This window comes from Pseudomonas sp. GW821-FHT02A08 (genome assembly GCF_059422045.1).
In genome coordinates this window covers 1-57136 of sequence record NZ_JBWKWD010000012.1, presented here as the reverse complement: position 1 = coordinate 57136, position 57136 = coordinate 1, and the positions used below count along the sequence as shown (strand labels likewise).

Genomic DNA, 57136 nt, shown 5'->3' with positions numbered 1-57136 from the left:
TGACCCTAACGAACTGGAAGAACTGAGCCATTCGCCGCAACTTCGCCAGATTTTCGACGATTTTCTCGCCGAAGCGCGGGCCAAATGGAACATCCCGGCGATTCACCAACAGGTGCTCACCAGCCAGCGGCGCCGACGCTTCGTGGCCGAGGCGCTGACCCTCGGCAAGCTCAAGAGCTGGGATCACCAGCCGCTGGTGGACGCCAGTCAGCAGTACATGCGCAACCACATCGACCTCGACGATCTGGAGCGTAAAGCACGTTATCCACAACCCTGCCAAAACCAATAATGTTAAGGGGAAGTCCATGCAAAGGTTATCCACAGTACTGACGGTCGGGCTCCTGGCTCTGGGCAGTGCATCAGCGTTTGCCGATCAGAGTTGCGAGACCGTGAAAATGGCCGACCCGGGCTGGAGCGACATCGCCGCGACCAATGCCATCACCGGGTTTCTGCTGGACGGCATGGGCTACAAGGCCAAGGTCGACACCCTGGCGGTGCCGATAACCTTTGGCGGGCTCAAGGATGGCCAGGTCGATGTGTTCCTGGGTAACTGGATGCCGGCGCAGCAGGGCTTCTATGACAAGTTCGTCGCCAACGGCGATGTCACGCAATTGGCGAAGAACCTCGACGGCACCGAATTCACCCTCGCCGTTCCGGATTACGTGTGGGAGGCGGGTGTGCATAACTTTGCCGACCTGAACAAATACGCCGACAAGTTCGACCGCAAGATCTACGGCATCGGCTCCGGCGCGCCAGCGAACATCTCGCTGCAAGAGATCATCAAGAAAAACGATTTCGACATGGGCCAGTGGAAACTGGTCGAATCCAGCGAGCAGGCGATGCTGGCGGAAGTGTCCCGCGCAGTGAAAAAACAGAAGTTCGTGACCTTCCTCGGCTGGACCCCGCACCCGATGAACGTGCAGCTGAAAATGCATTATCTGAAGGGTGGCGAGAAATACTTCGGTGACACCGGCAGCGTGCACACCCTGACCCGCAAAGGTTATGCACAAGCCTGCCCGAACGTTGGCAAACTGCTGACCAACCTGAGCTTCACCCAGGACATGGAGAACAGCATCATGGCCGAGGTGGTGAACAACAAGGTCAGTAACGCCGACGCAGCCAAAGCGTGGATCAAGGCCAACCCGGCAGTGCTGGACAAGTGGCTTGATGGGGTAAAGACCGTGGATGGCAAGGATGCGTTGCCGGCGGTGAAAGCCAAGTTGTAACGCTATTGTGGGAGCGGGCTTGCTCGCGAAGGCGGTGGATCAGTCGACATTAATGCTGTCTGACCCACCGCCTTCGCGAGCAAGTCGGATCGCCGCACCGCCGCTCCCACATGGGCACATCGTCATCTGGTCCTGATACTCTTTCGTAAAACCCCAACCGAGAGGCCCCATGGCCCTGCCAAGCCGCCATTCACTGCTCCCCTTCCTCACCTGGCTACCCCGGCAAACCCGCGCCAGCGTCGGTCGTGACCTGATCGTCGGCCTCAGCGGCGCGATTCTCGCGTTGCCGCAATCCATTGCCTACGCACTGATTGCCGGCCTGCCGCCGGAATACGGCCTGTACGCGGCAATCATCCCGGTATTGATCGCCTGCCTCTGGGGCTCGTCGTGGCATCTGATCTGCGGTCCTACGGCGGCCATCTCGATTGTCCTGTACGCCAGCGTCAGCCCTCTGGCCGTTCCAGCGTCGCAGGACTACGTCATGTTGATCCTGTTGCTGACGTTTCTTGCCGGCCTCTTTCAGTGGCTGCTGGGTTTGCTGCGGTTTGGCGCACTGGTGAATTTCGTCTCACACTCGGTGGTACTCGGTTTCACCCTGGGTGCTGCCGTAGTGATTGCCATCGGTCAATTGCCTAACCTGCTGGGGCTGGATTTGCCCGGCCAGGCCACCGCGCTGGATAGTTTCATCTCGTTGTTGCGTCATTTCGGCGAGATGGACAAACCTTCGCTGGCACTGGGGCTGGCGACAGTGGTGGTGGGCGTGATCCTCAAACTGCTGCTACCACGCTGGCCGACGCTCTTGATCACCCTGATCCTCGGCGGCTTGCTGGTTTGGCTCTGGCCATCAATGTTCGGCCATGTGCAACTGGTCAGCGCCTTCACCGGCAAACTGCCGCCTTTCAGTCCGTTGCCGCTGGATCTCGATCTGATCCTGCGCCTGCTGCCCAGCGCAGTGGCGGTCGGTATGCTCGGACTGGTGACCAGCCTGTCGATTGCCCGCTCGATCTCGGCACGTTCCCAGCAACTGCTCGATGCCAACCAGGAAGTCCGTGCCCAGGGCTTGTCGAATATCGTCGGTGCGTTTTTTTCCGGATCGCTGTCGGCCGGCTCTTTCACTCGCTCAGGCCTGAGCTTTGAAGCGGGGGCCTGTTCGCCACTGGCCGGGATTTTTTCGGCATTGTGGGTGGCACTGTTTGCGATCTTCGGCGCGAGCCTGATCGCACACATCCCGATTCCGGCCATGGCCGGCAGCATTCTGTTGATCGCCTGGGGACTGGTGGACCATCGCGGCATTCGCGCGTTGTTGCGGGTCAGCCGTGCTGAATTCGTGGTCATGGCGCTGACCTGCGTCGCCACCCTGCTGCTGGAATTGCAAACGGCGATCTACGCTGGCGTGTTGGCCTCGCTTTTTTTCTACCTCAAGCGCACATCGCAACCACGGGTGCAGCATATGCGAGATGGCGAGGAGGACATTCTGCGAGTGGGGGGCTCGATCTTTTTCGGCGCCAGCCATTACCTGCAAGTGCGTCTGCAACGCATGAACGGTGCACGCGTGGTGATCGAGGCGCAGCAGATCAACTTCATCGACTATTCAGGAGTGGAAATGCTGCATCAGGAAGCGCGACGGCTGCTTCGCCAGAACCGCAGCCTGACGTTGCGCCGGGCACGGCCGCAGGTGGTGGAAGAACTGAGGAAGCTCGAAGGGGCGGAGAAATGCCCGATCCGGTTTGAGGACTGATCCGACTTCACTCTGATCACTGTGGGAGCAAGCTCGCTCCCACATTGGTTTTGTGCATGACACAGATCCAGTGTGGGAGCGGGCTTGCTCGCGAAGCTTTTAAAGAGCCAACTGCCGACGCAACTCAGCCAGCACCGGCGCTGTATCCGGTCGCACACCGCGCCACAGGAAAAACGCCTCCGCCGCTTGCTCGGCCAGCATGCCCAAGCCATCCATCGTCACCGCAGCCCCGTGTTCGCTGGCCCAGCGGCAGAACGAGGTCGGTTCCTTGCCGTACATCATGTCGTAGCACACCGTTTTGCCCGGTTCGATCAGGCTGGCAGCAATCGGCGGTACATCGCCGGTCAGGCTCGCGGAGGTCGCGTTGATGATCAGGTCCACCGACTCCCGCAACCAGTCATAGCCGCTGGCCGAGACCGGCCCCAGATCGCAGAACAGTTCCGCCAGCAACTCGGCCTTTTCCACCGTGCGGTTGGCGATGATCACCGATGCCGGTTGCTCGGCCAGCAAGGGCTCCAAAGCACCGCGCACCGCGCCACCAGCGCCGAGCAGCAGGATGCGTTTGCCCTTGAGGCTAAACCCGGCGTTGACCGTCAGGTCGCGCACCAGCCCGGCACCGTCGGTGTTGTCACCCAGCAGACTGCCATCGGCCAGTTTGCTCAAGGTATTGACCGCCCCCGCCCGCTGCGCCCGCGCCGTCAGGCTGTTCGCCAGCCGACAGGCTTCTTCCTTGAACGGCACTGTCACATTGGCGCCGCGTCCTTCGAGAAAAAACGTCCGGGCACAGGTGGAGAAGTCGTCGAGTGGCGCCAGCAGCGTGTTGTAGTCCAGCTTTTGCGCGGTCTGCTCGGCGAACAGGCGATGGATCAACGGCGACTTGCTGTGGCCAATCGGGTTACCGAATACGACATAACGGTCCATCAGTATTCCTCGTTCAGGCTTCGGCCAACCAATCGCGGTCTTGCAGGAAGTACTCGGTCAAACGCGCTTCTTCGCTGCCAGGCTCGGCCTTCCAGTCGTAACCCCAGCGCACTTGCGGAGGCAGCGACATCAAGATCGACTCGGTACGCCCACCCGATTGCAGGCCGAACAGCGTGCCGCGGTCGTAGACCAGGTTGAATTCAACGTAGCGCCCACGGCGGAACTCCTGGAATTCCCGCTGCTTTTCGGTAAACGCATCGTTCTTGCGGCGCTGCACGATCGGCAGATAGGCGTCGATATACGCATCACCGATGGCGCGCATGAAGGCGAAGCTGGTGTCGAAGTCCCACTCGTTCAGGTCGTCGAAAAACAGGCCGCCGATGCCACGCGGCTCGTGACGATGCTTGATGTGGAAGTAGCTGTCGCACCAGGCCTTGTAGCGCGAGTAGACGTCCGGGCCGAACGGCGCGCAGGCCTGCTCGGCGATGCGATGCCAGTGGATGCAGTCTTCTTCGTTGCCGTAATACGGGGTCAGGTCGAAGCCACCGCCAAACCACCAGACCGGCTCTTCACCTTCTTTTTCAGCGATGAAAAAGCGCACGTTGGCGTGGGAAGTCGGCACGTGCGGGTTATGCGGGTGAATGACCAGCGACACACCGAGGGCTTCGAAGCCACGGCCGGCCAGTTCCGGTCGATGAGCGCTGGCAGACGGTGGAAGACCGCTGCCGAATACATGGGAAAAGTTGACGCCACCCTTTTCAATCACCGCGCCGTTTTCTATCACACGGGTGCGACCGCCACCACCCGCCGGCCTGGTCCAGGCGTCTTCGACGAATTGCGTGCCACCGTCTTCGGCTTCCAGGGCGGCGCAAATACGGTCTTGCAGGTCGAGCAGGTAGGCTTTTACGGCCTCGGTGCGGGTCGTCATGTCATCACCTTGAATCGGGCAAAACAACGCGGCGCTCCATTGGAGCTCAGCCTGCGCAAATGGGCCCGTAGCATACCATCGCAAGTCACCCCGTCGCAGTTGACGAAGATCAAGCTTAGGAGTCCGATAGGGAGCTTGGTAAAACGACCTATGGAGAGTTCTGATGGCAAAGCGTATCCAGTTCCGCGCCCATGGCGGCCCCGAAGTGCTCGAATATGTGGATTACCAACCCGCCGAGCCAGGTCCGAAGGAAGTGCGCGTGACCAACAAGGCCATCGGCCTGAACTTCATCGATACTTATTACCGTAGCGGTTTGTATCCACCGCCATCTCTGCCGTCCGGTGTCGGTTCAGAGGGGGCAGGCGTGGTCGAGGCGGTGGGCAGCGACGTGACCCGCTTCAAGATCGGCGATCGCGTGGCCTATGGTAGCGGCCCTCTGGGCGCCTACAGCGATGTTCACGTCTTGCCCGAGGCCAATCTGGTGAAACTGCCGGACGCCATCAGCTTCGAACAGGCCGCCGGCGTGATGCTCAAGGGCCTGACCGTGCAGTACCTGCTGCGTCAGACTTATGAACTCAAGGGTGGCGAAACCATCCTGTTCCATGCCGCGGCCGGTGGGGTCGGCTCACTGGCCTGCCAATGGGCCAGAGCCTTGGGCGTAAAGCTGATCGGCACTGTCAGTTCGGCGGAGAAAGCAGCGCTGGCCAAGGCCAACGGTGCCTGGGCGACCATCGACTACAGCCATGAAAATGTCGCGCAACGCGTGCTGGAATTGACTGACGGCAAAAAAGTCCCGGTGGTGTACGACGGCGTGGGCAAGGACACTTGGCTCACTTCACTCGACAGCGTCGCGCCGCGCGGGCTGGTGGTGAGTTTCGGCAATGCGTCCGGCGCGGTCGACGGCGTGAACCTGGGGATCCTGGCAGGGAAAGGCTCACTGTACGTGACCCGGCCAACCCTGGGCACTTATGCGAACAACGCCGAGAACCTGCAACGCATGGCCGACGAGTTGTTCGAGATGATCATCGGCGGCAAGCTGACCGTGGACATCAGCCAGCGTTATCCACTGGCTGACGCGGCGAAGGCGCAGACCGAGTTGTCGGCGCGACGTACGACGGGTTCGGTTGTTCTGTTGCCCTGAATGGGTAGTTGACTGGTAGGGCCCCTTCGCGAGCAAGCCCGCTCCCAAACTGGATTTGTGAACGACACAGATCCAGTTTGGGAGCGGGCTTGCTCGCGAATGAGGTCAACCCGGTCTCAATCCGGGCGCACAACCTTGCCGGTCGCCAGATCGCGAATCACGCTCGGGTTCTTGCGCCCGCCCAGATTGCCACCCAGCACCAGATCCACCTGGCCACGGAAATACTGTTCTACGCGAAGCCGCGTACGTGCCGCCGGGCGCCCCTGCGGGTTGGCCGACGTCGACACCAACGGCCCGACCAGCGCGCACAAGTCCCGCACCAGAGGGTGATCGCTGACCCGCAGCGCCACGGTTTCATGTATGCCGGTAATCCACTCCGGCAGCAGGTTCTGGTGCGGCACCAGCCAGGTGTTCGGACCCGGCCAGGTGCTGGCCATGCGGTCCATCCACAACTCGGGGAAGTCTTCGAAGAGGAAATCGAACTGACGGATGTTGTCGGCGACCAGAATCAGCCCCTTGTCCACAGAACGGCCCTTGATCAGCAGCAGACGTTCCACCGCTTCCTCATCCCACGGGTCGCAACCCAGACCCCAGACTGCTTCGGTTGGGTAGGCAATCACCGCCCCGGCGCGAATTGCTTGCGCGGCTTGTTGCACACGCCAACTGTTGACCATGAAAAAACACTCCAGAATAAGGCTCTGCGCAGTTTACCGATCTTGTTTATAAAACCTAGCTCACCCGCGCAAACCAGCGCCCGCTTTCGCACACGGCGCGACCATCCATTTCCAGTTCCGTCAGCGCCGCCAGCACCTTCGGCAAGGTCCAGCCGCTTGCGTCGGCCAGCGCTTCACTGGTGTGAGGCGCGGCATGCAGCAGTTTCAGCAATGGGTGGGTCGTTGCCGGGGTGCAGATTTCTGTGGATAACGGCAGTCGTTGCCAGCCGCGCAAGGCTTCGAGGATATGTTCGATGGTTTCCACCAGCACCGCACCGTCCCGAATCAACTGATGACACCCGCGGGCGCCGGGGTGATGGATCGACCCTGGCATCGCAAACACCTCGCGCCCCTGTTCCGCCGCCAGCCTCGCGGTGATCAATGAACCGCTGGCAACACTGGCTTCGACCACCAGCACCCCGAGAGACAAACCACTGATGATCCGGTTGCGCCGGGGGAAGTTGCCGGCGCTGGGGCCTGCATCCAGCGGAAACTCCGAAAGCACTGCGCTGCCCGAAGCGATCATGGCGTCCGCCAGGCGTCTATTGCGCTGTGGATAAAACTTCTCGAGCCCCGTACCGAGCACGCCGACCGTTTGCCCGCCAACATCCAGCGCGGCCTGGTGCGCGGCGGCGTCAATGCCCAGGGCCAGGCCGCTGGTAATGACAAAACCGGCACCTGCCAGGCTGCGGGAAAACGCAGCGGCAGTGTCCATCCCCGGCCGGGATGCACGACGGCTGCCGACCATCGCCAGTTGTGGTTTTTCCAGAATGCCCGGATCGCCCGCGACAAATAACAGCGGTGGTGCATCGCTGATTTGTGCCAGCAGGGCCGGGTAGTCCGGTTGGTCCCACATCAGTAAATGCTGGGCCGGATGCTCCAGCCAGGCCAATGCATGACTGGCGCCGTCACGGATCTCGGGGCTACGCCTGGCCTCGGAACAGGCCAATGGCAAACCCAGCGCGCGCCAGGCACTGGCCGGTGCGCTGATCGCTTTGGACGCCGAGCCGAAGGCTTCAAGCAGTTTCTTGAACCGTGCCGGACCGAGTTCCGGCAAACGGTGCAGACGTAATCGAGCTTCCAGTTCCGCGGGGGAAACCGGTGTAACAGCAGGCAGCGACATGGATCATCCTTGATCGAAATAAGCCCCCGTACAAACGGGAATAAGCTGTGGATAACTCTGTTGGTAACTTGTGAAGCACGCTTACGGGTTTCGCACCTTGTCCATCACCGACAGCGAGCGTGAAGCACTAAGCACCAGCCCATAACTGAGTTTGTCGTAAGTACGGAAAACCATCAGCAGACCGGCGCGCTCATCGGGAATTTTCAACGGCTGACCGGTGATCCGGTCGCGCACGGTTTCGCCGGTTTTCATTACCGCCAGCAGGTTGCCTTCGGCCAGGCCATCGCGCTGCCCCTTGTTCAGCGTGACCACGTCCAACTCGCCGATCTGCGTGACCCCGCGCGGCACATCGATGATCAAACCGTTGATATCGTGGCTCGGTGCGCTCGGAGTGAAGGTCGAGTTGATCGCGTGCTCTTCACCGCTGAACAAGCGATCGCCCAGGCGAACCTCCTGGGTCGTGCGTTGCAACTCCAGGGTAGCGACGTCACCTTCGATGGCCACGACCTCGCCACCGCCAATGTCGTCGGCGTTGATCCCAAGAATCTCCTTGCTCTGCGGATCGGTGTAGACCTTGCCTTGGCGGAAGATGGCGTACGCTGGTTGCGCCGGATCGAAATGGCCTCGGGCAAAGATGCGGTCACCCGCGCCGCTGAGCACCCGTTCGGCATCGCCAGCGACGATGTAGGGTGCCTTGTCGAAATCTTCGGCCTTGTCGACGATGCGGTTGCTCAGCAGAAAGCTGTTGATCGATTTCAGCGCAATGCCGGGGATAGCCTCGGTTACCGGGCTGCTGCGCACCTGAGGCGAGAGCTTTATGGTGGGAATATTTTCCCGAATTTGCACTTGCCCGTACGCCCAACCTGCCGAGGCCAGTAGCAGCAGGGCGAGTAGTGATTTCCTCATGCGGTGAATCCCTTTATTATGTGCATTCGCGTGAAACGCCAGAGCCGTCAGAGGCTCGCTCCCTGCTTGCTTATCAAGACTTGCTTGTCAACAAAAGGGAGCTACGTTTTACAACGGTAGCCTGCATCTTCGGACCGCCAGGCCATCGACCCGACCTTACTTCACACGTGCACTAATCAAGCTTATGGCCATTTTAAACATCCTCGAATTCCCTGATCCGCGTCTGCGCACTATCGCCAAACCAGTGGCCGTAGTGGACGACGAAGTGCGTCAGTTGGTCGACGACATGTTTGAAACAATGTATGAAGCGCCTGGCATCGGCCTCGCCGCTACCCAGGTCAACGTGCACAAACGTATCGTCGTGATGGACCTCTCCGAAGACCGCAGCGAACCACGAGTGTTCATCAACCCAGAGTTCGAACCCCTGACCGACGAGATGGGCCAGTATCAGGAAGGCTGCCTGTCGGTGCCCGGCTTCTACGAAAACGTCGATCGCCCGCAACGGGTCAAGGTCAAGGCACTGGACCGCGACGGCCAGCCTTACGAACTGATCGCCGAAGATTTGCTCGCCGTGTGCATCCAGCATGAATGCGACCACCTCAACGGTAAATTGTTCGTCGATTACCTGTCGACGCTCAAACGCGACCGCATCAAGAAGAAACTGGAAAAGCTTCATCGCCAGAACGCCTGATGCCCATCTTCAAAGGCTTGCCGCGGCAAGCCTTTTTCTTTTCAAGAGACGTCACCCATGACTGAGCCACTGCGCATTGTCTTTGCCGGCACCCCGGAATTCGCCGCCGAACACCTCAAGGCCCTGCTCGACAGCCCTTACGAGATCGTCGCGGTCTACACCCAACCGGATCGTCCGGCCGGTCGCGGGCAAAAACTGATGCCGAGCCCGGTCAAGCAGCTGGCGCTGGAAAACAGCATCCCGGTGCTGCAACCGCCCACCTTGCGCAACGAAGATGCTCAGGCTGAACTGGCTGCACTGAAGCCGGACTTGATGGTGGTCGTCGCCTACGGCCTGATCCTGCCGCAAGTGGTGTTGGATATTCCGCGCCTGGGTTGCATTAACAGCCACGCTTCGCTGTTGCCACGCTGGCGTGGTGCGGCGCCGATCCAGCGCGCCGTGGAGGCAGGTGACGCCGAAAGCGGTGTGACCGTGATGCGCATGGAAGCCGGCCTCGACACCGGGCCGATGCTGCTCAAGGTAGCTACGCCGATCAGCGCCGAAGACACCGGCGGCAGCCTGCACGATCGTCTGGCCGAAATGGGCCCGCCGGCCGTGGTCCAGGCGATTGCCGGCCTCGTCGCCGGAACCCTGGAGGGCGAAGTGCAGGACGACAGCCTCGCTACCTACGCGCACAAGTTGAACAAGGACGAAGCTCGCATCGACTGGACTCGCCCGGCGGCTGAGCTGGAGCGCCTGGTCCGCGCCTTCAACCCGTGGCCGATCACCCACAGCACCTTGAACGGCGAAGCCCTGAAAGTGCTGGCCGCAAATCTGGCTGATGGCAAAGGTGCCCCGGGTGAAATCCTCGGCGCCAGCAAGGATGGTCTGATCGTCGCCTGCGGCGAGCAGGCGTTGTGCCTGACCCGTCTGCAATTGCCCGGCGGCAAGGCGCTGAACTTCAGCGACCTGTTCAACAGCCGCCGTGAGAAATTCGCCACCGGCACTGTCCTCGGTCAAGCGGCGGACGCTCAATGAACCCGCGTCTGGCCGCCGCCAAGGCACTCGCCGCTGTCCTGAGCGGAAAAGCCTCGCTCAACAGTTCGCTGCCAACGCAAATGGACAAGGTCGAGGACCGTGATCGCGGCTTCACCCAGGACCTGGCGTTCGGCACCGCACGCTGGCAGCCGCGCTTGTCGGCCCTGGCGGCCAAGCTGCTGCAGAAACCGTTCAAGACCGCCGACGCCGATGTCGAAGCGCTGTTGCTGGTCGGTCTCTATCAGTTGCTCTACACCCGCGTCCCGGCCCATGCCGCCATTGGTGAAACCGTCGGTTGTGCTGACAAACTGAAAAAGCCCTGGGCCAAGGCGTTGCTCAACGCTGTGCTGCGTAATGCTCAGCGCGAAAGCGAAACGATTTTCGCCGAGCTGGAACGTGATCCGGTGGTGCGCACCGCCCACCCACGCTGGCTGCAGAAATCCCTGAAGGCGTTCTGGCCAGAGCAATGGGAAGCCATTTGCGCGGCGAACAATGCGCATCCGCCAATGATCCTGCGGGTCAACCGTCGCCATCACAGCCGTGATGCCTACCTCGGTTTGCTGACTGAGGCCGGTATTGCCGCCACGCCGTGTGTGTACAGCCGCGACGGTATCGTGCTGGACGCCGCCGCCGATGTGCGCAGCCTGCCGGGTTTCGCCGAGGGCTGGATCAGCGTACAGGACGAAGCCGCGCAACTGGCTGCCGATCTGCTCGACCTCGCGCCGGGCCAACGGGTGTTGGACGCCTGCTGCGCACCGGGCGGCAAGACCTGCCATATTCTCGAAGCCGAGCCAAAACTGGCCGGTGTCGTGGCGGTAGACCTGGAGGCCAAGCGGCTGGTGCGGGTGCGGGAAAACCTCGAACGCCTGAAACTGAGCGCTGAACTGATTGCCGCCGACGGCCGCGACACGCAGGCGTGGTGGGACGGCAAACCGTTCCAGCGCATCCTGCTGGACGCGCCATGCTCGGCCACCGGCGTGATTCGTCGTCACCCGGACATCAAGCTGACCCGCCAACCCGACGACATCGCCGCGCTGGCGGTTCTGCAAGGCGAGTTGCTCGATGCCATGTGGACCACATTGGAGGTGGGCGGCATCCTGCTGTACGCCACCTGTTCTACGCTGCCGACCGAGAACACCGAAGTCATCGAAGCCTTCCTCGCCCGCACGCCGGGTGCTCGTGAACTGGACCTCGCCACGGCGGCCGGCATCAAGCAGCCCCATGGTCGCCAGTTGCTGGCCCAGGAAGGTGGCCACGACGGGTTCTACTACGCCAAGCTGATCAAGATCGCCGCCGCGCGCGGTTAAATGGATTCAATGGAGTGACTGGATGAAAATCATCATCCTCGGTGCAGGGCAGGTCGGCGGTTCGCTGGCGGAACACCTGGCCAGTGAAGCCAACGATATTACTGTGGTCGACACCGATGGCGAACGCCTGCGCGACCTTGGTGATCGCCTGGACATTCGCACGGTGCAGGGTCGCGGTTCATTCCCGACCGTGCTGCGTCAGGCCGGTGCCGATGACGCCGACATGCTGGTCGCCGTAACCAACAGCGACGAAACCAACATGGTCGCCTGCCAGGTCGCCCACACCCTGTTCCACACCCCGACCAAGATCGCCCGGGTTCGCGAAGCCGCCTACCTGACCCGCGAAGAGCAGTTGTTCCAGAACGAAGCGATTCCGGTGGACGTGCTGATCAGCCCGGAACAAGTGGTGACCAACTACATCAAGCGCCTGATCCAGCATCCCGGCGCCCTGCAGGTAATCGACTTCGCCGAAGGCAAGGCGCAACTGGTGGCCGTGCGGGCGTACTACGGCGGGCCGCTGGTGGGTCAGCAACTGCGGCAGTTGCGCGAGCACATGCCGAACGTGGAAACCCGCGTCGCGGCGATTTTCCGTCGTGACCGGCCGATCCTGCCCCAGGGCGACACGGTGATAGAAGCCGATGACGAGGTGTTTTTCATTGCCGCCAAGGCAAACATTCGTGCGGTGATGAGCGAAATGCGCCGTCTCGACGAAACCTACAAACGCATCGTCATCGCCGGTGGCGGGCAGATCGGCGAACGTCTGGCCGAGGCCATCGAAAGCCGTTATCAGGTGAAAATCATCGAGATGAACCCGGCACGCTGCCGTCATCTCTCCGACACGCTGGACAGCACGGTGGTGTTGCAGGGCAGTGCTTCGGACCGCGACCTGCTGATGGAAGAGAACATTGCCGACGCCGACCTTTTCCTGGCCCTGACCAACGACGACGAAGCCAACATCATGTCTTCGCTGCTGGCCAAACGCCTGGGCGCGAAGAAGGTGATGACCATCATCAACAACCCGGCCTATGTCGATCTGATCCAGGGCGGCGACATCGACATCGCCATCAGCCCGCAACTGGCAACCATCGGCACCTTGCTGGCCCACGTACGCCGTGGCGACATCGTCAGCGTGCACTCACTGCGCCGGGGCGCGGCGGAGGCCATCGAAGCGATTGCCCATGGTGATGCGAAATCGAGCAAGGTGATCGGCAAGGCCATCGAGAACATCGGGCTGCCACCGGGCACCACCATCGGTGCGATCATCCGCGACGAAGAAGTGATCATCGCCCACGACGACACCGTGATCGAAGCGGGCGACCATGTGATTCTGTTCCTTGTGGATAAAAAGCATATTCGCGATGTGGAGAAGTTGTTTCATGTGGGGTTGAGCTTCTTCTGATCCGGACTTTGCGTTGATCAGACTGGCCTCTTCGCGGGCAAGCCCGCTCCCACAGGGGTTTGGGTCGTACACAAGATGTATGTTCACTTCAATTACTGTAGGAGCGGGCTTGCCCGCGAAAGCAATCTCGCAACCACCACATAAGCCAAGGCACAAAAGATGATCGAATCCCTGGAAAAAATGCTCGCCAAGGGTGTGGATAACGCTTTGCTGCGCTTCGGCCTGGGCAAGGGATATCTGGATCTGGGGGAAAACGCCAAGGCTGCGGAGCATTTCCAACGCTGCGTCGAATTCGATCCGAAATATTCGGCGGCGTGGAAACTACTGGGCAAGGCCCACCTGGCACTGGCGGATTTTACAGCCGCGCGCCAAGCCTGGGAGCAAGGCCTGGAAGCCGCTCGCGGCCATGGCGACAAGCAGGCCGAGAAAGAAATGACAGTGTTCCTGAAGAAGCTCGAGCGTCAGTCGCACTGATCAGAGGTAACGCAAACCGATGCCGTCGGCGTCCACCAGCACCACTTCCATGCGCACCCGCGGCGCGCCTGTGGGTAAGTCCTGCACCTGCCCGTAGACCACCGCCCCTCGGGGCAGCGCCGACAGTTGCGGATGCTTGACGTAAACGCCGGTGGTCGACAGGTTACGCGTCTGCCCCAGGCAATCACCGATGCTTTCGTGACTGATCTTGATGCGGAACGACTTGCGGTGTTCGGACATCTTCTGCGCCCTTGAGTGAACGGTTGTGGATAACCCCAAGTCCAGGGTTATCCACAGATCATGCCAATTGAATCAATACCAACGCTCTTCACCCGGCGGGCGCTTCTTGAAGCGCTTCATGCTCCACATGTACTGGCTCGGGTACGCTCGTACATAGCGCTCGACTACCTGGCTCATGGCCGCACAGGATTGCGCTGTATCGGTGCTGTACATGGCCTCTGGCGCGGCTTCAAGGATCACTTTGTAGCCTGAACCGTCCGGCAGGCGCAGGGCGTGCAGGAACACGCCGACCGCTTTACCGCCAGCGAGCATGTTGGGCACGAACTTGCTGGTCAGCGCCTGGGTGGCGAAGAACGGCACGAAGATCCCGGCGGATTCGGACGGTTCCGGGTCAGCGGGAATGCCCACCGCACCACCTTTGCGCACTTCCTTGATGACGCTGAGGATGCCTTCTTTTGTGGAAGCGGCGACCTTGTTACCCAGTTGCACCCGCTGCTTTTGCAGCAATTCATCCACCGCCTTCAACTTCGGTGGGCGGTAGAAAATGATTGGCTTGCACTGACTGCAATAGAAGTGGTTCAGCACTTCCCAGTTGCCCAAGTGGCTGGTGATGCCGACCACGCCTTTGCCGGAGGCGAGGGCGTCCTTCAATATGTCGAGGCCTTCGACTTCGCGCACCAGATCAATGGAGCGCTGGGCTGGCCAGATCCAGGCGCAGGCGCTTTCGGTCAGGGACTTGCCGATGTCCTTCAGGCTCTGGCCCACCAGGCGTTCACGCTCGGCGGGGTCCATGTCCGGAAAGCACTTGGACAGATTGATCCGTACCACGTCGCGGGAACGGTTCGGGGTTTTCCACATGACCCAGCCAATCGCCGAGCCCACGGCCTGCACGGCCCGCCACGGAAGCAGGGCAAACAGCCGCAGAGCGCCTACCAGCAAGGCGCCTTTCAACTTATCCACAGGTCACTCCTGATTTTGTGCTGTGCGCGAGGCGGCCATTCTAACCGCCGTTCGCCAACTGCGCGTAGCGGTCGCAGTCCCGGGTGTGATCCATGACCATGCCCGAGGCCTGCATCAGCGCGTAGCAAATGGTCGGCCCGACGAAGGTGAAACCGGCTTTTTTCAGGCCTTTGCTCATCTCCACGGCGGTCGGCGTCACGGCCGGGACTTCGCTACGATCCTTGAAATGATTGATCACAGGCGTGCCACCAACGAACGACCAGAGAAACGCCACCGGGTCCTCCAATGCCAGCCAGGCCTGGGCATTGCGCCGGGCCGCGTTGAGCTTGAGGCGGTTGCGGATGATCCCCGGATCGAGCATCAACTCGTCGATTTCGGCATCGCTCATCTGCGCCACGCGCTGGACATCAAAACCGAACATCACCTGACGATAATGCTCGCGTTTGCGCAGCACAGTGATCCAGGAAAGCCCGGCCTGGAACCCTTCGAGCAAAAGCAACTCGAACAAACCCTGCGCATCGCGTAGCGGCGTGCCCCACTCCTGATCGTGATAAGCCATGTACAGCGGATCTTCGGAACACCAAAAGCAGCGTGGCATAAGGCTCCAGGGGGCGTGCGCAGCAATGAATCGGGTATACTCCCGCTCTTTAAATCGCAGCCCAAGAAACAGGTGAATTTCGTGAGCCAGCCTACGCCAGCCGTGCGTACCTTCCAAGACTTGATCCTCGCCCTCCAGCAATACTGGGCCGAGCAAGGTTGTGTGGTACTTCAGCCCTACGATATGGAAGTAGGCGCCGGCACTTTCCACACCGCAACGTTCCTGCGCGCCATCGGCCCGGAAACCTGGAACGCGGCCTACGTGCAGCCAAGCCGCCGTCCGACTGACGGTCGCTACGGCGAAAACCCGAACCGTCTGCAGCACTACTACCAGTTCCAGGTGGTCCTGAAGCCGAACCCGGACAACTTCCAGGAACTGTACCTGGGCTCCCTCAAGCACGTCGGCCTGGACCCGCTGGTCCACGACATCCGCTTCGTCGAAGACAACTGGGAATCGCCGACCCTCGGCGCCTGGGGTCTGGGCTGGGAAGTCTGGCTCAACGGCATGGAAGTGACCCAGTTCACCTACTTCCAGCAAGCGGGCGGCATCGAGTGCTACCCGGTGACCGGCGAGATCACCTACGGTCTCGAGCGTCTGGCCATGTACCTGCAAGGCGTGGACTCGGTCTACGACCTGGTCTGGGCTGACGGTCCGTTCGGCAAAGTGACCTACGGCGACGTGTTCCACCAGAACGAGGTGGAGCAGTCCACTTACAACTTCGAACACGCCAATGTCGACAAGCTGTTCGAACTGTTCGATTTCTACGAAAGCGAAGCCAAGCGCCTGATCGAACTCGACCAGCCGCTGCCATTGCCGAGCTACGAAATGGTGTTGAAGGCTTCCCACACCTTCAACCTGCTGGATGCACGCCGGGCAATCTCGGTGACCGCGCGTCAGCAATACATCCTGCGTGTACGCACCCTGGCGCGTTCCGTTGCGCAAGCCTACCTGCTGGCTCGCGCCAAGCTGGGCTTCCCGATGGCGACCCCGGACCTGCGTGACGAAGTACTGGCCAAGCTGGAGGCTGCACAATGAGTGCTCTGGATTTTCTGGTTGAACTGGGCACTGAAGAACTGCCACCCAAAGCCCTGAACACCCTGGCCGAGGCGTTCCTCGCCGGTATCGACAAGGGCCTGCAAGCTGCCGGCCTGAACTACGAGAGCAAAACCGTTTATGCCGCCCCGCGCCGCCTGGCCGTGCTGATCACCGCACTGGCCACCCAGCAGCCGGATCGCAGCATCAACCTCGACGGCCCGCCACGTCAGGCCGCGTTCGATGCCGAAGGCAACCCGACCCAAGCAGCACTGGGCTTCGCCAAGAAGTGCGGCGTCGACCTGAGCGAAATCGATCAGAGCGGCCCGAAACTGCGCTACAGCCAGAGCATCGCCGGCAAGGCGACCGCGAGCCTGCTGCCGACCATCGTCGAAGATTCCCTGAACGACCTGCCGATCCCGAAACGCATGCGTTGGGGCGCCCGCAAGGAAGAGTTCGTTCGTCCGACCCAGTGGCTGGTGATGCTGCTCGGTGACCAGGTCATCGACTGCACCATCCTCGCTCAGAAGGCCGGCCGCGACTCCCGTGGTCACCGCTTCCATCACCCGGAAAACGTGCGCATCGGTTCGCCGTCCAGCTACCTGGCCGACCTGCGTGCCGCCTACGTGCTGGCCGACGCCAACGAGCGTCGCGAGATCATCAGCAAGCGCACCGAAGAGCTGGCCACCCGTCAGGAAGGCACGGCAATCGTTCCCCCAGCGCTGCTCGATGAAGTGACCGCGCTGGTTGAATGGCCAGTGCCGCTGGTGTGCTCGTTCGAGGAACGCTTCCTCGATGTGCCGCAGGAAGCCCTGATCACCACCATGCAGGACAACCAGAAGTACTTCTGCCTGCTGGATGCCGACGGCAAGTTGCTGCCACGTTTCATTACCGTGGCCAACATCGAAAGCAAAGACCCGCAGCAGATCATCGCCGGTAACGAGAAAGTGGTTCGCCCACGCCTGACCGACGCCGAGTTCTTCTTCAAGCAAGACAAGAAGCAGAAGCTCGAAGATTTCAACCTGCGCCTGCAAAACGTGGTGTTCCAGGAGAAACTCGGCAGCGTCTACGACAAGGCCGAGCGCGTTTCCAAACTCGCCGCCTACATCGCGGCGCGCATTGGCGGCAACGCTTCGTGGGCTGCTCGTGCAGGCCTGCTGTCCAAGTGCGACCTGTCGACCGAGATGGTCGGCGAGTTCCCGGAGATGCAAGGTGTCGCCGGTTACTACTACGCCCTCAACGACGGCGAGCCGGAAGATGTCGCACTGGCGCTGAACGAGCAGTACATGCCGCGCGGTGCCGGCGCTGAACTGCCAAGCACCCTGACCGGTGCGGCCGTGGCCATTGCCGACAAGCTCGACACCCTCGTGGGTATCTTCGGCATCGGCATGCTGCCGACCGGCAGCAAAGACCCGTACGCCTTGCGCCGTGCCGCACTGGGCGTGTTGCGTATCCTGATCGAGAAGCAACTGGATCTGGACCTGAACGACGCCGTGGCCTTCGCTGTGAATGCGTTCGGGACCAAGGTCAAGGCTGCCGGTCTGAACGAATCGGTGCTGGAGTTCATCTTCGACCGCCTGCGTGCCCGTTACGAAGACGAAGGTGTCGATGTCGCGACCTACCTGTCGGTACGTGCCCTGAAACCGGGTTCGGCCCTGGACTTCGACCAGCGCGTGCAAGCGGTACAGGCTTTCCGCAAACTGCCGGAAGCTGCCGCCCTGGCCGCCGTGAACAAGCGCGTGTCGAACTTGCTGAGCAAGGTCGAAGGCTCCGTTCCGACAGTCGTGGAAGCCAAGTACTTCGACAACGCCAACGAGTTCTCCCTGTACTCGGCGATCCAGCAAGCTGACCAGGCTGTACAGCCAATGGCCGCCTCGCGTCAGTACAGCGAATCCCTGGCACGCCTGGCTGCACTGCGCGAGCCGGTGGATGCGTTCTTCGAAGCCGTGATGGTCAACGCGGAGGACGCAAAAGTCCGCGCCAACCGTTATGCGTTGCTGGCGCGTCTGCGTGGGTTGTTCCTCGGCGTCGCCGACATTTCGCTGCTGGGTTGAGGGATTGCTGTTGAAACTGCTGATTCTCGATCGGGACGGAGTGATCAATTACGACTCCGACGCTTACATCAAGTCGGTGGAGGAGTGGATTCCACTCCCCGGTTCGATCGAAGCCATCGCGCAGTTGAGCAAGGCCGGCTGGACGGTAGCGGTCGCTACCAACCAGTCGGGCATCGCTCGCGGCTATTACGACCTCGCCACCCTGGATGCCATGCACGAGCGCTTGCGCGCGCTGGTGGCGGAGCAGGGCGGTGAAGTCGGGCTGATCGTCTACTGCCCCCACGGGCCGGACGAAGGCTGCAATTGCCGCAAGCCGAAACCCGGGATGTTGAAAACCATCGCCGCTCATTACAACGTGTCGCTGACCAATCTCTGGTTCGTCGGCGACAGCCTTGGTGACCTGGAAGCCGCCAAAGCCGTCGATTCACAGCCAGTTTTGGTAAAGACCGGGAAAGGCGAAAAGACGTTGGGTAAGACCCTTCCGGTTGGCACATTGATTTTTGACGATCTGGCGGCGATTGCCGCAGAACTTGTGCACAAATGCACTTAACCAAGTGTGCGCTTCTGAATTTCCTTGCAAAGGATGATAGGGAAGTGCGCTTTACATAGGCGGGCAATGCCCGCAACGGTAAACGTCACCATGTCGATACTGCAGGCCATCAGAACCTTCCTCTTTTACCTGCTGCTGGGCACCAGCTCCTTGCTGTGGTGCAGCCTGAGCTTTTTTATCGCGCCGTTTCTGCCCTTCAAGGCACGTTATCGCTTCATCAACGTGTACTGGTGCCGCTGCGCCTTGTGGCTGAGCAAAGTGTTTCTGGGCATTCGCTACGAAGTGAAGGGTGCCGAGAACGTACCTGAACGGCCTTGCGTCATTCAGTCAAACCACCAGAGCACCTGGGAGACGTTCTTTCTCTCGGCCTACTTCTCACCGCTGAGCCAGGTGCTCAAACGTGAATTGCTCTATGTGCCGTTCTTCGGTTGGGCCATGGCCATGCTGCGACCGATCGCCATCGATCGCGACAACCCGAAAGCCGCACTCAAGCATGTGGCGCAAAAAGGCGATGAGTTGCTCAAGGACAATGTCTGGGTGCTGATCTTCCCCGAAGGCACTCGCGTTCCTTTCGGCACCGTCGGAAAGTTCTCGCGCGGTGGCAGCGCCTTGGCGGTCAACGCCGAATTGCCGGTGCTGCCGATTGCGCACAACGCAGGCAAATTCTGGCCGAAAACCGGTTGGGCGAAGAAGCAGGGCGTCATCACTGTGATCATTGGCGAGCCGATGTATGCCGCAGGCACCGGACCGCGAGCCATCGCTGAATTGAACGACCGGGTCCAGGCGTGGAACGAGCAGATGCAACGGGAAATGGGCTCGCTGCCACCGGCTCCGCAAGCGCCGGTTTCAAACGATCAGGTGGCTGTCTGAGATTCTGTGGATAACCTGTGTACCGTTTCATCGAAAAACGTCGTTATTTGCTCCTAAGTTTATGATTTTTTTACATATTTCTTAGGATGATAAAACCCATAAAAACGTGCATAAGTTTTTTTCGGACGTAAAAAAACCGACTGATATAGCCGGTTTTTTTATGCCCGGAGCAAACGCTGGCTGTCGTCATGACAGGTCAATCCGAATCACTCGCAGCAGATTGAACAACGCCCGGGTCAGCAGCGCCTGATCCGCCAGAACCAGACTTTCCTGGGCTTCCTCTTCCATTTGATGAACCAGTTCGATCTGTTTCAGCTGCGCGATGGGCAGCGCCTGGTCGAACACATCCAGCACCAGCATCGCAAACAGGCTCGGCTGGAACTGATAAGCCTCGGACTCGCCCTCGCCAGGTGAACGAAACCGTCACTCGTGACGGCAAAGCCATCGTCATGACCGAACGCGAATACCGCCTGGCACATTGCCTGTTCAGCAACCTCGGCCGACCGCTGTCGCGGGATTACCTGTACGAGCGATTCTGGCCCCATGAACAAATGTCATCGTCCCGACCGCTGGACACCCACATCTATCGCCTGCGCAACAAGCTTGGCCTGACAGCGGATCGTGGTTGGCAGTTGCTGACGATTTACGGGTATGGGTATCGGTTGGAGAGTGTGGCGTCGACGAGCGAGTGAAACGCGGACAAATAAAAAAGGCCAACGCAATGCGTTGGCCTTTTCGTTGGCATCGACCGGGATCAAAAGTCCAGGTTGGACACTGCCAATGCGTTGCTTTCGATAAAGTCACGACGTGGTTCGACCGCATCACCCATCAGGGTGTTGAAGATCTGGTCCGCGCCAATGGCGTCTTCGATGGTCACTTTCAGCATGCGACGCACGCTTGGGTCCATGGTGGTTTCCCACAGCTGATCCGGGTTCATCTCGCCCAGACCTTTGTATCGCTGGATAGTATGGCGCTTGGTGCTTTCGGCCATCAGCCAATCCAGGGCTTCCTTGAACTCGGTGACCGACTTACGACGTTCGCCACGCTGGATGTACGCGCCGTCATCCAGCAGTGTGCTCAGTTGAGCGCCCAGGGAAACAACGGTCTTGTAGTCGTTGCTGCCGAAGAAGTCGCGGTTGAAGGTGACGTAGTTGGACAGGCCGTGGGAGATCAATTCGACCTCTGGCAGCCACACGCCACGCTCACGGTCTTCACGCAGGCTGGCCTTGTAGACCAGACCCGACTTCTCGACTGTGCGCAGACGCACTTCGTACTGAGCCAGCCAATCCTGCATCGCTGCGTGATCGGACAGCTGGTCCATGCTGACAGCCGGCAGGTAGATGAAGTGCTCGGTCAGTTCCTGTGGGTACAGGCGCGACAGGCGCTTGAGGGTTTTCATCACCAGGCGGAAGTCATTCACCAGACGCTCGAGGGCTTCGCCGGAAATACCCGGTGCATCCTCGTTCAGGTGCAGGCTCGCATCTTCCAGGGCCGACTGCGTCATGTACTCTTCCATGGCGTCGTCGTCTTTGATGTATTGCTCTTGCTTGCCTTTCTTCACTTTGTACAGCGGCGGCTGAGCGATGTAGATGTAACCACGCTCGATCAGCTCCGGCAGCTGACGGAAGAAGAAGGTCAGCAGCAGGGTACGGATGTGCGAACCGTCGACGTCAGCATCGGTCATGATGATGATGTTGTGATAGCGCAACTTGTCGATGTTGTACTCTTCGCGACCGATGCCACAGCCCAACGCGGTGATCAAGGTACCCACTTCCTGGGAAGAGATCATCTTGTCGAAGCGTGCTTTCTCGACGTTCAGGATTTTACCCTTGAGGGGCAGAATCGCCTGGGTCTTGCGGTTACGTCCCTGCTTGGCAGAGCCGCCCGCGGAGTCACCTTCCACGAGGTACAGTTCGGACAGGGCAGGGTCTTTTTCCTGGCAGTCGGCCAGTTTGCCCGGCAGGCCGGCGATGTCCAGCGCGCCTTTGCGGCGGGTCATCTCACGGGCTTTACGTGCCGCTTCACGGGCACGGGCCGCGTCGATCATCTTGCCGACGACCAGTTTGGCTTCGTTCGGGTTTTCCAGCAGGAAGTCGGAGAAGTATTTGCCCATTTCCTGTTCGACCGCGGTCTTCACTTCGGAAGACACCAGCTTGTCTTTGGTCTGGGAGCTGAACTTCGGATCCGGCACCTTCACCGAAATGATCGCGGTCAGGCCTTCACGGGCATCGTCACCGGTGGTGGCGACTTTGTGCTTCTTCGCCAGACCTTCTGCTTCGATGTAGGTGTTCAGGTTACGCGTCAGTGCGGAACGGAATCCCACCAGGTGAGTACCGCCGTCGCGCTGTGGAATGTTGTTGGTGAAGCACAACAGGTTCTCGTTGAAGCTGTCGTTCCACTGCAGAGCGATTTCCACGCCGATGCCGTCTTCACGCTGGATGTTGAAGTGGAACACCTGGTTGACCGGGGTCTTGTTGGTGTTCAGGTATTCAACGAACGCACGCAGGCCGCCTTCGTACTTGAACAGTTCTTCCTTGCCGCTGCGCTCGTCCTTGAGGACGATGCCGACACCGGAGTTGAGGAAAGACAGTTCACGAATCCGCTTGGCCAGGATGTCCCAGCTGAAGTGGATGTTCTTGAAGGTTTCACTGGAAGCCTTGAAGTGGATCTGCGTACCGGTGGTTTCGGAGTCGCCAACGATTTTCATCGGCTCTTGCGGAACACCGTGGACGTAAGTCTGCTCCCAGATCTTGCCGCTACGGCGCACAGTGAGAACAAGCTGTTCCGACAGGGCGTTAACGACCGACACACCCACGCCATGCAGACCGCCGGATACTTTGTAGGAGTTGTCGTCGAACTTACCGCCGGCGTGCAGCACGGTCATGATGACCTCGGCTGCCGAAACGCCTTCTTCCTTGTGCACGTCTACCGGGATGCCACGGCCGTTGTCGCGAACGGTGATGGACTCATCCGGGTGGATGATGATGCTGATGTCGTCGCAGTAGCCGGCGAGCGCTTCGTCGATCGAGTTATCGACCACCTCGAACACCATGTGGTGCAGACCGCTGCCATCGTCGGTGTCGCCAATATACATACCGGGACGTTTGCGTACGGCATCCAGGCCTTTCAGCACTTTAATGCTCGTTGAGTCGTACGTATTTTCTTCGCTCAATGCCTTCACTCCCGATGGTCGTGGGTCTGGGTGATACGGCCCTGTTCCACGTGGAACAGAGCGACTGGCGTTTCCGTCTGCCAGCCTTCCCTCAATAATTCGTGATCTACACAGGTGATAAATACCTGGCAGCGTAAGTCTTCCAACAAGCGGCAAAGGGCGCGACGGTGGTGCTCGTCCAGTTCGGACGGCAAGTCATCCACCAGATAAATACACTGACCGCGTCGAGCCTGGCTGACCAGGTGCCCTTGGGCAATCCGTAATGCGCAAACCACCAACTTTTGCTGGCCACGGGACAAGATGTCCGCGGCGTTGTGCGCACCCAGTCTGAGACGCAAATCAGCACGTTGTGGTCCGGCCTGGGTATGCCCCATTTGCTGGTCCCGCTGCAAAGACCCGGCGAGCACAGCACTCAGTTCACGGTCCTTGTCCCAGCCGCGGTAATAGCTGAGCGTCAAGCCTTCAAGCTCAACCAGTTCGCTCAAGGTCTGTTCAAAGACTGGTTTCAAGGCTTTGATATAAGCGCGGCGGTATTCATCAATTTCAGCGCTGGCCTGGCACAGTTCCCTGTCCCAAACCGCTTGCGAAACGGCGTCAAGTGTACCATGCCGCAGCCAAGAGTTTCTCTGGCGCAGGGCCTTCTGCAAGCGCTGCCAGGTAGACATAAAGCGCGGTTCCACGTGGAACACACCCCAGTCGAGAAACTGTCGGCGAATCTTCGGCGCGCCTTCCAGCAAGCGGAAGCTGTCGGGATTGATCAGTTGCAGAGGCAGGATTTCGGCCAGTTGCGCGGCGCTGCGCGCGTTCTGCCCATCGATACGGATTTGGAATTCGCCTTGTCGATCCCGTGAGATGCCCAAGGCGCTATGCCCACCCTCCGCCAGTTCAACCTGGCCAAATACCGTACAGGCAAGCTGTTCGTATTGAATGACCGGCAACAGACGGGTGCTGCGAAACGAACGGGCAAGCCCCAGCAGATGGATGGCTTCCAGAACACTGGTTTTGCCGCTGCCGTTGGCGCCGTAAAGAATATTGATGCGGGGGGAGGGGGAGAAGGTCACCGGGTGCAGATTGCGCACCGCGGTGACCGAGACGCGACTTAAGGACATCTAGCTTCTGCTGAGCATGATTACAGACGCATCGGCATGACAACGTAGGCCGAGTCGTCGTTATCCGATTCCTGCACCAGCGCACTGCTGTTGGAGTCGGACAGGATCAGACGAACCTGCTCGGTGGTCATCACGCCCAATACGTCGAGCAGGTAGCTCACGTTGAAGCCGATTTCCAGAGAGCCGCCGTTGTATTCAACGCCCACTTCTTCTTCCGCTTCTTCCTGCTCCGGGTTGTTCGCCTGGATCTTCAGCTGACCGCTGGCCAGTTGCAGACGGATACCACGGTACTTCTCGTTGGACAGAATCGCGGTACGGCTGAACGCTTCGCGCAGAGCCTGGCGATCGCCAAGTACCAGCTTGTCGCCGCCCTTGGGCAGAACACGCTCGTAGTCCGGGAATTTGCCGTCGACCAGCTTCGAGGTGAAGGTGAACTCACCGGTGGTGGCGCGGATGTGGTGCTGACCCAGCACGATGCTGACATTGCCGTCCGGCTCGGTGAGCAGGCGTGCCAGTTCGAGGATACCTTTGCGCGGCACGATGACCTGGTGACGATCCGGCTGACCGATATCGGCCTGCATCGAGCACATGGCCAGACGGTGACCGTCGGTGGCCACGGCGCGGATCACGCCAGCGGAAACTTCCAGCAGCATGCCGTTGAGGTAGTAACGCACGTCCTGTTGAGCCATGGCGAAGCTGGTGCGTTCGATCAGGCGACGCAGCTTGCTTTGCTCAAGGCTGCAGGTCAGCGAACCCGGGCCTTCTTCCACGGTAGGGAAATCGTTGGCCGGCAGTGTCGACAGGGTGAAGCGGCTACGGCCAGCCTTGACCACAAGCTTCTGCTCGTCGACCTTGATGTCGATCAGCGCATCGTTCGGCAGGCTTTTGCAGATGTCCATCAGCTTGCGCGCCGGCACGGTGATGGAACCCGGATCCGCCGGCTCTTCGAGTTGAACACGACCAACCAGCTCGACTTCCAGGTCGGTACCGGTCAGCGACAATTGCTGGCCTTCGACAACCAGCAGCACGTTGGAAAGTACCGGCAAGGTCTGTCGGCGTTCGACGACGCCTGCGACCAGTTGCAGGGGTTTCAACAGGGCTTCGCGTTGAATGGTGAAATGCATGGTCTAGTCCCTTGCCTTAATAAGCTGCGCTGGTGTTCATCAAGTGGTCAGCGTACGCAGCAGGTTCTTGTAGTCCTCGCGGATGTCCGCGTCGGATTCCTTAAGTTCGTTGATCTTGCGACACGCGTGCAAGACCGTTGTATGGTCGCGACCGCCAAACACATCGCCGATTTCCGGCAAGCTGTGGTTGGTCAGTTCCTTGGACAACGCCATGGCGACCTGACGCGGACGAGCCACCGAACGCGAACGGCGTTTGGACAGCAAGTCTGAGATCTTGATCTTGTAGTACTCGGCGACCGTGCGCTGAATGTTATCCACAGAGACCAGTTTATCCTGCAACGCCAACAAGTCCTTCAGGGATTCGCGAATCAGCTCGATGGTGATATCGCGGCCCATGAAGTGCGAGTGGGCGATCACGCGCTTGAGCGCGCCTTCCAGCTCACGGACGTTGGAGCGAATGCGCTGGGCAATGAAGAACGCGGCGTCGTGAGGCAACTCGACTTTGGCCTGATCGGCCTTCTTCATCAGGATCGCCACGCGGGTTTCCAGCTCCGGTGGCTCGACCGCTACGGTCAGGCCCCAGCCAAAGCGGGATTTGAGGCGTTCTTCAAGGCCTTCGATTTCCTTCGGGTAGCGGTCACTGGTGAGAATGACCTGCTGGCCACCTTCGAGCAGCGCGTTGAAGGTGTGGAAAAACTCTTCCTGGGAACGCTCCTTGCGGGCGAAGAACTGAATGTCATCGATCAGCAACGCATCCACCGAACGGTAGAAACGTTTGAACTCGTTGATCGCGTTCAGTTGCAGAGCCTTGACCATGTCCGCCACGAAACGCTCGGAATGCAGGTACACCACCTTGGCATTCGGGTTCTTCTTTAATAGATGGTTACCCACAGCATGCATCAAGTGGGTTTTACCCAGGCCGACGCCACCATAAAGGAAGAGCGGGTTGTAACCGTGCTTGGGGTTGTCAGCCACCTGCCAGGCAGCGGCGCGCGCCAGCTGGTTGGATTTACCTTCAACGAAATTCTCAAAGGTAAAGGTGCGGTTCAGGTAACTGGTGTGCTTGAGCGCACCTTCGACCTGCACGGTACGTTGCTCGGCGCGCACAGGTGCCTGTTGCGAACTGGCGCCGGCCATTGGGTCGAAGCTGTCACGGGAAGGTTCTTCCTCTGTGACCTCAGCCACTTTTTGCGTCGCACGCTTGGTCGACGCGGCGGCAGGTGCCGGCGCCGGACTGGCGGGCGCTTGAGCAGCCTGGGCCTGGGAAGCCGCGGCAGCCAGGGGAGCATTGGGCGCGGCACGGGGTGCCGAACTGCGTTTGCTGCCTATTAATAGAGAAAGCGCGGGTGCCATGCCATTGCCGTGTTCATCGAGCAATTCGAGAACACGCCCCAGGTATTTTTCGTTGACCCAGTCCAGAACAAAACGATTGGGCGCATAGACACGCAACTCGTCGCCTTCGGCTTCGACCTGTAGTGGACGGATCCAAGTGTTGAATTGTTGGGCAGGCAGCTCATCGCGCAGAAGCTCCACGCACTGCTGCCAAAGTTCCACTGACACGGATATCCCCTAAGTTGAAAGCCGGTGAGGCAAAAACAAGCGGACATTGTAGCGACCAGACGCCGACTTATCCACACGAAGGTGGTTCATCGACCAAGAAGAATCACCGTTTCATACGCAAAAAAGGTGACCAGTGGTCTGTGCATAAGCTCTGTGGATAACCGGGGTTAAGGTCATTGTACAAGTGGGGGCGAAACTCGGTGGATAACCGGCCTGTGGATAAGGTGACCTTTCACACACAGGTTATCCGACAGCGCAGCACAGGCTGAACACTGTTTTCCACCGTAGTTGTCATTCTCTGTACAGCAGGTAAAACAAGGCCTTGATCGACTTATCCACAGCAGGGTGCGTACCTAGCTTTTATAAGCTTTACAGAAAAGCTTTAAATACTTTCCTTTCTTATTTTTATATCTACGCAAGGTGCGAACACCGAAAAACCTCTGGAGATCTATTTATAAGGAAACGCTGGTTGGAAATTGACCTGAAGGCTTGCTTTCTCTAGAATCCCCGGTCTCTTAAAACGGGGGCCATTCCGGCCCGTTGTGGACGAACCAGGTAACACGACAATGAAACGTACTTTCCAACCAAGCACTATCAAACGCGCTCGTACCCACGGTTTCCGTGCTCGCATGGCTACCAAGAACGGTCGTGCCGTCCTGTCGCGTCGTCGCGCCAAAGGTCGTGCGCGTCTGGCAGTTTGATAATCCGGCACTGGAGGTGAGTCAGGACTTCAGTCGGGAAAAGCGTCTGCTTACCCCCCGGCATTTCAAGGCAGTCTTTGACTCCCCTACCGGCAAGGTTCCGGGGAAAAATCTCCTGCTCCTTGCGCGCAACAACGATCTTGATCACCCCCGTCTCGGGTTGGTTATCGGGAAAAAGAGCGTAAAGCTCTCCGTCGAGCGCAATCGCCTCAAACGTCTGATGCGCGAATCGTTTCGCCTGAACCAGGATTCTCTGGTCGGCTGGGACATTGTTATCGTCGCGCGCAAAGGTTTGGGTGACGTAGAAAACCCCGAATTGATTCAGCATTTCGGCAAACTCTGGAAACGACTGGCTCGCAGTTCGCCGGTGCCAGCAGTCAAAACCGAACCTGTAGGGGTAGACAGTCCGGATGCGTAAACTGGCACTCGTTCCGATCCAGTTTTATCGCTATGCCATTAGTCCCCTGATGGCCGATCACTGTCGTTTCTACCCCAGTTGTTCCTGCTACGCGTTAGAAGCCATCGAAAATCATGGCCTTCTTCGCGGTGGCTGGCTGACCTTTCGTCGTTTAGGTCGCTGTCATCCGTGGAATCCCGGTGGTTATGACCCGGTTCCACCTATCCCTACCTCCCGTTCTTCTTCGATGGCCGAGTAATCATGGATATCAAACGCACGATCCTGATCGTCGCCCTGGCAATCGTGTCCTACGTTATGGTTCTTAAATGGAACCAGGACTATGGCCAGGCTGCCCTGCCGACTCAGAATGTTGCCACCAATACGACTGCATCGGGCCTGCCGGATACGGCATCTGGCTCCAACGCTTCCGCCAGTGACGACATTCCACGTGCTGCAAGCGACACCAGCGCACCTGCCGAAACGCCGGTGGCTGTGAGCAAGGACCTCATCCAGATCAAAACGGATGTACTGGACCTGGCTGTCGACCCACAAGGTGGCGATGTTGCCCAGCTGACCCTGCCGCTGTATCCGCGTCGTCAGGATCACCCGGAAATTCCGTTCCAGTTGTTCGATAACGGCGGTGAACGTACTTATCTGGCGCAAAGCGGTCTGATCGGCACCAACGGTCCGGATGCAAATCCGGCCGGTCGTCCGGTTTATTCCTCGGAGAAGAAGGTTTATCAGCTGGCTGACGGTCAGGACCAATTGGTCGTGGACCTGAAGTTCAGCAAGGACGGCGTCAACTACATCAAGCGTTTCACCCTGAAACGCGGCCTGTATGACGTAACCGTGTCCTACCTGATCGACAACCAGAGCGCTCAGCCCTGGGCAGGTGCGATGTTCGCGCAATTGAAGCGTGACGCCAGCGCCGATCCATCTTCCACAACCGCCACTGGTACCGCGACTTACCTGGGCGCCGCCCTGTGGACAAGTTCCGAGCCGTACAAGAAAGTGTCCATGAAGGACATGGACAAGGCGCCGTTGAAAGAAACCGTCACTGGCGGTTGGGTTGCCTGGTTGCAACACTACTTCGTGACCGCATGGATTCCGGCCAAGGGCGAAAACAACGTCGTCCAGACCCGTAAAGACAGCAAAGGCAACTACATCATCGGCTACACCGGCCCATCGATGAGTGTTGCGCCGGGTGCAAAGGCCGAGACCAGTGCTGTTCTGTACGCCGGTCCGAAAAGCCAGGCGATACTGAAAGAGTTGTCCCCAGGTCTTGAACTGACTGTCGACTACGGCATTCTGTGGTTCATTGCCCAGCCGATCTTCTGGCTGCTGCAACATATCCATGAAATCGTCGGTAACTGGGGCTGGTCGATCATCTTCCTGACCATGCTGATCAAAGGGATCTTCTTCCCGCTGTCGGCTGCCAGCTACAAATCCATGGCGCGCATGCGTGCAGTGGCACCAAAACTGGCCGCGCTGAAAGAGCAACATGGCGATGACCGGCAGAAAATGTCGCAAGCCATGATGGAGCTGTACAAGAAAGAGAAGATCAATCCGCTGGGTGGTTGCTTGCCAATCCTCGTGCAGATGCCGGTTTTCCTCTCGCTGTACTGGGTTCTGCTGGAAAGCGTCGAGATGCGTCAGGCGCCGTTCATGCTGTGGATTACTGACCTGTCGATCAAGGATCCGTTCTTCATTCTGCCGATCATCATGGGTGCAACCATGTTCATCCAGCAGCAGTTGAACCCGACTCCTCCGGATCCGATGCAGGCCAAGGTGATGAAGCTGATGCCGATCATCTTCACCTTCTTCTTCCTGTGGTTCCCGGCTGGTCTGGTGCTGTACTGGGTAGTGAACAACTGCCTGTCGATCGCCCAACAGTGGTACATCACTCGTAAGATCGAAGCGGCTACCAAAGCAGCTGCCTGATTTACACTGTGGATAACCACTCAAAACGCCCCCTAGTGGGGCGTTTTGCTATCTGTCACTTTTGTCTGGATACCGGTTTATGAGCGTTCCTCGTGAAACCATCGCAGCCGTCGCCACCGCTCAAGGTCGCGGCGGTGTAGGCATCGTGCGTATTTCCGGGCCGTTGGCCAGCGTTGCGGCCAAGGCCTTCAGTGGTCGCGAGCTCAAGCCGCGATTTGCTCACTACGGTCCGTTCTTCAGTGAAAACGACGAGGTGCTGGACCAGGGCATTGCCCTGTATTTCCCCGGCCCGAACTCGTTCACAGGCGAAGATGTGCTGGAACTGCAAGGCCATGGCGGTCCGATTGTTCTGGATATGCTGCTCAAGCGCTGCCTGGAACTGGGTTGCCGTCTCGCCCGACCGGGGGAATTCAGTGAGCGCGCCTTCCTCAATGACAAACTCGACCTCGCCCAGGCCGAAGCCATCGCCGACCTGATTGAAGCCAGTTCTGCCCAGGCTGCGCGAAACGCATTGCGCTCCCTGCAGGGCGCTTTCTCGACACGTGTGCATAACCTCACCGAACAACTGATCGGCCTGCGAATCTATGTCGAAGCGGCCATCGATTTTCCGGAAGAGGAAATCGATTTCCTCGCCGATGGCCACGTCTTGAGCATGCTCGACAAGGTGCGCGACGAGTTATCCACTGTCATCCGCGAAGCCGGGCAGGGCGCCTTGCTGCGTGACGGCATGACCGTGGTCATTGCCGGTCGTCCGAATGCCGGTAAATCCAGCCTGCTCAATGCCCTGGCCGGGCGTGAAGCGGCGATAGTGACCGAAATTGCCGGCACCACCCGTGACGTGCTTCGTGAACATATCCACATCGATGGCATGCCTCTGCACGTGGTGGATACCGCCGGCCTGCGCGATACCGATGATCATGTGGAAAAAATCGGCGTCGAGCGTGCCTTGAAAGCCATCGGCGAAGCGGATCGGGTATTGCTGGTGGTCGATGCCACGGCACCGGAAGCCCTCGATCCTTTCGCACTCTGGCCGGAGTTTCTGGAGATCCGTCCCGACCCCGCGAAAGTTACCCTGATCCGCAACAAGGCCGACCTTACGGGCGAAGCCATTGCCCTGGAAGTCAGCGATGACGGCCATGTCACCATCAGTTTGAGCGCCAAGTCCGGCGGTGCCGGACTGGACCTGCTGCGTGAACACCTCAAGGCTTGCATGGGCTATGAACAAACCTCCGAAAGCAGCTTCAGCGCTCGCCGACGACACCTTGAGGCGCTACGTCATGCCAGTGCCGCCCTCGAGCATGGCCGTGCCCAATTGACCCTGGCCGGTGCTGGAGAGTTGTTGGCCGAAGATTTGCGCCAGGCTCAGCAGTCACTGGGGGAAATCACTGGTGCTTTCAGCTCTGACGATCTGCTGGGGCGAATTTTCTCCAGCTTCTGTATCGGTAAATAGCCCTCCTGTTATTCACAGACAGGCCATTCGTGCCTGTCTGCTCCCTCCTTTTCTGAAAAAAACCTCCAGTGCCGAGCGGACTTCGTCTGCTTGAGCGCAAATCCTGTGCCCGAATTTCGAGCAAACGGCGCTTTTCTGTGGATTAAGCCCTGTGAATAACCGCAGCTAAGGTCAGTTGATAACAGGGCTCGAAAACTGAACATAACCGCCTCTGTGGATAACCACCGCTTTCATCCACAGGCTTACACCGGTTATCCAAGGGCCTCATTGGTACATGAACACAGGGTTTTGAATCTCTGTACACGTTGAATACAAAGGGCTGTATCAATCTATCCACAGAAAGGTAGGTGCATAGAAATAAACATAAAAACAAAGATTTAATAAATTTCTTTCTTTTTAATTTCTATAACTCCGACTTTTCCACAGCTGGTTAAATTTTGTGCAAAGGGTTCTTTAGGAAGGGCGAAGTCCCTATACTTGTCGACCAGGTCCAAAAACCTGAGCTCAAACTATTCCTGAATTACCTACTTAAGCAGGCACGAGGTGCGTGGTGGATTTCCCTTCCCGTTTTGAAGTGATCGTCATCGGCGGCGGTCATGCCGGTACCGAGGCAGCACTGGCCTCAGCACGTATGGGGGTTAAAACCCTGTTGCTGACGCATAACGTGGAAACCCTTGGTGCCATGAGTTGCAACCCGGCCATTGGCGGGATCGGCAAAAGCCACCTGGTCAAGGAAATCGACGCCCTCGGCGGCGCTATGGCCATGGCCACCGATAAAGGCGGAATCCAGTTTCGCGTGTTGAACAGCCGCAAAGGCCCGGCCGTGCGAGCAACCCGCGCGCAGGCAGACCGGGTTCTGTACAAGGCCGCTGTCCGCGAAATCCTGGAGAACCAGCCGAACCTGTGGATATTTCAACAAGCCGCTGACGACCTGATCGTCGAGCAGGAACAAGTCCGTGGTGTTGTCACGCAAATGGGTCTGCGTTTCCTCGCCGATTCCGTGGTGTTGACCACCGGTACGTTCCTCGGTGGACTTATCCACATCGGGTTGCAGAATTTTTCCGGCGGTCGCGCCGGTGATCCGCCATCGATTGCGCTGGCTCACCGTCTGCGTGAACTGCCATTGCGTGTGGGTCGTTTGAAAACCGGTACTCCGCCGCGTATCGACGGCCGGTCTGTGGATTTCTCGGTGATGTCCGAACAACCGGGCGATACGCCGATCCCGGTGATGTCGTTCATGGGCAACAAGGAACAGCATCCACAGCAGGTCAGTTGCTGGATTACCCATACGAATGCGCGGACCCACGAAATCATTGCCGCGAACCTCGACCGTTCGCCGATGTATTCCGCTGCCGGTGAGATCGAAGGCATCGGCCCGCGCTATTGCCCGTCGATCGAAGACAAGATCCATCGCTTTGCCGACAAGGAAAGCCATCAGGTGTTCATCGAACCGGAAGGTTTGACCACCCATGAGCTGTATCCGAACGGGATATCCACAAGCTTGCCGTTCGACGTGCAATTGCAGATCGTGCAATCGATCCGCGGCATGGAAAACGCGCACATCGTGCGTCCGGGCTATGCCATCGAATACGACTACTTCGATCCACGGGATTTGAAATACAGCCTGGAAACCAAAGTCATAGGCGGCCTGTTCTTCGCCGGGCAAATCAACGGCACAACCGGTTACGAAGAAGCCGGTGCCCAGGGTTTGCTCGCCGGGACCAACGCCGCACTGCGTGCACAAGGCAAAGAGGCCTGGTGCCCGCGTCGCGACGAGGCCTATATCGGTGTGTTGGTCGACGACCTGATTACCCTTGGTACCCAGGAGCCGTACCGGATGTTCACATCCCGCGCCGAATACCGTTTGATTCTGCGCGAAGACAACGCCGACCTGCGCCTGACCGAAAAAGGTCGCGAACTGGGCCTGGTGGATGACGTGCGCTGGGCGGCTTTCTGCAAAAAACGTGAAAGCATCGAACTGGAAGAGCAACGCCTGAAAAGCACCTGGGTTCGCCCGGGCACCGAACAGGGCGATGCCATTGCCGAAAAATTCGGCACACCACTGACTCATGAATACAACCTGCTGAATCTCTTGAGCCGTCCGGAAATCGACTACGCTGGTCTGATCGCCGTGACCGGTGGCGGTGCAGAAGATCCACAAGTCGCCGAACAGGTCGAAATCAAGACCAAGTACGCCGGCTACATCGATCGTCAACAGGATGAAATCGCCCGCTTGCGCGCCAGCGAAGACACCAAATTGCCTGTGGATATCGATTACACGAATATTTCCGGTCTCTCCAAAGAGATCCAGAGCAAGCTCGGTGCGACCCGCCCTGAAACCTTGGGCCAGGCTTCGCGTATCCCGGGCGTTACGCCGGCAGCCATTTCGCTGTTGATGATTCATTTGAAAAAACGCGGCGCGGGCCGTCAGTTGGAGCAAAGCGCTTGAGTTCGTTGGTCACTTCGCAACACGCAGAAGAGTTATCCACAGGTGCTCGCCAACTCGGTGTCACGCTGACAGAAACCCAGCACGCACAGTTGCTGGGTTACCTGGCCCTGTTGATCAAATGGAACAAGGCTTACAACCTCACCGCCGTGCGTGATCCGGACGAAATGGTTTCCCGTCACTTGCTCGATAGCCTGAGCGTGATGTCGTTCATCGAAAACGGTCGCTGGCTCGACGTCGGCAGTGGAGGCGGCATGCCTGGCATTCCGCTGGCGATCCTGTTTCCCGAGTCCCAGGTGACCTGCCTGGACAGCAACGGCAAGAAAACCCGCTTCCTGACCCAGGTCAAGCTCGAACTCAAACTGGATAACCTGCAAGTTATCCACAGTCGCGTCGAAGCATTCCAGCCTGCCCAGCCGTTCAACGGGATCATTTCCCGGGCGTTCAGCAGCATGGAAAACTTCAGCAACTGGACTCGCCACCTCGGCGATAGCGAAACACGCTGGCTGGCAATGAAGGGCGTTCATCCGGCCGATGAGCTGGTAGCATTGCCGGCAGACTTCCACCTCGATAGCGAACACGCCCTGGCCGTACCTGGTTGCCAAGGCCAACGCCATCTGCTGATACTGCGCCGCACGGCATGATTGGGAACACAAGCAAGAATGGCTAAGGTATTCGCGATTGCGAACCAAAAGGGTGGCGTGGGCAAAACCACCACCTGCATCAACCTCGCAGCATCCCTGGTCGCGACCAAGCGCCGGGTGCTGTTGATCGATCTCGATCCACAGGGCAACGCCACCATGGGTAGCGGTGTGGATAAACATGGCCTGGAAAATTCGGTCTACGACCTGCTGATCGGCGAATGTGATCTGGCCCAGGCCATGCACTTCTCCGAACACGGTGGTTACCAGTTGTTGCCGGCTAACCGCGACCTCACCGCGGCTGAAGTGGTTCTGCTGGAAATGCAGATGAAGGAAAGCCGTCTGCGCAGCGCGCTGGCGCCGATCCGGGAAAACTACGATTACATTTTGATCGACTGCCCGCCGTCGCTGTCGATGCTGACCTTGAACGCACTGGTTGCCGCCGACGGGGTGATTATCCCCATGCAGTGCGAGTACTTCGCACTCGAAGGCTTGAGCGACCTTGTGGATAACATCAAGCGTATCGCTGAACTGCTGAACCCGAACCTCAAGGTCGAAGGCTTGCTGCGTACGATGTACGATCCGCGCCTGAGCCTGATGAACGATGTCTCGGCGCAGCTCAAGGAACACTTCGGCGAGCAGCTCTACGACACCGTCATTCCGCGAAACATCCGTCTGGCCGAAGCGCCAAGCTACGGCATGCCGGCGCTGGCGTACGACAAAGCTTCGCGAGGCGCCGTTGCCTACCTGGCATTGGCGGGCGAAATGGTTCGTCGTCAACGCAAAAACTCACGCATCGCCGCTGCTCAGGCAACTTAAGGAATCCCCATGGCCGTCAAGAAACGAGGTCTCGGACGTGGACTGGATGCTCTGTTGAGTGGTCCGACTGTCACCTCGCTGGAAGAACAAGCGGCGCAAGCCGACCAGCGTGAGCTGCAACACCTTCCCCTGGATCTGCTCCAGCGCGGCAAGTACCAGCCGCGTCGTGACATGGATCCGCAGGCGCTCGAAGAGCTGGCGCAGTCGATCAAGGCCCAGGGCGTCATGCAGCCCATCGTGGTTCGCCCGATCGGCAGCGGCCGCTTCGAGATCATTGCCGGCGAACGTCGCTGGCGCGCCAGCCAGCAAGCCGGGCAGGAAACGATCCCGGCGATGGTTCGCGATGTACCCGATGAAACCGCGATCGCCATCGCGCTGATCGAGAACATCCAGCGCGAAGACCTGAACCCGATCGAAGAAGCGGTGGCCCTGCAGCGTTTGCAGCAGGAGTTCCAGCTGACCCAGCAACAGGTGGCCGAAGCCGTGGGCAAGTCCCGGGTGACCGTGGCCAACCTGTTGCGCCTGATTTCCTTGCCGGAAGTCATCAAGACCATGCTGTCCCACGGCGACCTGGAAATGGGTCATGCCCGTGCTTTGCTCGGTTTGCCGGAAATTCAACAGGTTGAAGGGGCGCGACATGTTGTCGCACGCGGGCTGACCGTGCGCCAAACCGAGGCACTGGTTCGCCAGTGGTTGAGTGGCAAACCGGAGCCTGTTGAACCGGCAAAACCGGACCCGGATATCGCCCGTCTCGAACAGCGCCTGGCCGAGCGCCTAGGCTCTGCGGTGCAGATCCGCCACGGTAAGAAGGGTAAAGGGCAGTTGGTGATTGGCTACAACTCACTGGATGAGCTACAAGGCGTACTTGCACATATCCGCTGAAACATTTCCTCATGTAGCGTGCAGTCGGAAATCACTACCTGACAGTTGAATAGGGGCAGAACCGCCCCTATACTCTGCGCGCATTTTGTCGGCACAAATTATGCCAAGTTATTGAATTTCGGCAGCCGACCATTGGAGAGTAAAAGTGATGGAAACCCGCACGCCAAACCGCTTGCCCTTCCATCGCCTGGCAGTTTTTCCGGTGTTAATGGCTCAATTTGTCGTGTTGCTGATCGCCGCTTTGGCGCTCTGGTACCGATATGGAGTCGTTGCCGGGTACTCGGGACTCTGCGGAGGCCTGATAGCCTTGCTACCCAATGTTTATTTCGCTCACAGGGCATTTCGGTTTTCCGGCGCCCGAGCAGCCCAGTCCATCGTCCGGTCTTTTTATGCCGGCGAGGCAGGCAAACTGATTTTGACGGCAGTGCTGTTTGCACTGGTGTTTGCAGGTGTGAAGCCACTGGCGCCGATTGCAGTATTCGGTGCCTTCGTGCTGACTCAGTCGGTCAGCTGGTTCGCTCCCCTGCTGATGAGAACAAGACTTTCGAGACCTTAGGGCGTTTGAGGCAACCATGGCAGAAACAACCGCTTCGGGCTATATCCAGCACCACTTGCAGAACCTGACCTTCGGTCAGCTCCCTACCGGCGGCTGGGGCTTTGCCCACACCGCAGCAGAAGCCAAGGAAATGGGCTTTTGGGCTTTCCACGTCGATACTCTCGGCTGGTCGGTCGCATTGGGTCTGATCTTCGTTCTTCTTTTCCGCATGGCGGCAAAGAAAGCGACTTCGGGTCAGCCAGGTGCTTTGCAGAACTTCGTTGAAGTTTTGGTCGAATTCGTCGATGGCAGCGTGAAAGACAGCTTCCATGGCCGTAGCCCGGTGATTGCACCGTTGGCACTGACCATCTTCGTCTGGGTGTTCCTGATGAACGCCGTCGACCTGGTACCGGTCGACTGGATTCCTCAATTGGCCATCCTGATCTCCGGCGACCACCACATCCCGTTCCGCGCCGTGTCGACCACCGACCCGAACGCTACTCTGGCCATGGCCTTCACGGTGTTTGCGCTGATCATTTTCTACAGCATCAAGATCAAGGGCCTCGGCGGTTTCATCGGCGAACTGACCCTGCACCCGTTCGGCAGCAAGAACATCTTCGTTCAGGCCCTGCTGATCCCGGTGAACTTCCTGCTGGAATTCGTGACCCTGATCGCCAAGCCGATCTCCCTGGCTCTGCGTCTGTTCGGCAACATGTACGCCGGCGAGTTGGTCTTCATTCTGATTGCTGTGATGTTCGGCAGCGGTCTGCTCTGGCTTAGTGGCCTGGGCGTTGTTCTGCAGTGGGCGTGGGCTGTGTTCCACATCCTGATCATCACCCTGCAGGCGTTCATCTTCATGATGTTGACCATCGTCTACCTGTCGATGGCGCACGAAGAAAACCATTAAGACCAGTCTCGACTAGTCTGATGTCCTTCCCGGTAAAACGGGAAGGTGCTCTTTACGGGGCATCTGAAACGATTTGTTTTACCGCTTTAATCTAAAAAACCTAAACCATACGACGTAAAAGTCGGGAGGAAAGATGGAAACTGTAGTTGGTCTAACCGCTATCGCTGTTGCACTGTTGATCGGCCTGGGCGCACTGGGTACCGCAATTGGTTTCGGCCTGTTGGGCGGTAAGTTCCTGGAAGGCGCAGCGCGTCAGCCAGAAATGGTTCCAATGCTGCAAGTTAAAATGTTCATCGTTGCCGGTCTGCTCGACGCCGTAACCATGATCGGTGTTGGTATCGCTCTGTTCTTCACCTTTGCGAACCCGTTCGTTGGTCAAATCGCTGGCTAATTACTCGGATCTTCCGGGTAATTTGGTGTGATGGACAACGTAACTGCGAGGTGTTGGCGTGAACATTAATGCGACCCTGATTGGCCAGTCCGTTGCGTTCCTGATTTTTGTACTGTTCTGCATGAAGTTCGTTTGGCCTCCGGTCATTGCGGCTCTGCACGAACGTCAAAAGAAGATCGCTGATGGTCTGGACGCTGCCAGCCGTGCAGCTCGCGACCTGGAGTTGGCCCAAGAGAAAGCGGGTCACCAACTGCGCGAAGCGAAAGCTCAGGCAGCTGAAATCATCGAGCAAGCCAAGAAACGCGGTAACCAGATTGTCGAAGAGGCTGTTGAAAAAGCCCGTGTCGACGCTGACCGTGTGAAGGTTCAGGCTCAGGCCGAGATCGAACAGGAACTGAACAGTGTCAAAGACGCGCTGCGTGCCCAAGTGGGCTTGCTGGCAGTCGGCGGCGCCGAGAAGATCCTGGGTGCCACAATCGATCAAAACGCGCACGCAGAGCTGGTTAACCAACTGGCTGCTGAAATCTAAGCGAGGGCGATCATGGCAGAACTGACCACGTTGGCCCGACCTTACGCTAAGGCGGCCTTCGAGCACGCTCAGGCCCACCAGCAACTGGCCAATTGGTCAGCCATGCTCGGCCTGGCTGCAGCGGTGTCGGAAGACGACACCATGCAGCGCGTGCTCAAGGCCCCGCGACTGACGAGCGCAGAAAAGGCCGCCACGTTCATTGACGTGTGCGGCGACAAGTTTGATGCCAAGGCACAGAACTTCATCCACGTCGTTGCCGAAAACGACCGTCTCCCGCTGTTGCCGGAGATCGCCGCTCTGTTCGACCTGTACAAGGCCGAACAAGAGAAGTCGGTAGACGTTGAAGTCACCAGTGCTTTCGCATTGAACCAAGAACAGCAAGACAAACTCGCCAAGGTTCTCAGTGCACGACTCAACCGGGAAGTGCGCCTGCAAGTTGCGGAGGACGCTGCCCTTATTGGTGGTGTCGTCATCCGCGCCGGCGACCTGGTTATCGATGGCTCGATTCGCGGCAAAATCGCGAAACTTGCCGAAGCATTGAAATCTTGAGTTTGAAGGGGCAGCAGAGCAATGCAGCAACTCAATCCTTCCGAAATAAGTGAAATTATCAAGGGCCGCATCGACAAGCTCGATGTGACCTCCCAAGCCCGTAACGAAGGCACTGTCGTCAGCGTATCTGACGGTATCGTGCGGATTCACGGTCTGGCCGACGTAATGTACGGCGAGATGATCGAGTTTCCGGGCGGCGTCTTCGGTATGGCCCTCAACCTGGAGCAAGACTCCGTAGGTGCCGTTGTATTGGGCGCATACCAGTCTCTGGCTGAAGGCATGAGCGCCAAGTGCACCGGCCGCATCCTGGAAGTTCCGGTTGGTAAGGAACTGCTGGGTCGCGTAGTCGACGCACTGGGTAACCCTGTTGACGGCAAAGGTCCACTGGGCAACACCGAGACCGACGCGGTCGAGAAAGTTGCTCCAGGCGTGATCTGGCGTAAGTCGGTAGACCAGCCTGTACAGACTGGCTACAAGGCTGTCGATGCCATGATCCCTGTCGGCCGTGGCCAGCGTGAGCTGATCATCGGTGACCGTCAGATCGGTAAAACCGCTCTGGCGATCGACGCGATCATCAACCAGAAGAACAGCGGCATCTACTGCGTCTACGTAGCGATCGGTCAGAAACAATCGACCATCGCCAACGTGGTTCGCAAGCTGGAAGAAAACGGCGCCCTGGCCAACACGATCATCGTGGCTGCCAGTGCTTCGGAATCTCCTGCGCTGCAATTCCTGGCACCGTACTCCGGTTGCACCATGGGTGAATTCTTCCGCGACCGCGGTGAAGACGCGCTGATCGTTTATGACGATCTGTCCAAGCAAGCAGTGGCTTACCGCCAGATTTCCCTGCTGCTGCGCCGTCCACCAGGCCGTGAAGCTTACCCAGGCGACGTGTTCTATCTCCACTCCCGTCTGCTGGAGCGCGCATCCCGCGTTTCGGAAGAATACGTAGAGAAGTTCACCAACGGCGCAGTGACCGGCAAAACCGGTTCCCTGACCGCACTGCCGATCATCGAAACCCAGGCTGGCGACGTTTCCGCGTTCGTTCCGACCAACGTGATTTCCATCACCGACGGTCAGATCTTCCTGGAATCGGCCATGTTCAACTCGGGCATCCGCCCTGCAGTGAACGCCGGTGTTTCGGTATCCCGTGTGGGTGGTGCCGCTCAGACCAAGATCATCAAGAAGCTGTCCGGTGGTATCCGTACCGCTCTGGCTCAGTACCGTGAACTGGCGGCATTCGCCCAGTTCGCTTCTGACCTGGACGAAGCGACCCGTAAGCAACTTGAGCATGGTCAGCGCGTTACCGAGCTGATGAAGCAGAAGCAATACGCACCAATGTCGATCGCTGACATGGCGCTGTCGCTGTATGCCGCTGAGCGTGGGTTCCTGACTGACGTTGAAATCGCCAAGATCGGCAGCTTCGAGCAAGCGCTGATTGCTTTCTTCAACCGCGATCACGCCGATTTGATGGCGAAGATCAACGTGAAAGGTGACTTCAATGACGAAATCGACGCTGGCATGAAAGCCGGTATCGAGAAGTTCAAGGCCACCCAAACCTGGTAAGCCGCAGCGGGAGCCGCAAGGCTCCCGCTTGCTAACCTGATAGGTGTTACATGGCAGGCGCAAAAGAGATTCGCAGTAAGATTGCGAGCATCAAAAGCACGCAAAAGATTACCAGCGCCATGGAAAAAGTGGCGGTCAGCAAAATGCGCAAGGCACAAATGCGCATGGCTGCTAGCCGTCCTTATGCGGAGCGTATCCGCCAGGTAATTGGGCATCTGGCCAACGCCAACCCGGAATACCGCCACCCGTTCATGATCGACCGCGAAATCAAGCGTGTCGGTTATGTCGTAGTGAGCAGTGACCGTGGTCTGTGCGGCGGCTTGAACACCAACCTGTTCAAGGCCCTGGTCAAGGACATGGCGGTAAACCGCGAAAACGGCGTCGAGATCGATCTGTGTGTCGTTGGTAGCAAGGGTGCGGCCTTTTTCCGTAACTTCGGCGGTAACGTCGTTGCAGCTATCAGCCACCTGGGTGAAGAGCCGTCGATCAATGATCTGATCGGCAGCGTCAAGGTGATGCTGGATGCCTACCTGGACGGCCGTATTGACCGCCTGTCCGTGGTGTCCAACAAGTTCATCAACACCATGACGCAACAGCCTACCGTGGAGCAGTTGATTCCACTGGTGGCAACCCCGGATCAAGACCTCAAGCACCACTGGGACTATCTCTACGAACCGGATGCCAAGGAGCTGCTGGACGGCTTGATGGTCCGTTACGTGGAGTCGCAGGTCTACCAGGCGGTGGTCGAGAACAACGCGGCTGAACAAGCTGCGCGGATGATCGCGATGAAGAACGCTACCGACAACGCCGGTGATTTGATCAGCGATTTGCAGCTGGTCTACAACAAGGCGCGTCAGGCTGCGATCACCCAAGAGATCTCGGAAATCGTCGGCGGCGCTGCCGCGGTTTAACGGTTCAAATATTCAGAGGATCCAGCTATGAGTAGCGGACGTATCGTTCAAATCATCGGCGCCGTTATCGACGTGGAATTTCCACGCGACAGCGTACCGAGCATCTACAACGCGCTGACTGTACAAAGCGCGGCCGGGACCACCCTGGAAGTTCAGCAGCAGCTGGGCGACGGCGTGGTTCGTACCATTGCGATGGGTTCCACCGAAGGCTTGAAGCGCGGTCTGGACGTTGTCGACTCTGGCGCAGCCATCTCCGTACCGGTCGGTAAAGCGACTCTGGGCCGGATCATGGACGTTCTGGGCAACCCGATCGACGAAGCTGGTCCTATCGCCACTGAAGAGCGTTGGGGCATTCACCGTCCAGCGCCTTCGTTCGCTGAACAGGCAGGCGGCAACGACCTGCTGGAAACCGGCATCAAGGTTATCGACCTGGTTTGCCCGTTCGCCAAAGGCGGTAAAGTCGGTCTGTTCGGTGGTGCCGGTGTAGGCAAGACCGTAAACATGATGGAACTGATCCGTAACATCGCCATCGAGCACAGCGGTTATTCCGTGTTCGCCGGTGTGGGTGAGCGTACTCGTGAGGGTAACGACTTCTACCACGAGATGAAGGACTCCAACGTTCTGGACAAAGTGGCACTGGTTTACGGTCAGATGAACGAGCCGCCGGGAAACCGTCTGCGCGTAGCACTGACTGGCCTGACCATGGCCGAGAAGTTCCGTGACGAAGGTAACGACGTTCTGCTGTTCGTCGACAACATCTACCGTTACACCCTGGCCGGTACTGAAGTATCCGCACTGCTGGGCCGTATGCCTTCCGCAGTAGGCTACCAGCCGACCCTGGCTGAAGAGATGGGCGTTCTGCAAGAACGTATCACTTCGACCAAGGAAGGTTCGATCACTTCGATCCAAGCGGTATACGTACCTGCGGATGACTTGACCGACCCGTCGCCAGCGACCACCTTCGCCCACTTGGACGCTACCGTCGTTCTGTCCCGTGACATCGCTTCCCTGGGTATCTACCCGGCGGTAGACCCACTGGATTCGACTTCGCGCCAGCTGGACCCGAACGTAATCGGCCAGGACCACTACGACACCGCTCGCGGCGTTCAGTACGTTCTGCAGCGTTACAAAGAACTGAAGGACATCATTGCGATCCTGGGTATGGACGAGCTGTCGGAAGCCGACAAGCAGTTGGTAAACCGTGCTCGTAAGATCCAGCGCTTCTTGTCGCAGCCGTTCTTCGTGGCTGAAGTCTTCACCGGTGCATCGGGTAAATACGTTTCCCTGAAAGACACCATTGCTGGCTTCAAAGGCATCCTCAACGGTGACTACGACCACCTGCCAGAACAAGCGTTCTACATGGTTGGCGGCATCGAAGAAGCGATCGAGAAAGCCAAGAAACTGTAATCCCGGCGCCCGGCAACGGGCGCTAATTTAGGTTGAGGCAATCAGATGGCTATGACAGTCCATTGCGATATCGTCAGCGCGGAAGGAGAAATCTTTTCCGGTCTGGTCGAGATGGTGATTGCGCACGGTGCACTGGGTGATCTTGGTATCGCTCTGGGTCACGCGCCGCTGATCACTAATCTGAAGCCAGGTCCGATCCGCCTGGTCAAGCAGGGCGGGGAAGAGGAGGTGTATTACATCTCCGGTGGTTTCCTCGAAGTGCAGCCGAACATGGTCAAGGTTCTTGCCGACACCGTGCAACGTGCTGCCGACCTGGACGAAGCCGCAGCTTTGGAAGCCGTTAAGGCTGCCGAGAAAGCCTTGCATGAGCGAGGCGCGGAATTCGATTACGGTTCTGCTGCCGCACGTCTGGCCGAGGCTGCAGCTCAGCTGCGCACCGTCCAGCAGATCCGCAAGAAGTTCGGCCACTAAGGCAGCACTTGTTGTGTGATTGATTAAAAAGGGTAGCCTCGGCTACCCTTTTTTCTTTTCCGACTTTTACAACCTGGTCGCAGCCGCTGACCACCCAGGATTGGTAGCCAGTCATGTCTCTTGAAATCGTAATTCTCGCTGCTGGCCAAGGTACGCGCATGCGTTCCGCTTTGCCGAAAGTCTTGCACCCGATTGCCGGTAACTCCATGCTCGGCCATGTTATCCACAGCGCCCGGCAACTTGATCCACAGCGCATCCACGTCGTGATCGGTCACGGCGCCGATGCCGTGCGCGAACGCCTGGCAGCGGATGACCTGAACTTCGTCCTGCAGGATAAACAGCTGGGTACCGGTCACGCCGTTGCTCAAGCAGTGCCGTTCATTCAGGCCGACACCGTGCTGGTGCTCTACGGTGACGTGCCGTTGATTGAAATCGAAACCCTGCAGCGCCTGCTCAAGCTTGTCGTGCCAGGGCAAATGGGTCTGCTCACTGTCGAGCTGGACGACGCGACCGGTTACGGCCGAATTGTTCGCGGCACTGATGGCAAGGTCTCTGCCATCGTCGAGCACAAGGACGCCACCGAAGCTCAACGCGCCATCAACGAAGGCAACACCGGTATTCTTGCAGTCCCGGCGGATCGCCTGGCTGACTGGACCGGCCGCCTGTCAAACAACAACGTTCAGGGTGAATATTATCTGACCGACGTGATCGAAATGGCGGTCAAGGACGGTCTGGTGGTGGCCACTGAGCAACCGCACGACGCGATGGAAGTGCAGGGCGCAAACGACCGCAAGCAACTTTCCGAGCTTGAGCGTCACTTTCAATTACGTGCTGGTCGCCGCTTGATGGCCCAAGGTGTAACACTGCGCGACCCGGCGCGTTTCGATGTGCGCGGTGAAGTCACCGTAGGCCGCGATGTGCTGATCGATATCAACGTCATCCTCGAAGGCAAAGTCGTCATCGAAGACGACGTGGTGATCGGTCCGAACTGCGTAATCAAGGACAGCACCCTGCGCAAAGGCGTGGTCATCAAGGCCAACAGCCATATCGAAGGTGCCATTCTGGGTGAAGGCAGCGATGCCGGCCCGTTCGCACGTCTGCGTCCAGGCTCCGTGCTGGAAGCGCGAGCCCATGTGGGTAACTTCGTCGAGTTGAAAAACGCTCACCTGGGCGAAGGCGCCAAGGCCGGTCACCTGACTTACCTGGGCGATGCCGAAGTCGGGGCGCGCACCAACATTGGTGCTGGCACCATCACCTGCAACTACGACGGCGCCAACAAGTGGAAAACCGTGTTGGGCGAAGATGTGTTCATTGGTTCCAACAACTCGTTGGTGGCGCCTGTGGATATCCTCGCCGGTGCGACCACGGCGGCCGGTTCGACCATTACCTCGACTGTGGATAAATCCCAGCTGGCCATCGGGCGTGCTCGTCAGAAGAACATCGACGGCTGGAAGCGGCCTGAGAAAATCAAGAAGGGCTGAGTTGTCCACAGGTGAGTGATCGGCTGAAGTTATTCACAGGCTGATCTTTTGTATTCGCGGGCAAGTCGGAGCGGCGATCCGACTTGCCCGCGTTGCTTTATCCACAGCTCTTTTTATCGCTTGGCGCTTGACGAAGTTTCGCCGATAGGTTTTGATTGCTTCCGTTATCTTTCGAAACGAAACTTATAAGCTCATGTCGAAGCGCAACACACCTCAGCGTCGTCACAACATCCTCGCCTTGCTCAATGAGCAGGGCGAAGTCAGTGTGGATGAGTTGGCCAAGCGCTTCGAAACGTCGGAAGTTACGATTCGCAAGGATCTGGCGGCGCTTGAAAGCAATGGTCTGTTGCTGCGTCGTTACGGTGGAGCGATCACGATGCCTCAGGAGCTGGTCGCGGACCCGAGTCAGCCGGTTTCCAAGTACAAGCAAGCCATCGCCCGTGCCGCCGTCGCGCGGATTCGCGAGCACGCGCGGATCATTATCGACAGTGGCAGTACCACCGCCTCCATGATCCCTGAACTCGGCCAACAACCCGGCCTGGTGGTGATGACCAACTCGCTGCATGTCGCCAATGCCCTGAGCGAACTTGAGCACGAGCCGGTGCTGTTGATGACCGGTGGCACCTGGGATCCGCATTCCGAGTCCTTTCAGGGGCAGGTCGCCGAGCAGGTACTTCGCTCCTACGACTTCGACCAGCTGTTCATCGGTGCCGATGGCATCGATCTGGTTCGCGGTACAACCACCTTCAACGAACTGCTCGGGCTGAGCCGGGTCATGGCCGAAGTCGCCCGTGAAGTGGTCGTGATGGTGGAGGCTGACAAGATCGGCCGCAAGATTCCCAACCTGGAGCTGCCCTGGAGCAGTGTCCATACCCTTATTACCGATGAACGCCTGCCATCAGAGGCTCGCGATCAGATTCAGGCCCGCGGCATCACTTTGATCTGCGCGGCTGTCAGTCAGGAGAAATAGCATGTGTGGAATTGTCGGCGCAGTCGCAGAACGTAACATCACCGCCATCCTGGTCGAAGGCCTGAAGCGTCTGGAATACCGTGGGTATGACAGTGCCGGCGTGGCGGTCTACACCAACGACGAAAAACTCGAGCGTGTGCGTCGTCCGGGCAAGGTCAGTGAGCTGGAACAAGCACTGGCCGCCGAGCCACTGCTCGGGCGTCTGGGCATTGCCCACACCCGCTGGGCTACTCACGGTGCGCCGTGCGAGCGCAATGCCCACCCGCATTTCTCCGGCGACCTGGCGGTGGTGCATAACGGCATCATCGAGAACCACGAGGCCCTGCGTGAACAACTCAAGGCCCTGGGTTATGTGTTCACCTCGGACACCGACACTGAAGTCATCGCTCACCTGCTGAACCACAAACTCAAGGATCTGAGCGACCTGACCGTGGCCCTCAAGGCAACCGTCAAAGAACTGCACGGCGCTTATGGCCTGGCAGTGATCAGCATGAAGCAACCTGATCGCCTGGTCGCAGCCCGCAGCGGCAGCCCGCTGGTGATCGGCCTGGGCCTGGGGGAAAACTTCCTGGCGTCCGACCAGTTGGCCCTGCGTCAGGTCACCGATCGCTTCATGTACCTGGAAGAAGGCGATATCGCCGAAATCCGCCGCGACAGCGTGCAGATCTGGGACGTTGACGGCAAGGCCGTCGAGCGCGAAGCCGTGCAGTATCGCGACGGTGCCGAAGCCGCTGAAAAGGGCGAGTTCCGCCACTTCATGCTCAAGGAAATCCACGAGCAACCGTCCGTGGTGCAGCGCACCCTGGAAGGTCGCCTGAGCCAGAACCAGGTATTGGTACAGGCATTCGGCCCACAGGCTGCCGAGCTGTTCGCCAAAGTGCGTAACGTACAGATCGTTGCGTGCGGCACCAGCTACCACGCCGGCATGGTCGCGCGTTACTGGCTCGAAGAGCTGGCCGGCATTCCTTGCCAGGTCGAAGTCGCCAGCGAGTTCCGCTACCGCAAAGTGGTGGTGCAGCCGGACACCTTGTTCGTGAGCATTTCCCAGTCCGGCGAAACCGCCGACACCCTGGCCGCGCTGCGCAACGCCAAGGAACTGGGCTACCTCGCCAGCCTGGCGATCTGCAACGTCGGTATCAGCTCTCTGGTGCGTGAGTCCGATCTGACCCTGTTGACCCAGGCCGGTCGCGAAATCGGTGTGGCTTCGACCAAGGCCTTCACCACGCAGTTGGTTGGCCTGTTGTTGCTGACGCTTTCCCTGGGGCAGGTACGTGGCAGCTTGGCCGAAGGTGTCGAAGCAACGCTGGTCGAAGAACTGCGTCGTTTGCCGACCCGTCTGGGCGAAGCGCTGGCCATGGACAGCACCGTGGAAAAAATCTCCGAGCTGTTCGCCGAGAAACACCACACGCTGTTCCTCGGTCGTGGCGCGCAGTTCCCCGTAGCGATGGAAGGCGCACTCAAGCTCAAGGAAATCTCCTACATCCACGCCGAAGCCTACCCGGCCGGCGAGCTGAAACACGGTCCGTTGGCGCTTGTGGATAACGACATGCCAGTGGTGACAGTGGCGCCGAATAACGAGCTGCTGGAGAAGTTGAAGTCCAACCTCCAGGAAGTCCGCGCCCGTGGTGGCCAGTTAATCGTTTTCGCTGACGAGAAGGCCGGCATGACCAACGGCGAAGGCACTCACGTGGTGCACATGCCGCACATCCACGACATCCTGTCGCCGATTCTCTATACCATCCCGCTGCAACTGCTGTCGTACTACGTCGCCGTACTCAAGGGCACTGACGTTGACCAGCCGCGTAACCTGGCGAAATCGGTCACTGTGGAATAAGTTATCCACAGATGAAAAACCCCCTTCTCAGGGGGTTTTTCTGTTTCTAGGCGGTCGTCATTCGACGCTGGCGCCGCGTGTCCAGCAGATGGACCATGGCGCAGGCGTACAAGGTCACCAGGATGAACAGGCCCATGCGGATGGCGAAGGCGGTGTAGACATCTTTGCCCGCGGCACTGTCCTGCACGGATTGGCCGAGCAGAATGATCAGGGTCGCCAGGCTGTTGAGCCAGAAACTCGGTGGTTGTCGGGTCCGGGCCAGGCCATAGAGTTTTCTGGCCACCAGCAAACCGAACAGCAACATCCACAGAAAGAACATCCACAGGTTGACGAACAGGCTCAGCGCGCACCAGAAAAAAATCGCCATCAGGCCACCGAGCAGGGTCGAGCCGAGCAATTCCTGGCCGGCGGTGCGGGCGCTGGTCGCGCAGCTTTGTTGGCCGAGGCTGACGGCTTTCATGATGATCGGGAGGTAGCTGGCCGGGTCGATCATGGCCAGCAGGAAAGTTGGCAGCACCACCAGCGTGGCCCGGAGCGCGAGCCAACTGCTTTCGGTTGGGGTAAGGCTCGGGCCGGGTTTGGCCGCAGGGGCGCTGGCGGGGTCGGGAAACAGCCAATGGCTGATGGTCAGCGTGGTGACGGCCAGGAACAGGCCCTTGACCAGGGCCACGATCACCTCAAGCGCCAGGGCGAATTCAGCGGTTCCCGCCGAGCTGATCAAGGTCAGGCCCACCACCAGGAAGGTCGCCACCAGCGGGTTGCCGCCGCGCAGGCCATAACCAAAGGCCAGGAACAGACACAGTCCGACCAGCAACACGCCACTGAACGGGTAGTAACGCAGCAGGGGAATGAGCAGCAGGCCGATCCCGGTGGTCAGCATAAGGATCAGGACCAGGCCCAGGCTGGCCTTGAACGGCAACGGTCGGTTCATCGCCGCCAGCATCATCAGCGCCAGCATCGGCGCGAGGAACGGGATGGGCAGGGCCAGACCAAAGCTCGCCGCCAGGCACAGCGCCGTGCCGAAGCTCAGGCGCAGGGCGCGCTGAACCCGGGCCGGGCGCTCAATACGCATAGGACATCCAGCTCATCAGGCGCAGGAACAGGCGACCGAGAATATTCAGCGGATTACCTTCACCCGGGAACGCCATGACTTCGGCCTGCCCGCCGGCCCGGATGCCTTGCGGGCTGGTCAACTCACCGGGCTCGAACTCGATGATGACCGGAAATCGCTGGGCAGGGCGCAGCCAATCTCGACTGTTCTCCACTTTCGGCAGGCTGCCCGGCTGGGTGGTCTGGCCGACATCAACGCCATAGCCGACGCTGCGCACATGGCCTTTGAAGATTCTCCCCGGCAGGGCGTCGAGGACGATGGACACCGGCGTCCCGGGCTGGACGCTTCCCAGGTTGTTTTCGGTCATGTCGGCGCTGATCCACACGTCGTGGATTGCGATCAGGGTCATCACCGGCGCACCGGCGGCGGCGAACTGGCCGACATCCGTGCGCAAATCGGTGATCAGGCCGGCCGAGCGCGCGTGGACTTTGGTATTGCTCAAGTCCAGCTCGGCTTTTTCAAGGTTGCTGGCGGCGCTGAGCAACTGGGCGTTTTCTGATTCGTTACCGCCCTGTTGTTCCCGTGCCCGTTGCACTTCGGCCTTGGCTGCAGCGACCTGGCTGATGGACTCTTCGAGGGTGGCGCGGGAAATCTCCAGGCGTCGCAGCGAGATGGTGCCCGGGTCTTCGCGGTACAGGCGTTCCAGTCGCTGGATGTCCTGGCGGGCCTTGAGCTCGTTGGCCTGGGATGCACGCAGGGACGCTTGCTTGGAGTCGACACCGGCGGTGTTGGCGCCCACCTGGCGACGGGTCGATTCAAGGTCGGCGCGGGCGCGATCGACGGCGATCTGGTACTGCTCCGGGTTGACTTCAAACAGCAACTCGCCGGCCTTCACGTCCTGGTTGTTGCGCACATGCACCTTGGTCACCCGGCCGGATACCTCGGCGGCCACCGGCACAATGAAGGCCTGCACCCGTGCCTGTTGCGTGTAGGGCGTGTAACGGTCGGCCATCAGGTACCAGACCAGGCTCAGGATGATCAGCAGCACCACCCAATTGATCGCTTTTTTCGCAGGGTCGGCGGCGGGTGCCGGGGCTTTCTCGTCGACCGGTTGTTGGCTGTCAGTCATGGGCACTTTCCTTCGGTTCGTCGAGCAAATCGCCCCAATCGGTCCGTTCTTGCATTTGTTTGCGTGTGGCCGGGTCGACCATCGGCTGGTCGCTGTACCAGCCTCCGCCCAAGGCCTTGTACAGGGCGATCAGGCTGTTGACGGCGGTGCCACGGTTGACCAGGTAGATATCCTGTTGGGCAAACAGGGCCCGCTGGGCATCCAGTACACGTTGGAAATCCGAATAGCCCTCGCGGTATTGGGCGTTGGCCAGGGTCACCGATCGTTCTGCGGCCACCGATGCATCGCTGAGGATCTGGTCGCGCTCCAGCGCCTTGATCAAGCCGGTCGCGGCATCGTCGGCCTCGCGTGCAGCCTGGCGCACGCTGTCCTGGTAGATAACGATCAATTGCTGCAAGCGGGCATCCTGCACGCGGACGTTGTTGGTGATCCGGCCATGGTCGAAGATGTCCCAGCGCAGACTGGGGCCGGCCACCAGGTCGAGGGTATTGGACGCACCATTGAGCGAGCTGGCGGACCAGACGATGCTGCCCAGCAGACTGATGGAGGGGTAGAGGTCGGTCTCGGCCACGCCGATCAATGCCGACTGCGCCGCCACTTGCAGCTCGGCAGCGCGAACATCGGGGCGCCGCACCAACAGGTTGGCAGGCACATCCTGCAAGACCGCGGTATCGAGCAGAGGCACCACCCCGGTGTAGCGATCAAGATCAGGGATCGTGCCGGGAGGCTGGCCGATCAGGGTGGACAACGCATTGCGCAAGCTCGCCACCTGGCTTTCGAAATCAGGGATGGTACTGAGGGTGCCCAGGTACTGGGTTTTGGCTTGTTGCAGATCGAGTTCGGCTTCGGCCCCGCTGTTGAACAGGCGCTCGGTGATCTCGTAGCTGCGTTTTTGCAATTTGGCGTTGCTGCGGGCAATGGCCAGGCGCGCCTCGGCGGTGCGCAAGGCGAAGTAGTTTTGCGCCAGCTGCGCGTGCAACAGCACCAAGGCATTTTCATAGTTGGCCTGGGCGGCAAACCAGGAGGCGTCGGCCGACTCGATGGCACGGCTGAAACGCCCCCAGAAATCCAGCTCCCAGCCGATATCGAAGCCGACGCTGTGTTGCCAGAAATTCGTGTCCTGGGGGTTAGTACCGCCCGACTGTCGACGGTTCAGGTACAGGCTGTCGGCACTGGCCTGCTGCAATTGCGGGTAGCGTCCACTCAGGGCGATACCCAATTGTGCCCGGGACTCCATGACTCGCAGGCCAGCGACGTGCAGGTCGGGGTTGTGGGCATCGGCTTCGGCCATCAAATGGTCCAGCACCGGGTCGTTGAACACGCGCCACCATTGGCGGCTGTCAGGTTGTGCGTGTTGTTGGCCGGCGATTTCCAGGGCCGGGGTGTTCCAGTGGTCGACCCAGGGCTGGGCCGGCGACTGGAAATCCGGGCCCAGCTGCACACAGCCCCCCAGAACGACGGTGCCACAGAGCAGAAGCCGGCTGATGCGAGCAGGGCGTGGCATCAAGCGCAAACTCCTCAAACAGGACGCTGGTCGTTCATTGCCTCTATCTTCGGTGTCTCGTTCACAGCCTCGATCTCGGGTGTCTCGTTCATTGCCTCGACAGTCGGTTGGTCCTGGACCCACTGCCAGAACAGTTGGTAGCCCACCGCCAGTGCAACCGGGCCGATGAACAAGCCGATGAAGCCGCCGCTAACCATGCCGCCCAGAGCGCCAATCAGAATCACCGGCATGGGCACATCGACGCCACGACCCAGCATCAATGGCTTGAGGACGTTGTCGGCCATCCCGGCAATCAGGCTGTAGATGCCAAACACGACGGTGCCCAGGGTGGTGCCGTCGGTGGCGAAAACATAAGCGATCACCGGAAGGGTCACCAGCAGCACCGGCAATTGCATGATCCCCATCAGCAGCGCAACCATCGCCAGCAAGCCGGCACCGGGGACACCCATGAGCACGAAGCCCACGCCAACCAGCAACATCTGAATGAACGCGATGCCCACCACGCCTTGGGCGACTGCGCGGATGGTTGCCGTGCAGAGCTCGGTAATGCGCGGGCCACGCTCCGGTCCGGAAAGGCGCGAGGTGATGGCCAGGGCGCTTCTTTCGCCGTTTTCGCCATAGGCCATGAACACGCCGGCAATGATCAGGGCGCCGATGAACAACAGAAAACCCACACCAACGTCAGCCATTTTGCCCAACAAGGTCAGGCCGATTGACTTGATATAGGGCATCAGCTTCATGAACACGCTGCTCATGTTGGTGGCGGCCTGCATCCAGTAGTCATAGAGCGGCTGGCCAATAAGCGGCAGGGACGCGATTTTTTCGCTGGGTAGCGGAATCTGCAGCGAATCGGACTTGAGGATAGCCAGGGTGCCCTGGATCGACTCACTGATCGAGGTGCCCAGCAGGTAGATCGGCACCATCAGCAAGGCCAGGGCGACTACCACGATCAGGGTGGCGGCACGACCATCCTTACTGACCACCTTGCGCTTGATCAGCGCATGCAGGGGATACAGCGTGATCGCCAGAATCAGTGCCCAGAGCATGAGGTTGAGGAAGGGGTGGAAGATCTGGAAGCAGAACAGTACCAGCACCGTAATGAGCCCGGCGCGTATCAGTACATCGAGCAAACCACCGGACAGTGCTCTAGCGGAAATGTTAGTGCGCAACATTTTCGAACTCCTTGCGGTGTCACCAGGTTAGCCAGCCAGTTGAAGTTCACTCTTCCCTACCCGTGAATCTTGAACGCAGGATCGATGGTCCGTCGTCCAGGCGTTAACAACTAACGCCTTCTTTCAGGTAGGGAAAATTCAACGAGGTACCTACTAAAACTCAATAGGTAACAGGGTGGCTTGTAGTATAGGAGCAGTCGAATATTCCGCCTGATGACGCTGGCTGGAATTCTGCCGCTGTGGATAGTGTCCGCTGACGAACCCATGCCGGAAGCAAGTGGGGAGTGGAGCCGAAGGCATTTGTTCCCGGTCTGGCATTAGCCGCTTCAGCGGGCGGGGCCGGATCATTGCGAACAGTCGCATCCGTCGCAAGAAAATAACCCTCATTAATTATCAATAATCCCCGGTCCGCTCTTTGAGGTGTGTGCCACGCTTCGTTTTTACGGTGGAGGCGCTAGAGTGCAGTAGCCCGTTGATTTAGTTGATGGTCGGGTGCCCAACTATGTTGTTGAGCGCCTGTGCTTAACATCCCGGCCTTCGGTTGCGATTTATCTATTTGAAATGAGGACATGCCCATGGACCGCTTCCAGGAAATGCAGGTCTTCGCTGCCGTCGCCCAGGAACAGGGTTTTTCGGCGGCGGCGCGGCGTTTGGGTCTGTCGGCGGCCAGTGTCACCCGAGCGGTAGCGGCGCTGGAGCAGCGTATTGGCACACAACTGCTCACGCGTACGACGCGCAGCGTGTATTTGAGTGAGGCCGGTCAGCGATATCTGGAGGACTGTCGGAGAATTCTCGCCGAGGTGCAGGAAGCCGAGGACTCGGCAGCGGGCAGCCATATCCATCCTCGTGGGCAACTGACCATCACCGCACCGGTCTTGTTTGGCGAGCTGTTTGTCACGCCGCTGATGGTGAGCTACCTGACGCAGTTCCCCGAGGTCTGCATCAACGCGCTGCTGGTGGACCGGGTGGTGAGCGTGGTCGAGGAGGGTGTTGAGGTGGCCGTCCGCATCGGCGAACTCCCCGACAGCAATCAGCATGCGATCCGCGTGGGCGAGGTGCGGCGGGTGATCTGCGCCTCGCCACAGTTTCTGGCCAGCCATGGTCGGCCCAGGCATCCACAGGAACTGGCTCAGGCGCCGATCATTGCGACATCGGCCATTGGCCAACTCAGGAGTTGGCCATTCATTGAAGGCGGCGAAACCCTGAGTGTGCGGGCTGAACCGCGACTGGTGGTGACAGCGAATCAGGCGGCCATCACGGCAGCCAGTCTGGGGTTGGGGTTCACGCGGGTGCTGTCTTATCAAGTGGCGAGCAAGGTGGCCGCCGGTGAGCTGGAGATTGTTCTGGCCGACTTCGAACTGCCGCCATTGCCCATCCACGTGCTCTATCAGGGCGGGCGTAAAGCCCCGGCCCGGGTGCGCAGTTTTGTGGATTTCGCGGTCAAGACCCTGCGCGAGCACCCGGCGCTTGAGCGTTGAGTTATTTCACCCAGTGAAATAATGGATTGCGTTTGCTGGTGATTCTGTTGATTTGCTTGTGAGTGGAAGATACGACCCACCGGCGCTGGCCTTCCTGAACAGCACCACTGACCCGAGGTGTCGACCATGCAAGCGATCAAACTCTACAACTTCCCACGTTCCGGCCATGCTCATCGTGTCGAGTTGATGCTGTCCCTGCTGCAATTGCCGACCGAATTGATCTTCGTTGATCTCGCCAAGGGCGAACACAAGCAACCGGCGTTCCTGGCGCTCAATGCATTCGGTCAGGTGCCGGTGATTGATGACCAGGGCGTAGTGCTGGCCGATTCCAATGCGATTCTGGTTTATCTGGCGCAAAAGTACGGCAATGGTCGCTGGCTGCCGACGGATCCGGTGGGGGCCGCCAAGGTCCAGCGCTGGTTATCGGTGGCTGCCGGTCCGATTGCCTTCGGCCCTGCCCGGGCTAGATTGATCACCGTGTTTGGCGCGCCTTATAACGCTGAAGAAGTGATTGCCTACGCCCACACCGTGCTCAAAGTGATCGATCACGAACTGGCCAATACACCGTATCTGGTTGGTACTGAGCCGACGGTTGCCGACGTCGCCGCCTACAGCTACATCGCCCACGCGCCCGAGGGCAATGTGTCGCTGGAGGAGTACGCCAATATTCGCGCCTGGCTGGCCCGCATCGAAGCCTTGCCGGGTTTTGTCGGCATGCCGCGCACCGTCGCCGGCCTGCAAAAAACTGCCTGATGCTGGCGGCCCGGCGTTGCCGGGCCGCCCCGATTTGCGCCAGCGGCGCAAGGGAGAAGCCATATGGACCGTTCACCCTGGCATGCCGGCGAGAAACAATTGCAGGCGCATGTAGGCGTTGCCGAACGAATGGAAATGTTCGGTCGTAAGGTGATTCGTAGCGAGATGCCGGACCAGCACCGCACGTTTTATCAGCAATTGCCGTTCATGCTGTACGGAGCGGTGGATGCCGACGGTCATCCCTGGGCCAGTATCCTTGAAGGCCAGCCCGGTTTCGCACACTCGCCAGAACCTGGCCTGCTGCAATTTCGCAGCCTGCCGACCTTTGATGATCCCGCGCAGTTGAGTGACGGCTCGGCCATCGGCCTGTTGGGCATCGAGTTGCACACCCGCCGTCGCAACCGCATCAACGGGCATGTCCGCGCCATGACCACGGGCGGTTTCGCGGTGACGGTGGATCAGTCCTTCGGCAATTGCCCGCAGTACATTCAGTTGCGCCAGTTTCACTCGGTGCCGCTGGCCGACCCCTCGACGCGTGTCGCCCAGCATTTCAGCGGGCTGGATGATGCGGCCAGAGCCATGATTGCCGGGGCGGACACATTCTTCGTTGCCAGTTATGTGGAGGTCGATGGCGAGCGCTCGGTGGATGTTTCTCACCGTGGCGGTCAGAGCGGTTTCGTACATGTGGAAGGGAATAGCCTGACCATTCCGGATTTCGCCGGCAACCTGCATTTCAATACCTTGGGCAACCTGTTGCTCAATCCCCGGGCCGGATTGTTGTTCATCGATTTCAATACCGGTGATTTGCTGCAGCTCAGCGGGCGTACTGAAATCCTTCTGGAAGGTCCTCAGGTCGAGGCGTTCCAGGGGGCCGAGCGCCTGTGGACAATCGATGTCGAGCAAGTCGTACGCCGCCCCGCCGCACTGGCGTTGCGCTGGCGTTTCGACGGTGTTTCACCCACCAGTTTGCTCACCGGTACATGGGCGCAGGCCGAGGCACGTCTGCAGGCCAAGGCTTTGGGCGATCAATGGCGGCCGTTGCGGGTGACGCGCATTGAAGCGCAAAGCCACAGCATTCGCTCGATTTACCTGGAGCCCGCCGACGGAGCCGGGTTGCCACTGTTTCAGGCCGGGCAGCATTTGCCCTTGCGCTTCAATATTGACGGTGATGTACACATCCGCACGTACAGTTTATCGAGCGCTCCGTCCGATGATTTTTTCCGCATCAGCGTGAAGCGTGACGGGCGGGTGTCTACGCATTTGCATGAGCAGATTCGTGTTGGCGATGTATTGGAGGCGCGGGCGCCACAAGGGCATTTCACCGTAGCGCCCCATGAGCGTCGGCCTTTGGTGTTGCTGGCGGCCGGGGTCGGCATCACGCCGCTGTTATCGATGCTGCGGGAAGTGGTTTATCAGGGATTGCGCACCCGCCGTATACGGCCGACATGGTTCATCCAGAGTTCGCGCACGCTGGCCGACCAGCCGTTTCGCCGGGAACTGGATCGCTTGCTCGTGGATGCCGGTGACGCGGTGCGGGTGGTGCGCCTACTCAGTCAGCCCGAAGCCGAGGCGATACAAGGAGAGGACTTCGACCTCAGTGGACGGATCGACGTCGCGCTGCTCAAGGATCTGCTGACAGTCGAGGACTACGATCAGCTGGATTTTGTCGTCTGTGGTCCCGGGAATTTTACTCAGTCGCTGTACGAAGGCTTGCGCGAACTGGACATTCGCGATTCGCGGATTCATGCCGAAACCTTCGGCCCGTCCACCTTGCGTCGGCGACCGGACCCCGATGCGGTGGTGATCGTGCAACCGCCAGCCGCCACCACGTCCGTGCCCGTGGTGTTCCAGCGTTCGGCCAAGGAGGCGCGCTGGCAGCCGGAGGGCGGCAGCTTGCTGGAGTTGGCGGAAAGCCGTGGCCTGCGTCCGGAATTCAGTTGTCGCGGTGGTTCCTGCGGCACCTGCAGCACACGCCTGATCAGCGGTCAGGTGCATTACCCACTGCCGCCAGCCGAGGTGCCGGATGACGGACAGGTACTGATTTGCTGTGCGATTCCGGCGCAGGGGGCGCAGCCGTTGGTGCTCGATATCTGAAGGAATATTACCGACGAACATTGCCCGTCGGTCGATGGCTGGGTAGGGTAGTGAGTAGAACGAAAAAGGGCCGCAAAGGCTAATGCCGATCAGTTAGGCGAACCCAGACGCTGCGCCTTCCTTGTAGCAGCTGGCGTAGCCTGCGTCCGGCTGCGCAGCAGTCGTAAAATCAGAGTTCGCGGTACGTCAGAGAGATCGTGCAAGCCGGATTTACGACTGCTGCGCAGTCGGACGCAGCCTTCGGCAGCTGCTACAGATTGCGTTGTGGCTTAAC

52 protein-coding genes and 3 pseudogenes (1 of these 55 cut by a window edge) are annotated in these 57136 nt (G+C 59.2%); 38 read left to right on the top strand and 17 right to left on the bottom strand.

The features are described 5' to 3' along the window. The 3 genes from betC to AC07W4_RS11270 all read left to right on the top strand — a co-directional run. On the top strand, positions 1–289 hold the 3' end of the coding sequence (betC, locus tag AC07W4_RS11280) for a choline-sulfatase (RefSeq protein ID WP_495032457.1). It extends 1226 nt beyond the left edge of the window; the window shows 289 of its 1515 coding nt (coding positions 1227–1515); its start codon lies off the left edge, out of view; its stop codon occupies positions 287–289. 16 nt (positions 290–305) lie between these two features. Further along, positions 306–1226, top strand: a complete 921-nt coding sequence (gene choX, locus AC07W4_RS11275; RefSeq protein WP_495032456.1) for a choline ABC transporter substrate-binding protein — start codon at positions 306–308, stop codon at positions 1224–1226. A gap of 169 nt (positions 1227–1395) precedes the next feature. After that, the gene (locus AC07W4_RS11270) at positions 1396–2964 is read left to right on the top strand and encodes a SulP family inorganic anion transporter (protein ID WP_495032455.1); all 1569 of its coding nucleotides are present in this window, start codon (positions 1396–1398) and stop codon (positions 2962–2964) included. A 99-nt stretch (positions 2965–3063) separates the two neighbouring features. Here the strand turns inward: AC07W4_RS11270 and aroE are convergent, their stop codons facing one another. Both aroE and hemF read right to left on the bottom strand, forming a co-directional pair. Beyond that, complete coding sequence (aroE, locus tag AC07W4_RS11265) at positions 3064–3885, bottom strand: shikimate dehydrogenase (RefSeq protein ID WP_495032454.1); 822 nt, start codon at positions 3883–3885, stop codon at positions 3064–3066. 13 nt (positions 3886–3898) lie between these two features. Then, entirely contained in the window at positions 3899–4813 is a 915-nt protein-coding gene (gene hemF / locus AC07W4_RS11260) for an oxygen-dependent coproporphyrinogen oxidase (protein WP_495032453.1), read from the bottom strand. 163 nt (positions 4814–4976) lie between these two features. On the opposite strand from hemF, the gene AC07W4_RS11255 reads away from it, so the two are divergent. Next, the gene (locus AC07W4_RS11255) at positions 4977–5954 is read left to right on the top strand and encodes an NADPH:quinone reductase (RefSeq protein ID WP_057712639.1); all 978 of its coding nucleotides are present in this window, start codon (positions 4977–4979) and stop codon (positions 5952–5954) included. Between the two features lie 116 nt (positions 5955–6070). On the opposite strand, the gene tsaC is transcribed toward AC07W4_RS11255, so the two are convergent. The 3 genes and pseudogenes from tsaC to AC07W4_RS11240 form a co-directional block, all read right to left on the bottom strand. After that, entirely contained in the window at positions 6071–6628 is a 558-nt protein-coding gene (tsaC, locus tag AC07W4_RS11250) for an L-threonylcarbamoyladenylate synthase type 1 TsaC (protein ID WP_495032452.1), read from the bottom strand. A 55-nt stretch (positions 6629–6683) separates the two neighbouring features. Continuing rightward, positions 6684–7790, bottom strand: a complete 1107-nt coding sequence (gene dprA / locus AC07W4_RS11245) for a DNA-processing protein DprA (protein WP_495032451.1) — start codon at positions 7788–7790, stop codon at positions 6684–6686. 81 nt (positions 7791–7871) lie between these two features. Next, positions 7872–8651: pseudogene (locus AC07W4_RS11240) on the bottom strand (peptidoglycan-binding protein); the annotation flags it as partial. Positions 8652–8880: 229 nt separating this feature from the next. Here AC07W4_RS11240 and def point away from each other — a divergent pair. The 5 genes from def (at position 8881) to AC07W4_RS11215 (ending at position 13584) form a co-directional block, all read left to right on the top strand. Beyond that, the gene (gene def / locus AC07W4_RS11235) at positions 8881–9387 is read left to right on the top strand and encodes a peptide deformylase (protein WP_008045730.1); all 507 of its coding nucleotides are present in this window, start codon (positions 8881–8883) and stop codon (positions 9385–9387) included. A 57-nt stretch (positions 9388–9444) separates the two neighbouring features. Continuing rightward, complete coding sequence (fmt, locus tag AC07W4_RS11230; protein ID WP_495032450.1) at positions 9445–10404, top strand: methionyl-tRNA formyltransferase; 960 nt, start codon at positions 9445–9447, stop codon at positions 10402–10404. Then, positions 10401–11711, top strand: coding sequence for a 16S rRNA (cytosine(967)-C(5))-methyltransferase RsmB (gene rsmB / locus AC07W4_RS11225; RefSeq protein WP_495032449.1), 1311 nt, complete (start codon positions 10401–10403; stop codon positions 11709–11711). The genes fmt and rsmB overlap by 4 nt, the downstream gene beginning before the upstream one ends. A 22-nt stretch (positions 11712–11733) precedes the next feature. Then, positions 11734–13110, top strand: coding sequence for a Trk system potassium transporter TrkA (gene trkA, locus AC07W4_RS11220; protein WP_008045725.1), 1377 nt, complete (start codon positions 11734–11736; stop codon positions 13108–13110). 159 nt (positions 13111–13269) lie between these two features. Continuing rightward, positions 13270–13584, top strand: a complete 315-nt coding sequence (locus AC07W4_RS11215; RefSeq protein ID WP_008045723.1) for a tetratricopeptide repeat protein — start codon at positions 13270–13272, stop codon at positions 13582–13584. On the opposite strand, the gene AC07W4_RS11210 is transcribed toward AC07W4_RS11215, so the two are convergent. The 3 genes from AC07W4_RS11210 to AC07W4_RS11200 all read right to left on the bottom strand — a co-directional run bounded on the left by AC07W4_RS11210 (position 13585) and on the right by AC07W4_RS11200 (position 15382). Then, positions 13585–13824: a hypothetical protein gene (locus AC07W4_RS11210; RefSeq protein WP_008045721.1), complete on the bottom strand. Its 240-nt coding sequence runs from the start codon at positions 13822–13824 to the stop codon at positions 13585–13587. A 72-nt stretch (positions 13825–13896) separates the two neighbouring features. Beyond that, positions 13897–14784, bottom strand: a complete 888-nt coding sequence (locus tag AC07W4_RS11205) for a lysophospholipid acyltransferase (RefSeq protein ID WP_008045719.1) — start codon at positions 14782–14784, stop codon at positions 13897–13899. A 40-nt stretch (positions 14785–14824) separates the two neighbouring features. Next, positions 14825–15382 (bottom strand): DNA-3-methyladenine glycosylase I, encoded by a 558-nt coding sequence (locus AC07W4_RS11200; RefSeq protein WP_007985082.1) that lies wholly within the window; start codon positions 15380–15382, stop codon positions 14825–14827. A gap of 81 nt (positions 15383–15463) precedes the next feature. Here AC07W4_RS11200 and glyQ point away from each other — a divergent pair, with 81 nt between their 5' ends. The 4 genes from glyQ (at position 15464) to AC07W4_RS11180 (ending at position 19888) form a co-directional block, all read left to right on the top strand. After that, positions 15464–16417: a glycine--tRNA ligase subunit alpha gene (glyQ, locus tag AC07W4_RS11195; RefSeq protein WP_003187265.1), complete on the top strand. Its 954-nt coding sequence runs from the start codon at positions 15464–15466 to the stop codon at positions 16415–16417. Further along, positions 16414–18468 (top strand): glycine--tRNA ligase subunit beta, encoded by a 2055-nt coding sequence (gene glyS / locus AC07W4_RS11190; RefSeq protein WP_008045717.1) that lies wholly within the window; start codon positions 16414–16416, stop codon positions 18466–18468. Before glyQ ends, glyS begins: the two co-directional genes overlap by 4 nt. A gap of 4 nt (positions 18469–18472) precedes the next feature. Continuing rightward, positions 18473–19018, top strand: coding sequence for a D-glycero-beta-D-manno-heptose 1,7-bisphosphate 7-phosphatase (gmhB, locus tag AC07W4_RS11185; protein WP_177318791.1), 546 nt, complete (start codon positions 18473–18475; stop codon positions 19016–19018). A gap of 90 nt (positions 19019–19108) precedes the next feature. Further along, positions 19109–19888 (top strand): lysophospholipid acyltransferase family protein, encoded by a 780-nt coding sequence (locus tag AC07W4_RS11180; RefSeq protein ID WP_032829311.1) that lies wholly within the window; start codon positions 19109–19111, stop codon positions 19886–19888. Positions 19889–20101: 213 nt separating this feature from the next. Here the strand turns inward: AC07W4_RS11180 and AC07W4_RS11175 are convergent. Further along, positions 20102–20316: pseudogene (locus AC07W4_RS11175) on the bottom strand (sensor histidine kinase); the annotation flags it as partial. Between AC07W4_RS11175 and AC07W4_RS11170 the strand changes: the two are divergent. Then, positions 20308–20580 (top strand): annotated as a pseudogene (locus AC07W4_RS11170) (winged helix-turn-helix domain-containing protein); the annotation flags it as partial. The pseudogenes AC07W4_RS11175 and AC07W4_RS11170 sit on opposite strands and share 9 nt — an antisense overlap. Before the next feature lie 62 nt (positions 20581–20642). Here the strand turns inward: AC07W4_RS11170 and gyrB are convergent. The 4 genes from gyrB to dnaA are packed head-to-tail and all read right to left on the bottom strand — an operon-like array spanning position 20643 to position 26853. Continuing rightward, positions 20643–23060 carry a DNA topoisomerase (ATP-hydrolyzing) subunit B gene (gyrB, locus tag AC07W4_RS11165; protein WP_008045705.1) on the bottom strand — a complete coding sequence of 806 codons (2418 nt, stop codon included), beginning with the start codon at positions 23058–23060 and terminating at the stop codon, positions 20643–20645. A 5-nt stretch (positions 23061–23065) separates the two neighbouring features. After that, the gene (gene recF / locus AC07W4_RS11160; protein WP_007969883.1) at positions 23066–24169 is read right to left on the bottom strand and encodes a DNA replication/repair protein RecF; all 1104 of its coding nucleotides are present in this window, start codon (positions 24167–24169) and stop codon (positions 23066–23068) included. Positions 24170–24189: 20 nt separating this feature from the next. Continuing rightward, positions 24190–25293 (bottom strand): DNA polymerase III subunit beta, encoded by a 1104-nt coding sequence (gene dnaN, locus AC07W4_RS11155; protein ID WP_007969885.1) that lies wholly within the window; start codon positions 25291–25293, stop codon positions 24190–24192. Positions 25294–25332: 39 nt separating this feature from the next. Continuing rightward, positions 25333–26853 (bottom strand): chromosomal replication initiator protein DnaA, encoded by a 1521-nt coding sequence (dnaA, locus tag AC07W4_RS11150; RefSeq protein ID WP_495032448.1) that lies wholly within the window; start codon positions 26851–26853, stop codon positions 25333–25335. 566 nt (positions 26854–27419) lie between these two features. On the opposite strand from dnaA, the gene rpmH reads away from it, so the two are divergent. The 21 genes from rpmH (at position 27420) to glmS (ending at position 47681) form a co-directional block, all read left to right on the top strand. Continuing rightward, positions 27420–27554, top strand: coding sequence for a 50S ribosomal protein L34 (gene rpmH / locus AC07W4_RS11145; protein WP_003213577.1), 135 nt, complete (start codon positions 27420–27422; stop codon positions 27552–27554). A 16-nt stretch (positions 27555–27570) separates the two neighbouring features. Continuing rightward, entirely contained in the window at positions 27571–27972 is a 402-nt protein-coding gene (gene rnpA, locus AC07W4_RS11140) for a ribonuclease P protein component (protein ID WP_033063215.1), read from the top strand. Beyond that, positions 27965–28210: a membrane protein insertion efficiency factor YidD gene (yidD, locus tag AC07W4_RS11135; RefSeq protein WP_010565858.1), complete on the top strand. Its 246-nt coding sequence runs from the start codon at positions 27965–27967 to the stop codon at positions 28208–28210. The genes rnpA and yidD overlap by 8 nt, the downstream gene beginning before the upstream one ends. A 2-nt stretch (positions 28211–28212) precedes the next feature. Then, positions 28213–29892, top strand: coding sequence for a membrane protein insertase YidC (yidC, locus tag AC07W4_RS11130; RefSeq protein WP_495032447.1), 1680 nt, complete (start codon positions 28213–28215; stop codon positions 29890–29892). Between the two features lie 79 nt (positions 29893–29971). Then, entirely contained in the window at positions 29972–31342 is a 1371-nt protein-coding gene (mnmE, locus tag AC07W4_RS11125; RefSeq protein ID WP_495032446.1) for a tRNA uridine-5-carboxymethylaminomethyl(34) synthesis GTPase MnmE, read from the top strand. Positions 31343–31892: 550 nt separating this feature from the next. Beyond that, a complete protein-coding gene (gene mnmG / locus AC07W4_RS11120; RefSeq protein WP_495032445.1) occupies positions 31893–33791 on the top strand; it encodes a tRNA uridine-5-carboxymethylaminomethyl(34) synthesis enzyme MnmG in 1899 nt (632 codons plus the stop codon). Next, complete coding sequence (gene rsmG, locus AC07W4_RS11115) at positions 33788–34432, top strand: 16S rRNA (guanine(527)-N(7))-methyltransferase RsmG (protein WP_007969895.1); 645 nt, start codon at positions 33788–33790, stop codon at positions 34430–34432. The genes mnmG and rsmG overlap by 4 nt, the downstream gene beginning before the upstream one ends. Positions 34433–34450: 18 nt before the next feature. Further along, a complete protein-coding gene (locus AC07W4_RS11110; protein ID WP_007969897.1) occupies positions 34451–35248 on the top strand; it encodes a ParA family protein in 798 nt (265 codons plus the stop codon). A gap of 9 nt (positions 35249–35257) precedes the next feature. After that, on the top strand, positions 35258–36130 hold the full coding sequence (locus AC07W4_RS11105) for a ParB/RepB/Spo0J family partition protein (RefSeq protein WP_495032444.1): 873 nt from the start codon (positions 35258–35260) through the stop codon (positions 36128–36130). Positions 36131–36278: 148 nt separating this feature from the next. Next, complete coding sequence (locus AC07W4_RS11100; protein WP_008045685.1) at positions 36279–36686, top strand: F0F1 ATP synthase subunit I; 408 nt, start codon at positions 36279–36281, stop codon at positions 36684–36686. Positions 36687–36702: 16 nt separating this feature from the next. Next, positions 36703–37572: a F0F1 ATP synthase subunit A gene (gene atpB, locus AC07W4_RS11095; RefSeq protein WP_008002323.1), complete on the top strand. Its 870-nt coding sequence runs from the start codon at positions 36703–36705 to the stop codon at positions 37570–37572. A gap of 133 nt (positions 37573–37705) precedes the next feature. Continuing rightward, positions 37706–37963: a F0F1 ATP synthase subunit C gene (atpE, locus tag AC07W4_RS11090; RefSeq protein WP_003097235.1), complete on the top strand. Its 258-nt coding sequence runs from the start codon at positions 37706–37708 to the stop codon at positions 37961–37963. A gap of 58 nt (positions 37964–38021) precedes the next feature. Next, entirely contained in the window at positions 38022–38492 is a 471-nt protein-coding gene (locus AC07W4_RS11085) for a F0F1 ATP synthase subunit B (protein WP_008045681.1), read from the top strand. Positions 38493–38504: 12 nt separating this feature from the next. Beyond that, positions 38505–39041 carry a F0F1 ATP synthase subunit delta gene (locus AC07W4_RS11080; protein WP_008045680.1) on the top strand — a complete coding sequence of 179 codons (537 nt, stop codon included), beginning with the start codon at positions 38505–38507 and terminating at the stop codon, positions 39039–39041. Between the two features lie 21 nt (positions 39042–39062). Next, positions 39063–40607 carry a F0F1 ATP synthase subunit alpha gene (gene atpA, locus AC07W4_RS11075; RefSeq protein ID WP_008045678.1) on the top strand — a complete coding sequence of 515 codons (1545 nt, stop codon included), beginning with the start codon at positions 39063–39065 and terminating at the stop codon, positions 40605–40607. A 50-nt stretch (positions 40608–40657) separates the two neighbouring features. Beyond that, positions 40658–41518: a F0F1 ATP synthase subunit gamma gene (atpG, locus tag AC07W4_RS11070; RefSeq protein ID WP_008045673.1), complete on the top strand. Its 861-nt coding sequence runs from the start codon at positions 40658–40660 to the stop codon at positions 41516–41518. Between the two features lie 27 nt (positions 41519–41545). After that, a complete protein-coding gene (gene atpD, locus AC07W4_RS11065; protein WP_008045671.1) occupies positions 41546–42925 on the top strand; it encodes a F0F1 ATP synthase subunit beta in 1380 nt (459 codons plus the stop codon). 45 nt (positions 42926–42970) lie between these two features. After that, complete coding sequence (locus tag AC07W4_RS11060; RefSeq protein WP_007985046.1) at positions 42971–43396, top strand: F0F1 ATP synthase subunit epsilon; 426 nt, start codon at positions 42971–42973, stop codon at positions 43394–43396. A 113-nt stretch (positions 43397–43509) separates the two neighbouring features. Further along, a complete protein-coding gene (gene glmU / locus AC07W4_RS11055) occupies positions 43510–44877 on the top strand; it encodes a bifunctional UDP-N-acetylglucosamine diphosphorylase/glucosamine-1-phosphate N-acetyltransferase GlmU (RefSeq protein WP_495032443.1) in 1368 nt (455 codons plus the stop codon). A 193-nt stretch (positions 44878–45070) separates the two neighbouring features. Further along, positions 45071–45847 (top strand): DeoR/GlpR family DNA-binding transcription regulator, encoded by a 777-nt coding sequence (locus tag AC07W4_RS11050; RefSeq protein ID WP_495032442.1) that lies wholly within the window; start codon positions 45071–45073, stop codon positions 45845–45847. 1 nt (position 45848) lies between these two features. After that, positions 45849–47681, top strand: coding sequence for a glutamine--fructose-6-phosphate transaminase (isomerizing) (gene glmS, locus AC07W4_RS11045; RefSeq protein WP_008045665.1), 1833 nt, complete (start codon positions 45849–45851; stop codon positions 47679–47681). A 46-nt stretch (positions 47682–47727) separates the two neighbouring features. On the opposite strand, the gene AC07W4_RS11040 is transcribed toward glmS, so the two are convergent. The 4 genes from AC07W4_RS11040 to AC07W4_RS11025 are packed head-to-tail and all read right to left on the bottom strand — an operon-like array spanning position 47728 to position 52537. Continuing rightward, the gene (locus tag AC07W4_RS11040) at positions 47728–48753 is read right to left on the bottom strand and encodes a DUF2955 domain-containing protein (protein ID WP_495032441.1); all 1026 of its coding nucleotides are present in this window, start codon (positions 48751–48753) and stop codon (positions 47728–47730) included. Beyond that, entirely contained in the window at positions 48743–49861 is a 1119-nt protein-coding gene (locus tag AC07W4_RS11035) for an HlyD family secretion protein (RefSeq protein ID WP_495032440.1), read from the bottom strand. The genes AC07W4_RS11040 and AC07W4_RS11035 overlap by 11 nt, the downstream gene beginning before the upstream one ends. Continuing rightward, positions 49854–51365, bottom strand: coding sequence for an efflux transporter outer membrane subunit (locus AC07W4_RS11030; RefSeq protein ID WP_495032439.1), 1512 nt, complete (start codon positions 51363–51365; stop codon positions 49854–49856). The genes AC07W4_RS11035 and AC07W4_RS11030 overlap by 8 nt, the downstream gene beginning before the upstream one ends. Positions 51366–51379: 14 nt before the next feature. Next, the gene (locus AC07W4_RS11025; protein ID WP_495032438.1) at positions 51380–52537 is read right to left on the bottom strand and encodes an AI-2E family transporter; all 1158 of its coding nucleotides are present in this window, start codon (positions 52535–52537) and stop codon (positions 51380–51382) included. A gap of 575 nt (positions 52538–53112) precedes the next feature. Here AC07W4_RS11025 and AC07W4_RS11020 point away from each other — a divergent pair. The 3 genes from AC07W4_RS11020 to AC07W4_RS11010 all read left to right on the top strand — a co-directional run bounded on the left by AC07W4_RS11020 (position 53113) and on the right by AC07W4_RS11010 (position 56862). Beyond that, positions 53113–54015, top strand: a complete 903-nt coding sequence (locus AC07W4_RS11020; protein WP_495032437.1) for a LysR family transcriptional regulator — start codon at positions 53113–53115, stop codon at positions 54013–54015. 126 nt (positions 54016–54141) lie between these two features. Then, positions 54142–54768: a glutathione S-transferase family protein gene (locus AC07W4_RS11015; RefSeq protein ID WP_495032436.1), complete on the top strand. Its 627-nt coding sequence runs from the start codon at positions 54142–54144 to the stop codon at positions 54766–54768. Positions 54769–54831: 63 nt separating this feature from the next. Then, positions 54832–56862, top strand: coding sequence for a 2Fe-2S iron-sulfur cluster-binding protein (locus tag AC07W4_RS11010; protein WP_495032435.1), 2031 nt, complete (start codon positions 54832–54834; stop codon positions 56860–56862). The last annotated feature ends 274 nt before the right edge of the window (positions 56863–57136 follow it).

What these genes read in the sequence shown, in the direction of transcription:
- mnmE (WP_495032446.1), top strand. Translation starts at nt 29,972, where the DNA reads ATGAGCGTTCCTCGTGAAACCATCGCAGCCGTCGCCACCGCTCAAGGT.
- AC07W4_RS11105 (WP_495032444.1), top strand. Translation starts at nt 35,258, where the DNA reads ATGGCCGTCAAGAAACGAGGTCTCGGACGTGGACTGGATGCTCTGTTG.
- atpG (WP_008045673.1), top strand. Translation starts at nt 40,658, where the DNA reads ATGGCAGGCGCAAAAGAGATTCGCAGTAAGATTGCGAGCATCAAAAGC.
- AC07W4_RS11040 (WP_495032441.1), bottom strand. Translation starts at nt 48,753, where the DNA reads ATGCGTATTGAGCGCCCGGCCCGGGTTCAGCGCGCCCTGCGCCTGAGC.
- dnaN (WP_007969885.1), bottom strand. Translation starts at nt 25,293, where the DNA reads ATGCATTTCACCATTCAACGCGAAGCCCTGTTGAAACCCCTGCAACTG.
- AC07W4_RS11050 (WP_495032442.1), top strand. Translation starts at nt 45,071, where the DNA reads ATGTCGAAGCGCAACACACCTCAGCGTCGTCACAACATCCTCGCCTTG.
- glmS (WP_008045665.1), top strand. Translation starts at nt 45,849, where the DNA reads ATGTGTGGAATTGTCGGCGCAGTCGCAGAACGTAACATCACCGCCATC.
- rsmB (WP_495032449.1), top strand. Translation starts at nt 10,401, where the DNA reads ATGAACCCGCGTCTGGCCGCCGCCAAGGCACTCGCCGCTGTCCTGAGC.
- AC07W4_RS11100 (WP_008045685.1), top strand. Translation starts at nt 36,279, where the DNA reads ATGGAAACCCGCACGCCAAACCGCTTGCCCTTCCATCGCCTGGCAGTT.
- AC07W4_RS11030 (WP_495032439.1), bottom strand. Translation starts at nt 51,365, where the DNA reads ATGCCACGCCCTGCTCGCATCAGCCGGCTTCTGCTCTGTGGCACCGTC.
- AC07W4_RS11200 (WP_007985082.1), bottom strand. Translation starts at nt 15,382, where the DNA reads ATGCCACGCTGCTTTTGGTGTTCCGAAGATCCGCTGTACATGGCTTAT.
- yidC (WP_495032447.1), top strand. Translation starts at nt 28,213, where the DNA reads ATGGATATCAAACGCACGATCCTGATCGTCGCCCTGGCAATCGTGTCC.
- AC07W4_RS11255 (WP_057712639.1), top strand. Translation starts at nt 4,977, where the DNA reads ATGGCAAAGCGTATCCAGTTCCGCGCCCATGGCGGCCCCGAAGTGCTC.
- AC07W4_RS11025 (WP_495032438.1), bottom strand. Translation starts at nt 52,537, where the DNA reads ATGTTGCGCACTAACATTTCCGCTAGAGCACTGTCCGGTGGTTTGCTC.
- AC07W4_RS11015 (WP_495032436.1), top strand. Translation starts at nt 54,142, where the DNA reads ATGCAAGCGATCAAACTCTACAACTTCCCACGTTCCGGCCATGCTCAT.
- rpmH (WP_003213577.1), top strand. Translation starts at nt 27,420, where the DNA reads ATGAAACGTACTTTCCAACCAAGCACTATCAAACGCGCTCGTACCCAC.
- AC07W4_RS11010 (WP_495032435.1), top strand. Translation starts at nt 54,832, where the DNA reads ATGGACCGTTCACCCTGGCATGCCGGCGAGAAACAATTGCAGGCGCAT.
- atpA (WP_008045678.1), top strand. Translation starts at nt 39,063, where the DNA reads ATGCAGCAACTCAATCCTTCCGAAATAAGTGAAATTATCAAGGGCCGC.
- AC07W4_RS11270 (WP_495032455.1), top strand. Translation starts at nt 1,396, where the DNA reads ATGGCCCTGCCAAGCCGCCATTCACTGCTCCCCTTCCTCACCTGGCTA.
- yidD (WP_010565858.1), top strand. Translation starts at nt 27,965, where the DNA reads ATGCGTAAACTGGCACTCGTTCCGATCCAGTTTTATCGCTATGCCATT.
- atpD (WP_008045671.1), top strand. Translation starts at nt 41,546, where the DNA reads ATGAGTAGCGGACGTATCGTTCAAATCATCGGCGCCGTTATCGACGTG.
- def (WP_008045730.1), top strand. Translation starts at nt 8,881, where the DNA reads ATGGCCATTTTAAACATCCTCGAATTCCCTGATCCGCGTCTGCGCACT.
- recF (WP_007969883.1), bottom strand. Translation starts at nt 24,169, where the DNA reads ATGTCCTTAAGTCGCGTCTCGGTCACCGCGGTGCGCAATCTGCACCCG.
- glyS (WP_008045717.1), top strand. Translation starts at nt 16,414, where the DNA reads ATGAGTGCTCTGGATTTTCTGGTTGAACTGGGCACTGAAGAACTGCCA.
- glmU (WP_495032443.1), top strand. Translation starts at nt 43,510, where the DNA reads ATGTCTCTTGAAATCGTAATTCTCGCTGCTGGCCAAGGTACGCGCATG.
- AC07W4_RS11035 (WP_495032440.1), bottom strand. Translation starts at nt 49,861, where the DNA reads ATGACTGACAGCCAACAACCGGTCGACGAGAAAGCCCCGGCACCCGCC.
- atpB (WP_008002323.1), top strand. Translation starts at nt 36,703, where the DNA reads ATGGCAGAAACAACCGCTTCGGGCTATATCCAGCACCACTTGCAGAAC.
- trkA (WP_008045725.1), top strand. Translation starts at nt 11,734, where the DNA reads ATGAAAATCATCATCCTCGGTGCAGGGCAGGTCGGCGGTTCGCTGGCG.
- aroE (WP_495032454.1), bottom strand. Translation starts at nt 3,885, where the DNA reads ATGGACCGTTATGTCGTATTCGGTAACCCGATTGGCCACAGCAAGTCG.
- AC07W4_RS11060 (WP_007985046.1), top strand. Translation starts at nt 42,971, where the DNA reads ATGGCTATGACAGTCCATTGCGATATCGTCAGCGCGGAAGGAGAAATC.
- AC07W4_RS11180 (WP_032829311.1), top strand. Translation starts at nt 19,109, where the DNA reads ATGTCGATACTGCAGGCCATCAGAACCTTCCTCTTTTACCTGCTGCTG.
- AC07W4_RS11080 (WP_008045680.1), top strand. Translation starts at nt 38,505, where the DNA reads ATGGCAGAACTGACCACGTTGGCCCGACCTTACGCTAAGGCGGCCTTC.
- AC07W4_RS11020 (WP_495032437.1), top strand. Translation starts at nt 53,113, where the DNA reads ATGGACCGCTTCCAGGAAATGCAGGTCTTCGCTGCCGTCGCCCAGGAA.
- tsaC (WP_495032452.1), bottom strand. Translation starts at nt 6,628, where the DNA reads ATGGTCAACAGTTGGCGTGTGCAACAAGCCGCGCAAGCAATTCGCGCC.
- choX (WP_495032456.1), top strand. Translation starts at nt 306, where the DNA reads ATGCAAAGGTTATCCACAGTACTGACGGTCGGGCTCCTGGCTCTGGGC.
- dprA (WP_495032451.1), bottom strand. Translation starts at nt 7,790, where the DNA reads ATGTCGCTGCCTGCTGTTACACCGGTTTCCCCCGCGGAACTGGAAGCT.
- fmt (WP_495032450.1), top strand. Translation starts at nt 9,445, where the DNA reads ATGACTGAGCCACTGCGCATTGTCTTTGCCGGCACCCCGGAATTCGCC.
- AC07W4_RS11210 (WP_008045721.1), bottom strand. Translation starts at nt 13,824, where the DNA reads ATGTCCGAACACCGCAAGTCGTTCCGCATCAAGATCAGTCACGAAAGC.
- AC07W4_RS11215 (WP_008045723.1), top strand. Translation starts at nt 13,270, where the DNA reads ATGATCGAATCCCTGGAAAAAATGCTCGCCAAGGGTGTGGATAACGCT.
- AC07W4_RS11110 (WP_007969897.1), top strand. Translation starts at nt 34,451, where the DNA reads ATGGCTAAGGTATTCGCGATTGCGAACCAAAAGGGTGGCGTGGGCAAA.
- atpE (WP_003097235.1), top strand. Translation starts at nt 37,706, where the DNA reads ATGGAAACTGTAGTTGGTCTAACCGCTATCGCTGTTGCACTGTTGATC.
- hemF (WP_495032453.1), bottom strand. Translation starts at nt 4,813, where the DNA reads ATGACGACCCGCACCGAGGCCGTAAAAGCCTACCTGCTCGACCTGCAA.